Source organism: Cloacibacillus sp. An23 (assembly GCF_002159945.1).
In the GTDB taxonomy this organism is placed as follows: Bacteria; Synergistota; Synergistia; order Synergistales; family Synergistaceae; genus Caccocola.
The window spans coordinates 173,015-230,685 of the sequence record NZ_NFJQ01000003.1; the positions used below are offsets into that span (position 1 = coordinate 173,015).

The 57,671-nt window shown below is 59.8% G+C and carries 45 protein-coding genes and 1 pseudogene (1 of these 46 cut by a window edge); 18 read left to right on the forward strand and 28 right to left on the reverse strand.

What is annotated here, in order from left to right; translation table 11 throughout:
- Positions 1–415: 415 nt before the first annotated feature.
- Complete coding sequence (dctP, locus tag B5F39_RS04015; protein WP_087364210.1) at positions 416–1,423, reverse strand: TRAP transporter substrate-binding protein DctP; 1,008 nt, start codon at positions 1,421–1,423, stop codon at positions 416–418.
- A gap of 218 nt (positions 1,424–1,641) precedes the next feature.
- Here dctP and B5F39_RS04020 point away from each other — a divergent pair, with 218 nt between their 5' ends.
- Positions 1,642–3,864, forward strand: a complete 2,223-nt coding sequence (locus B5F39_RS04020; protein ID WP_087364212.1) for a lectin like domain-containing protein — start codon at positions 1,642–1,644, stop codon at positions 3,862–3,864.
- Positions 3,865–4,116: 252 nt separating this feature from the next.
- Here the strand turns inward: B5F39_RS04020 and B5F39_RS04025 are convergent, their stop codons facing one another.
- From B5F39_RS04025 to B5F39_RS04035, 3 genes are read right to left on the reverse strand one after another with little or no spacing between them, the layout of a single operon-like run.
- Positions 4,117–5,112: an ornithine cyclodeaminase family protein gene (locus tag B5F39_RS04025; protein WP_087364214.1), complete on the reverse strand. Its 996-nt coding sequence runs from the start codon at positions 5,110–5,112 to the stop codon at positions 4,117–4,119.
- A 24-nt stretch (positions 5,113–5,136) separates the two neighbouring features.
- Positions 5,137–6,687, reverse strand: coding sequence for a BCCT family transporter (locus B5F39_RS04030; protein WP_087364215.1), 1,551 nt, complete (start codon positions 6,685–6,687; stop codon positions 5,137–5,139).
- Positions 6,688–6,716: 29 nt separating this feature from the next.
- A complete protein-coding gene (locus B5F39_RS04035; protein ID WP_087364217.1) occupies positions 6,717–8,228 on the reverse strand; it encodes an aromatic amino acid ammonia-lyase in 1,512 nt (503 codons plus the stop codon).
- Between the two features lie 181 nt (positions 8,229–8,409).
- Between B5F39_RS04035 and B5F39_RS04040 the strand changes: the two genes are divergently transcribed.
- Positions 8,410–9,288 (forward strand): LysR family transcriptional regulator, encoded by an 879-nt coding sequence (locus tag B5F39_RS04040; RefSeq protein WP_087364218.1) that lies wholly within the window; start codon positions 8,410–8,412, stop codon positions 9,286–9,288.
- Positions 9,289–9,387: 99 nt separating this feature from the next.
- On the opposite strand, the gene mnmA is transcribed toward B5F39_RS04040, so the two are convergent.
- Positions 9,388–10,422, reverse strand: a complete 1,035-nt coding sequence (gene mnmA / locus B5F39_RS04045; RefSeq protein WP_239391085.1) for a tRNA 2-thiouridine(34) synthase MnmA — start codon at positions 10,420–10,422, stop codon at positions 9,388–9,390.
- The gene (locus B5F39_RS04050; protein WP_204245030.1) at positions 10,423–11,007 is read right to left on the reverse strand and encodes an HD domain-containing protein; all 585 of its coding nucleotides are present in this window, start codon (positions 11,005–11,007) and stop codon (positions 10,423–10,425) included.
- Between the two features lie 179 nt (positions 11,008–11,186).
- On the opposite strand from B5F39_RS04050, the gene B5F39_RS04055 reads away from it, so the two are divergent.
- The 3 genes from B5F39_RS04055 to B5F39_RS04065 all read left to right on the forward strand — a co-directional run bounded on the left by B5F39_RS04055 (position 11,187) and on the right by B5F39_RS04065 (position 13,828).
- Positions 11,187–12,065, forward strand: coding sequence for a DMT family transporter (locus tag B5F39_RS04055; protein ID WP_087364220.1), 879 nt, complete (start codon positions 11,187–11,189; stop codon positions 12,063–12,065).
- Positions 12,066–12,225: 160 nt separating this feature from the next.
- Positions 12,226–13,416 (forward strand): aconitase X catalytic domain-containing protein, encoded by a 1,191-nt coding sequence (locus tag B5F39_RS04060; RefSeq protein ID WP_087364221.1) that lies wholly within the window; start codon positions 12,226–12,228, stop codon positions 13,414–13,416.
- Positions 13,417–13,420: 4 nt separating this feature from the next.
- Positions 13,421–13,828: a DUF126 domain-containing protein gene (locus B5F39_RS04065; protein ID WP_087364223.1), complete on the forward strand. Its 408-nt coding sequence runs from the start codon at positions 13,421–13,423 to the stop codon at positions 13,826–13,828.
- Positions 13,829–14,099: 271 nt separating this feature from the next.
- On the opposite strand, the gene B5F39_RS04070 is transcribed toward B5F39_RS04065, so the two are convergent.
- From B5F39_RS04070 to B5F39_RS04095, 6 genes are all read right to left on the reverse strand, one after another.
- Complete coding sequence (locus tag B5F39_RS04070; protein WP_087364225.1) at positions 14,100–15,620, reverse strand: aromatic amino acid ammonia-lyase; 1,521 nt, start codon at positions 15,618–15,620, stop codon at positions 14,100–14,102.
- A gap of 16 nt (positions 15,621–15,636) precedes the next feature.
- Positions 15,637–17,199: a BCCT family transporter gene (locus B5F39_RS04075; RefSeq protein ID WP_239391087.1), complete on the reverse strand. Its 1,563-nt coding sequence runs from the start codon at positions 17,197–17,199 to the stop codon at positions 15,637–15,639.
- Positions 17,200–17,259: 60 nt separating this feature from the next.
- On the reverse strand, positions 17,260–18,126 hold the full coding sequence (locus B5F39_RS04080; protein WP_087364227.1) for an FAD binding domain-containing protein: 867 nt from the start codon (positions 18,124–18,126) through the stop codon (positions 17,260–17,262).
- A complete protein-coding gene (locus tag B5F39_RS04085) occupies positions 18,119–18,601 on the reverse strand; it encodes a (2Fe-2S)-binding protein (RefSeq protein WP_087364229.1) in 483 nt (160 codons plus the stop codon). The genes B5F39_RS04080 and B5F39_RS04085 overlap by 8 nt, the downstream gene beginning before the upstream one ends.
- Positions 18,598–20,859 (reverse strand): molybdopterin cofactor-binding domain-containing protein, encoded by a 2,262-nt coding sequence (locus tag B5F39_RS04090; protein ID WP_158095929.1) that lies wholly within the window; start codon positions 20,857–20,859, stop codon positions 18,598–18,600. The genes B5F39_RS04085 and B5F39_RS04090 overlap by 4 nt, the downstream gene beginning before the upstream one ends.
- Before the next feature lie 95 nt (positions 20,860–20,954).
- A complete protein-coding gene (locus B5F39_RS04095) occupies positions 20,955–21,734 on the reverse strand; it encodes an SDR family oxidoreductase (protein ID WP_087364232.1) in 780 nt (259 codons plus the stop codon).
- 248 nt (positions 21,735–21,982) lie between these two features.
- Between B5F39_RS04095 and B5F39_RS04100 the strand changes: the two genes are divergently transcribed.
- From B5F39_RS04100 to B5F39_RS04120, 4 genes and pseudogenes are all read left to right on the forward strand, one after another.
- Entirely contained in the window at positions 21,983–22,744 is a 762-nt protein-coding gene (locus B5F39_RS04100; protein WP_087364234.1) for an IclR family transcriptional regulator, read from the forward strand.
- Between the two features lie 330 nt (positions 22,745–23,074).
- Positions 23,075–24,054: pseudogene (locus B5F39_RS04105) on the forward strand (ISAs1 family transposase); the annotation flags it as partial.
- 214 nt (positions 24,055–24,268) lie between these two features.
- Positions 24,269–26,218, forward strand: a complete 1,950-nt coding sequence (locus B5F39_RS04115) for a Dam family site-specific DNA-(adenine-N6)-methyltransferase (protein ID WP_087364240.1) — start codon at positions 24,269–24,271, stop codon at positions 26,216–26,218.
- Between the two features lie 12 nt (positions 26,219–26,230).
- Positions 26,231–28,000, forward strand: coding sequence for a restriction endonuclease FokI C-terminal domain-containing protein (locus B5F39_RS04120; protein WP_087364387.1), 1,770 nt, complete (start codon positions 26,231–26,233; stop codon positions 27,998–28,000).
- A gap of 75 nt (positions 28,001–28,075) precedes the next feature.
- Here the strand turns inward: B5F39_RS04120 and B5F39_RS04125 are convergent, their stop codons facing one another.
- The 3 genes from B5F39_RS04125 to B5F39_RS04135 all read right to left on the reverse strand — a co-directional run bounded on the left by B5F39_RS04125 (position 28,076) and on the right by B5F39_RS04135 (position 31,031).
- Positions 28,076–28,531, reverse strand: coding sequence for an acetolactate synthase (locus B5F39_RS04125; RefSeq protein WP_087364242.1), 456 nt, complete (start codon positions 28,529–28,531; stop codon positions 28,076–28,078).
- Positions 28,532–28,586: 55 nt separating this feature from the next.
- The gene (locus tag B5F39_RS04130; RefSeq protein WP_087364244.1) at positions 28,587–29,891 is read right to left on the reverse strand and encodes a phenylacetate--CoA ligase; all 1,305 of its coding nucleotides are present in this window, start codon (positions 29,889–29,891) and stop codon (positions 28,587–28,589) included.
- A 348-nt stretch (positions 29,892–30,239) separates the two neighbouring features.
- Positions 30,240–31,031 carry an HAD family hydrolase gene (locus tag B5F39_RS04135; RefSeq protein WP_087364246.1) on the reverse strand — a complete coding sequence of 264 codons (792 nt, stop codon included), beginning with the start codon at positions 31,029–31,031 and terminating at the stop codon, positions 30,240–30,242.
- A 566-nt stretch (positions 31,032–31,597) separates the two neighbouring features.
- On the opposite strand from B5F39_RS04135, the gene B5F39_RS04140 reads away from it, so the two are divergent.
- From B5F39_RS04140 to B5F39_RS04170, 7 genes are all read left to right on the forward strand, one after another.
- Positions 31,598–32,371 carry a HisA/HisF-related TIM barrel protein gene (locus tag B5F39_RS04140; RefSeq protein ID WP_087364248.1) on the forward strand — a complete coding sequence of 258 codons (774 nt, stop codon included), beginning with the start codon at positions 31,598–31,600 and terminating at the stop codon, positions 32,369–32,371.
- A 146-nt stretch (positions 32,372–32,517) separates the two neighbouring features.
- The gene (locus B5F39_RS04145; protein ID WP_087364250.1) at positions 32,518–33,576 is read left to right on the forward strand and encodes an FAD:protein FMN transferase; all 1,059 of its coding nucleotides are present in this window, start codon (positions 32,518–32,520) and stop codon (positions 33,574–33,576) included.
- Positions 33,573–33,941 carry a NusG domain II-containing protein gene (locus B5F39_RS04150; protein ID WP_087364252.1) on the forward strand — a complete coding sequence of 123 codons (369 nt, stop codon included), beginning with the start codon at positions 33,573–33,575 and terminating at the stop codon, positions 33,939–33,941. The genes B5F39_RS04145 and B5F39_RS04150 overlap by 4 nt, the downstream gene beginning before the upstream one ends.
- Positions 33,941–34,456 carry a Gx transporter family protein gene (locus B5F39_RS04155; protein WP_158095931.1) on the forward strand — a complete coding sequence of 172 codons (516 nt, stop codon included), beginning with the start codon at positions 33,941–33,943 and terminating at the stop codon, positions 34,454–34,456. The genes B5F39_RS04150 and B5F39_RS04155 overlap by 1 nt, the downstream gene beginning before the upstream one ends.
- Positions 34,453–35,157, forward strand: coding sequence for a phenylalanine--tRNA ligase beta subunit-related protein (locus B5F39_RS04160; RefSeq protein ID WP_087364256.1), 705 nt, complete (start codon positions 34,453–34,455; stop codon positions 35,155–35,157). The genes B5F39_RS04155 and B5F39_RS04160 overlap by 4 nt, the downstream gene beginning before the upstream one ends.
- Positions 35,158–35,496: a DUF3795 domain-containing protein gene (locus B5F39_RS04165; RefSeq protein WP_087364258.1), complete on the forward strand. Its 339-nt coding sequence runs from the start codon at positions 35,158–35,160 to the stop codon at positions 35,494–35,496. It abuts the gene before it with no gap.
- A 208-nt stretch (positions 35,497–35,704) separates the two neighbouring features.
- Positions 35,705–40,015, forward strand: coding sequence for a hypothetical protein (locus B5F39_RS04170; RefSeq protein WP_087364260.1), 4,311 nt, complete (start codon positions 35,705–35,707; stop codon positions 40,013–40,015).
- A 471-nt stretch (positions 40,016–40,486) separates the two neighbouring features.
- On the opposite strand, the gene B5F39_RS04175 is transcribed toward B5F39_RS04170, so the two are convergent.
- Both B5F39_RS04175 and B5F39_RS04180 read right to left on the reverse strand, forming a co-directional pair.
- Positions 40,487–42,262 carry a hypothetical protein gene (locus tag B5F39_RS04175; RefSeq protein ID WP_087364262.1) on the reverse strand — a complete coding sequence of 592 codons (1,776 nt, stop codon included), beginning with the start codon at positions 42,260–42,262 and terminating at the stop codon, positions 40,487–40,489.
- Between the two features lie 581 nt (positions 42,263–42,843).
- Complete coding sequence (locus B5F39_RS04180; protein ID WP_087364264.1) at positions 42,844–44,157, reverse strand: Wzz/FepE/Etk N-terminal domain-containing protein; 1,314 nt, start codon at positions 44,155–44,157, stop codon at positions 42,844–42,846.
- A gap of 154 nt (positions 44,158–44,311) precedes the next feature.
- Here B5F39_RS04180 and B5F39_RS04185 point away from each other — a divergent pair, with 154 nt between their 5' ends.
- Positions 44,312–44,731, forward strand: a complete 420-nt coding sequence (locus B5F39_RS04185; protein ID WP_087364266.1) for a helix-turn-helix transcriptional regulator — start codon at positions 44,312–44,314, stop codon at positions 44,729–44,731.
- Positions 44,732–45,286: 555 nt separating this feature from the next.
- On the opposite strand, the gene B5F39_RS04190 is transcribed toward B5F39_RS04185, so the two are convergent.
- Both B5F39_RS04190 and B5F39_RS04195 read right to left on the reverse strand, forming a co-directional pair.
- Entirely contained in the window at positions 45,287–46,168 is an 882-nt protein-coding gene (locus tag B5F39_RS04190; protein WP_087364268.1) for an HAD family hydrolase, read from the reverse strand.
- Positions 46,169–46,237: 69 nt separating this feature from the next.
- The gene (locus B5F39_RS04195) at positions 46,238–46,609 is read right to left on the reverse strand and encodes a hypothetical protein (RefSeq protein WP_087364270.1); all 372 of its coding nucleotides are present in this window, start codon (positions 46,607–46,609) and stop codon (positions 46,238–46,240) included.
- 262 nt (positions 46,610–46,871) lie between these two features.
- On the opposite strand from B5F39_RS04195, the gene B5F39_RS04200 reads away from it, so the two are divergent.
- Positions 46,872–47,843, forward strand: coding sequence for a PfkB family carbohydrate kinase (locus B5F39_RS04200; RefSeq protein ID WP_087364272.1), 972 nt, complete (start codon positions 46,872–46,874; stop codon positions 47,841–47,843).
- A 91-nt stretch (positions 47,844–47,934) separates the two neighbouring features.
- Here B5F39_RS04200 and B5F39_RS04205 read toward each other — a convergent pair whose 3' ends face one another.
- The 9 genes in view from B5F39_RS04205 to cobJ are tightly spaced (at most 16 nt apart) and all read right to left on the reverse strand, a layout consistent with a single transcriptional unit that may run on beyond the window.
- Entirely contained in the window at positions 47,935–49,302 is a 1,368-nt protein-coding gene (locus B5F39_RS04205) for a cobyrinate a,c-diamide synthase (RefSeq protein WP_087364274.1), read from the reverse strand.
- A 1-nt stretch (position 49,303) separates the two neighbouring features.
- Entirely contained in the window at positions 49,304–50,803 is a 1,500-nt protein-coding gene (locus B5F39_RS04210) for a cobyric acid synthase (RefSeq protein WP_239391097.1), read from the reverse strand.
- 16 nt (positions 50,804–50,819) lie between these two features.
- Entirely contained in the window at positions 50,820–51,314 is a 495-nt protein-coding gene (locus B5F39_RS04215) for a cob(I)yrinic acid a,c-diamide adenosyltransferase (RefSeq protein WP_087364277.1), read from the reverse strand.
- Positions 51,315–52,676, reverse strand: a complete 1,362-nt coding sequence (locus tag B5F39_RS04220) for a glutamate-1-semialdehyde 2,1-aminomutase (protein ID WP_087364279.1) — start codon at positions 52,674–52,676, stop codon at positions 51,315–51,317.
- Complete coding sequence (hemB, locus tag B5F39_RS04225; RefSeq protein WP_087364281.1) at positions 52,676–53,650, reverse strand: porphobilinogen synthase; 975 nt, start codon at positions 53,648–53,650, stop codon at positions 52,676–52,678. Before hemB ends, B5F39_RS04220 begins: the two co-directional genes overlap by 1 nt.
- The gene (cobA, locus tag B5F39_RS04230; RefSeq protein WP_087364283.1) at positions 53,647–55,101 is read right to left on the reverse strand and encodes a uroporphyrinogen-III C-methyltransferase; all 1,455 of its coding nucleotides are present in this window, start codon (positions 55,099–55,101) and stop codon (positions 53,647–53,649) included. The genes hemB and cobA overlap by 4 nt, the downstream gene beginning before the upstream one ends.
- Positions 55,101–55,991 carry a hydroxymethylbilane synthase gene (hemC, locus tag B5F39_RS04235; RefSeq protein ID WP_087364285.1) on the reverse strand — a complete coding sequence of 297 codons (891 nt, stop codon included), beginning with the start codon at positions 55,989–55,991 and terminating at the stop codon, positions 55,101–55,103. Before hemC ends, cobA begins: the two co-directional genes overlap by 1 nt.
- Complete coding sequence (gene cobK, locus B5F39_RS04240) at positions 55,988–57,220, reverse strand: precorrin-6A reductase (protein ID WP_087364287.1); 1,233 nt, start codon at positions 57,218–57,220, stop codon at positions 55,988–55,990. Before cobK ends, hemC begins: the two co-directional genes overlap by 4 nt.
- A 1-nt stretch (position 57,221) precedes the next feature.
- On the reverse strand, positions 57,222–57,671 hold the 3' portion of the coding sequence (gene cobJ / locus B5F39_RS04245) for a precorrin-3B C(17)-methyltransferase (protein ID WP_087364289.1). It continues 270 nt past the right edge of the window; 450 of the gene's 720 nt are visible here — the last part of the coding sequence; the start codon falls outside the window, past its right edge; it ends in the stop codon at positions 57,222–57,224.

Consider the following 57,671-nt stretch of genomic DNA (forward strand, 5'->3'; position numbering starts at 1 on the left):
CGGCCGCGCGGCGCAGGCGGGGAAGTCTGCCGCTCTATGCCCGAGATTGAACGGCGTGTTTCAGACGAGCGGGCGGGAACGGCGCTTAAGCCGCCGTATGCGGCGGCAGTCGCGTGACGCAGACGCGCATTTTATAACAATTTATAAGAACGGCACGACAGGCCTTTCGTCGTGCCGCGTCCGTCCGCGAACGCATCGGACGTTGGCCGCGCGAAGATAACGGCAAATCTTATCCGCCGCGCCCGACGCGGCGCACGTCCCGCGAGGGCGCGCCGTTTTTTGAAAAAATACGAGCCGCCGCAGCGCCTTTGGAGCCTGAGGCGCTGCGGCGGCTTTATGCTGCGGTGTAATGCGCTGCGCGCGCGTTCGGCCCGTTTTTATAATCCATGCCGGAGCCTCCGCGCGCGGTTGTTTTTTATTTTTTCTTGTCTTCCCTGAAATGCCTGCGCGCCTCTTCTATGAGCTGCGCTCCGAGCTTCGGCTCGAGAGTCTTCTGTATATGCGCCAGTGCGGCTTCGCGCGCGGGGGCCAGTTCCTTTTCAGTGTATTCGAAGACCGTCATGCCGTTCTTCTTCATGCGCTCGACGTTCAGCTCGTCGTTCTCGCGCGCCGTCTTGAGCGAGCGCTTAGAAGCCTTCGCCACTTCGGAGTAGATTATCTTAAGGTCGTCCTCGCCGAGCTTGTCCCACGTCTGCGCGCTCATTAGGTACGCGAGGGTCTCTATGGTGTAGTTGAGGCTGTACCAGTATTTCACCGTCCCCTTTAGATCGGAGGTGACGGCGCCCGTCGAGATGCCTGTCACGGCGTCGCACGAGTCCTCCTGCACCGCGGCGGCTATCCCGGCGTATGGCAGCGAGACCGTCCTGTAGCCCTGCGATTTGATTATCTCGGGATAGACGGTCGTCAGCGGCACGCGGGCGAGCACGCCCTTGTTGGCGTCCGGGTCGAGCGGGTTCTTTATCCTCTTCGTCGATGCGATGCCCGTCATGCCCTCTATGTGGAAGCCGAGGAACTTGACGCCGAGGCGCGTGTTGTACTCGGAGATCTTCCTGGCGAGCCAGCCGTCGGGAGCGAAGTCCTTCGCGGCCTTCTCGTAGCTCGGGAATATGTTGAGGTTGGCGAGCTCGAGGCGCGGGTCGAACTCTCCGGAGTTCGTGATGAGCGCCATGTCGATCCTGCCCTTCATAAGGTCTTCGTATACGAGCGTGTAGTCGCCGAGTTTGTTGGCGGGGTAGACCTCTATCGCGATCCTCCCTTGGGTGCGCTGGTTGACGCCGCCGGCTATGTCGCGCATCAGCTTCGTCGCGTAATGCCCGTCGGGGAACTGTCCCGCGAAGCGCAGCGTCACGTCGGCGGCCTCGGAGCAGGGCGCGATGAATACAAGGAGCAGAAGGGCTGACAATAAACCTTTGAGACTTCTCATGGCAAAGACCTCTCCTTTTTATTTGGTATTGATTTGACGCCAGTTTTATTTATCCGCCGTTTGTACCATTGTTTTTACATTCAGCGGATTGGTTCAGTAAAGTTCTTTCTCATTGTAACATGAATTTTTGCGCCGCGCCATAGCGCGCCGTGAGCGGCGTGAAATTTTCGCCGAGCCGTTGTCTCTCCAAGCGAGAAATATTACAATGTAAAACGGATATGGGTTCTGTCGATACGGAATCGGAAAAGGAGCTTGAAGTCATGACGAAAAGTATAAAGACCTTAGCCGCCGTCCTGCTCGCCGCGGCGCTCTTCGCGCCGGCGCGCGTATACGCCGCCGTCGCGCCGCTGAACCCCGCCTATGTCGAATACATGCGCGGGGCGGAACAGGCGAAAAACGGCGCGAGAAGCCTCGCCGCGGACGGCTCTGCGGAGGAGCGCGCCTCCGGCTACGTCCCGTCGCCGCTCAACTGGTCGCACCTCGCGGGCAGGACATGGAGCCTGCCGCGGGAAAAGGAAGCCGCGCGCGGGACAGAAACGCCGTCAGCGCGCGCCGCGGCGAACGACGTTTCGGAGGCTCTGCCCGCGCGTTACGACTTGCGCGAAGAGATGCCGCCGGTCAGAGACCAGACGTATTTCAACAACTGCTGGACGTACAGCGCCATGGCGGCGACCGAGTCGAACCTCATAACGAAAAGGCTCGCCGGGACGGACATAGACCTCTCCGAATGGTATCTCACCTATTACGCGCTCAACCCGTGGAAAGACATGGCGTGCTTCACCAATTCGTCAGGAGCGCCGTATTATGATATAGGCGGCAACGACTGGAAGTCCGTCGCGCTGCTCTCGCGCGGCACCGGCTCCGTCACGACGGCGAAAGCGCCTGACATATCAAGCGCGGGCGGAGACTTCAGCGCAGTCTACGCGCCGGCGCCCGCCGCGCGCGACTACAAGCTCACGGGCGCATACTACCTCGGAGACAACGCGGTCTTCGAAGTCCGGCTCTCCGCGGAGCGGCGCGATATGATAAAGCGCGCGATAATGGAGTACGGCGCGGTCTCCGTCGGGATAAACATGGGGGCGAGCTACAACTGTTATAACAGACAGACTGCGGCCTATTACTCCGGACTTTCGTACGACCCCAGCTGGGTAAACGGAGTGCCGACCGACCACGCGGTAACGATAGTCGGATGGGACGACGGCTATTCAAAAGATAATTTTATAAGCGACAACCGGCCTGCAAACGACGGCGCGTGGATAGTGCGCAACAGCTGGGGCGAAATTTTCGGCGACGGCGGATACTTCTACGTCTCCTACGAAGAAGGCACGCTCTGCGACGGCGTCGCCTACGAAACTGAAGAGGCGCGCGGCGGCGAAAACGTCTACCAGTACGACGACCTCGGCTGCATCGGATGGTACACTCTGGACACGCTCTTCCCCAGCGTCGGCGGCGCGAAGGATGTGCAGTATTTTGCAAACATCTTCACCGCCGAGAGCAGCGACGCGATAAACGCCGTCGCCTTCTACGCCGCCGACGAGCGCATAAGCTACGAAATCAGCGTCTACACGGACTGCGCCGGCGATTTGCCTGTAAGCGGGCGTCTTGCGTGGACGGGGACTGCGGACTCGCTCGTGCCGGGCTACAATACGGTGACGCTCGGCGAGCCCGCCGAAGTCGCCGCGGGGACGAGGTTCTCCGTCGTAGTCAGGGCCGTCAGTCCTGGCGGCGACTGCACCTATGCCACGATCCCGACCGAGTACGAGATAAAAGGCTATTCTGACGGCGCGTCTGCGAATCCCGGCGAAGGCTGGTTCTCCGTAGACGGGGAAAATTTCTACGACGCGATGGAGGTCGGCGAATCAGAAGGCTACGACAACCTCAGCGTATGCCTCAAAGCCTTCGGCGAGCGCATATACACCGCCTCCGACGCGCCCGTAAGCGTGACCGGCGGCGTGACCGCGGGCGGCTCCGTCTCCGAAGCGAGCGCTTCGAATATATCCGGCGATGAAAATTCAACGGCGCAGGACGGCGTGCTGGCGGCGCTCAGAGCCGAAGCCGTGAGCGGCGTGGCCGCCGATAAAAACGTCGCGCTGCTCGGCGCGTTCAGGCTGAACGCAGAGCACTCGGGCGGCTCCGCGAGATTCTCGGTCGAACTCGCCGAACCGATGAGCTTCGAGGGCGCGCCTTACGTCATAATCCAGAACCATAGAACAAATGCCTATTGCGCCTTCGCCGCAGAATACTCCGGCTCGTCGCTCTCATTCTCCGTAGACGCGCTCGATGACTACTTTTCGTCCGCGACGGTAGTCGTAGCCGACGTAAGGGAAAGCTCCGCCAGCCAGTCCCGCTCAAGCGGCTCAGGCGGCGGCTGCTCCGCCGGCGTTGGCGCGTTCGCCCTGCTGGCGGCGGTTCCGCTTCTGCTGCGCCGCGTGAAGAGATAAAAGCCCGCGCCGCGCGGGACGCGATGCCTTGACAGAAATGACGAACGCCGACGCCGCCGTTGAATCGTCGGGGGCTGACGAAGAGCGGCCGGCGTTCCGAGTCCCGGCGCGAACGGGGCGCATGGCCGTTTAACCATTTAGCGCTCATAAAGCCGCACGGCATACGGTATGAAATCACGGCAAAACAAAGAGCGGCGCGTCCCCGTCCGGGGATCGCGCCGCTCGTTTCGCCTTTAAGCCGTACCGGCGGGGCTAGCGGTAGAAGAGCTTAGTCCCTACGCCGTTCGCCAGCGCCTTCTCGTAATAGAGCTGACCGAGCGCGATGTCGTTTATCGACAGGCCGCGGTGCCAGAAGAGTATCTTCTCATCGTCGTTCTCGCGTCCCGGCTTCTTCCCGGCGACGATCTCGCCGAGCTCCGCGTACAGGGTTTTCTCCGTGAGCTTTCCGGCTCTGACGTGCGGACTGAGGCTTCCCAGCTTTCCGCCCTCCTTGCACTGTCCCCAGTCGTCAACGACTATCTTATCCATCACGTCGGTCAGAGTGATTTCGTTCGCGCATATCGTCCCGTATGGCACGACGAAATTCCCGGGGCGCACCCATTCCGTTTTAAGCAGCGGCTGCGGCTCCGTCAGGCGCGTCGCCTCCACCATGATGTCGGCTCCCTTGAGGCACTCCTCGGAATCCTTAGCAATCGTTATCTTTTTATGCAGCCTGGCCTCCAGAGCTTCCGCGAAGGCCTCCATAGACTCGCGCCTTCTGCTGTTTATGCGTATCTCGTCGAAGTCGTAGAGATGGTCGAGCAGCACGACGTTCCAGAACGCCGTCCCGCGGCAGCCGAGATGCCCGAGCACTTTGTTCTTTTTTTTCGCCAGGTACTTCGCGCCTATCGCCGTGATCGCGCCGGTGCGCATCGAGGTGATAGCCGTCGCGTCGATGACCGCGTAAGGCGCGCCGGTCTCGGGGCTGAAAAGATTCAGCATCGACATCTCGGAGGGAAGTCCGAGCTTATAATTGTAGACGTAATCCCCGACGATCTTCACGCCGACCGCGTGCTTCGGCGATATATAGCCGCGAAGGACGTTGAAGTGTCCGTGATATTTCTCCTCCGGGTGAATGTGTACGCGCGGCTCGATAGACGTCTCGCCGTTCCCCTGCGCGCGCAGGCTTTCCTCCACCGCGCCGAGGATTTCGTCGTTTGTAAGCGCGAGCGTTTCGATGTCGCGGGAATTTAAGTATAAAATGTCCAAATGTATCTCCCCTATTACTGTTTATTAGTCTTCAAGTTTGGACATGAAGAACACTTTTAAGAAAGAGGCTACCTGCAGTATGAACACGCCGAGCACTATGAACGCTCCGACGGCGGAAAGCTGTCTTACCCCGTCGACTCCTCTTACACCGCCGGCGAGAGCTCCCATAATGACCGACATGGAGCCGATGATGACGCCCCAGATTACCTTCAGGTAGTTCGGCGCTTCGTCGTTTATGCTGCTGTCATTCTGAGAGACGCAGAGCGAAGCGAGCGTGTGTGTAATTGAGTCCGCCGCAGTCGAGAAAGAAAGCACGAGCGTGATCATGACCACCGGGATAAGCACGACGCCGAGCTTTAGCGGCAGGTGGCTCAGGAAGCCCCACACAGCGGAGACCGCGCCGTTGTCCTTGAGTATCTGCACGAGATCGACGACCCCGTTCATCTGCCAGTTGAGCGCAGTGCCGCCCCATACGGAAAACCAGACGAGCCCGAAGATAGAAGGCAGTATCCAGTTGATTATCATAAACTCCCTTATCGTGCGCCCATAGGATATTTTTGCGAGGAAAAGCCCCATGACGGGCGCGTAGGCGACCCAGACGGTCCAGTCGAACAGAGTCCACCATACGGTCAGCGCTTCGCCGCCGATGTCTACTGGGTCAAGCCCCCACAGCCAGAAGTTGTCGAGCCACACGGCGAGGCCGAGGCCGAGCGATTTGCATATATCGACGATTGGGCCAGTAAAGAACAGGATTATAAGCAGCGCGTAGAATATTTTGCTGTTGAGAGTGGCGAGTTTCTTTATGCCTTTGTCCAGCCCGAGGTAGGCTGCGCCGGTAAAGAGCGCGGTTATAGCTACGCCGAGTATTATCCATAAAGTGATAGTCGAGTCTATGCCGTAAATGACTTTAACGCCGGAGAGTATGAAAGCCATCCCCGTTCCCAGGCCGCACGCCATGCCGAGGACGATGCCTATGGTGCATAGAGTGTCAAGAATGCTTGAAACCGTGCTGTTGTACGCCTTCTGTCCGAAAAGCGGTGTAAGCGTCGCCGCGACGGAGAATTTTTCTTTTTTGTTGTAGAACAGATAGGCCATCAGGACGCCGGTGACGCCATAGAATGCGTATGGGACGAACGACCAGTTGTAGAAGCATCTCGCTATCGCGAAATGCGCGGCCTGCGCGCTGAGCGGTTCTATACCGAGCGTCTCTAGCTCGCCGTAGACGTTGCCGAAATAGACCATTGGCTCGTTGATTCCCCAGTTTACTATGCCGACGGATATTCCTCCTGTCAGAGCCATCATGAACCAAGTGTGGAACGGATATTTGGGCTGAGCGTCCCTTCCTCCTATCCTTATATTGCCGGTTTTCGAGAACGTCACGAAAAGTACGCCGAACAGGCATATCATGGCGACCATCTGGTACAGCCAGCCGAAGTTGAGAAGCGAGAAGCTGAATATAGATTTGCACGTGGCCTTAAGCCATTCATTTTTAAATATACCGACTATAACGGCTGTCGCTGTAACTAAAAATGCCGGGACAAAAACGCCCTTTCTCAAAGAAACCTTGTCAGACATCAAAAATCCTCCTTATAGAGCCGCTCTCATCAAAGGCCGAGAGCTTCTTTCAGAAAATCGCCGGATTCGAGCAGGCGGCGCACATTTTCTATATCGTCGCTTAATACCCTGTCGTCCCTGCCGTAGAAGGGCATTACCTTACGAAGCGCGGCGAGCCCTTTCGACGTCGTCTCGCCGTAGCGCGCTCCGCGCAGGTCCATCGCCTGTCCCGCGTGTATGAGCTCTATCGCCAGCACATAGAAAAGACATTCGAGTATTCTTTTCGTTTTCTGCATTACGAGCGGCGCGTTGGTGCATATATCCTCCATGTCCCCGGCGAGCGCGAAGGTGTCCATGCTTATCGGTGCGGCGAGAAGCCGTATCTCGGCGTCCATATTCGCGTAGATTTTCTGTATCGTGGAAAACGCGATTGTGGAATCGTCCGGCGTAAGATGGCGCGAAAGCTTCGTGAAATTCGGCGACGCCAGCTTGATGCTTCTGAGGCATGACAGTTTTGAGACGTGAGACATTGCGACGCCGAGGTTCTCGACTCCGAGCACCCAGCACAGCGGGTCGAAGTTGCCGCATGACGTTATGTCGCGCTCTTCCATCAGCAGGCATGGATTATCGTCCGACGAATTAAGATGTATCTCAAGGTTTTCTGCCGCGTAGGCGAGCGCCGTGCGGACCGCTCCGTGCACCTGCGGAACGCAGCGGAAGGAAAGGGGGTCCTGCAGCGGACGTTCCGGATCGCTCTCATAAAGATAGCTGTTTTTCAGGTATTTCCTCATGCGCGCCGCCGTCTCTATCTGCTTGGGATAGCGGCGGACCTTGTGCGCGCCCTCGCGAAGTGCGGACACGTTGCCGTTGAGCGCTTCGAGCGACATGCCGGCTATGAGGTCGGCCGAATCGAGCAGGTTTTTCGCAGACGCGAGCACAGAGCATGCGAGCCCCGCCGAGAGCGCGTTTGAGCTCAGAACGGCGAGCCCGTCCTTTTCGGCGAGCGTTATCGGGCTGAGACCTTCCTCCCTGAAAGCGTCGCGTGCCTGCGCCGTTCCGTCCTTGTAGAAGACCTTCCCCTCTCCCATGAGCGCCAAACCGAGATGGGACAGGTTTACTATGTCCGCCTCGCCGACGGAGCCCTTCGACGGAATGAGCGGTACGATATCGCGGTTCAGCATATCGCGCATCATAAATGCGATTTCCGGGCTGAGCCCCGTGCACCCGCACAGAAGATTGTTCAGCCGCACTACGACGGCGGCCCTGGCCTCTTCTTTGGAAAGGTACGGGCCGACTCCGACCGCGTGCGAGTGCATCATATTGCTGTTGAATTGGGCGATGAATTCCTTCGTAACTTTTTTATCCTTGTTCCAGCCGACGCCGCGATTGCAGCCATATATAGGTATTCCCTTATTCGAGAGCTCAAAGACAAGCTTTCTGGATTCCGCCAAGAGCTCAGCCGACGACGGGCTGATTTCGACTGCGGCTTTGCCGCAGGCGACGGCGCACACTTCATCAAGCGTCAGACTGTGTCCGTCTAACACGATAGTTTCCAATGCCATTCCTCCAATTTCCCCTTTTTCAAAAACTCGCGAATTTTCGGGTCAACTGCCGCGGCTCGCAACTATGTGCAAAATAGCGCTATCTATTTATAATCTACGCCATTGACTAAGCTTTGTAAAATAGTTATATTCACTCATAACATAGGTAAAAGGCAATAATAAAAAGGGACAGTGCGCGGATATGCCTATAACTATCAGGGACATAGAGATTTTTCTCGAGGTTGCGAGATGCTGCAACATGACGGCGGCGTCGAAGAACCTGTATATAACGCAGCCGACCGTCAGCCAGGTCATCGTCGGCATCGAAAAGGAGTACGACGTCAAGCTTTTCGAACGTCGCAATAAGAAGATATATCTCACCGAGCAGGGGAGGACCGTCGCCGCCGAGGCGGAGAAGGTCATGCGCGCCTACCGCGGGCTTGAGAACGTCTTCCGCTTCGCGCGCGAGGAGACGATACGCATAGGGACGAACCTCATCACCTCGAGCAGCATATTCAACGATATTTGGTCGAACTATCATAAAATCTGCTACAACGTGAAGACTACGATAGTGATCGAGGAGGATTTCTGGCTTAAGAACAAGCTGGCCGACGGCGAGCTGGACTTCGTGCTCTCGCAGAACCGCTACACCCACAGCGACATAAGGAGCGAGGTGATAGCGGAGGACGAGTATGTGCTGATATGCCGCCCAGGCTGCGCGCTCGGCGGGCGGCGTTCCGTTTCTATGAGCGATCTGAAGAGCGAGACTGTCATCATGCGCGAGACCGGCAACCCGACGCGCGACCTTTTCGACCAGATCAACGCGGAGCGCGGGCTCGGCCTCACAATAAGCTGCGAGTACAAGAATATCGACATAATCAAGGAAGAAGTTATAAAGGGAAAGGGCGTCGCGGTCATCGCGAGCAGGCTGGTCGCCCGAGAGCTCGAGCAGGGGCTTCTGCACGTCTGCGAAATCGACGACCTAAAGGAGAAGCGTTACTTCTACGTCAATTATCACAAGGATTTGAAGATGAAGCCGCATCTTAAGACTTTTATAGAGGTGTGCAAGGCGGCTTCATAGGCTGACGCGTCCGGCGGCTCCGGCGCGGCTGAAGCGCTGCGGAAAGCCTCGAAAGCGGCGCGGGTTTCCGAGCTGGTGCCTCTGCCCAGCGCCGCTGGGCTAATCTATCACGCCGCCGCCTACGACGTAATCTCCGTCGTAAAACACTACGGACTGGCCCGGCGTTATCGCGCGCTGCGGCTCGTCGAATTCTATTCTGATTTTATTCTCTGAGATCTGTTCCACCGTCGCCGGCTGCTCCGGCTGGCGGTAGCGGGTTTTCGCGCGGACGCGCATGGGGCGCGGTATTTCCGGCACGGCTATGAGGTTTGCGCGCGAGGCGGTGAGCGTCTTGGCGTACAGGCCGCTTTCGCGGCATAGCGTGACTGTGTTGTTGCGCGCGTCTTTGGCGCGGACGTAGAGCGGCTCGCGCAGCGAGAGACCGAGGCCGCGGCGCTGGCCTATCGTGTAGCGTATCAGCCCCTTGTGTTCGCCTATGGCGCGTCCTGCCCCGTCTATGAACTTTCCCGGCACGTCGGCGCGTCCCGTCGTTTCGCGGATGAAGGCGGCGTAGTCGCCGTCCGGCACAAAACATATGTCCTGGCTCTCTTTTTTGTGAGCGTTCGCAAATCCCTGCGCTTCGGCTATCGCGCGCGTCTCTTCCTTGCCGAGCGCGCCGAGCGGCAGCAGCGTGCGCGAGAGCTGCTCCTGCGTCAGCGTCCACAGCACGTAGCTCTGGTCTTTTTTTTCGTCGGCTCCCTTGCGCAGAAGCCTGCGGCCCGAGGCCGCGTCGTTTTCCACGACCGCATAATGACCGGTCGCGATGTGGCTCATGCCGAGATTTTGTGCGAGTTCGAGGAATTTGCCGAATTTCATAGTTTTGTTGCATTCGACGCACGGGTTCGGCGTGAGGCCGGCGCGGTAGGACTCTATGAAGGGCCTTATGACGTTTTCCCGAAATTCCGCCTCCAGCGGGAAAACGTGGAACGGTATGCCGAGGCGGGCGGCGACTTCGCGCGCGGCCTCCTCTTCGGCGCTGTGCGCGAGCAGGCGCATTATCGCGCCGGCGCACTCGTCTCCGCCGTCTTTTATCAAAAAAGCGGCGACGGAGCTGTCCACGCCGCCGCTCATGGCCGTAAGGACTTTACGCGCCAATTATTTCATGCTCTCCATTTCCGCCGCGACCGCGGGTTCGGCGGCGCGCATCGCCTCGAGCGTCTTTTCGAGAAGTTCGTCGAGCGGCCAGCCGAGCATCTCCGCGCCCTGGGCTATGACATCGCGCGAGCATCCGGCGGCGAATTTCTTGTCTTTGTATTTTTTCTTGAGGCTCTTGAGCTCCATGTCGGATACGCTCTTCGACGGGCGCATGAGCGCGGCGGCCCAGATGAGGCCGGTGAGTTCGTCCGCAGCGAAGAGCACTTTTTCCATGAGGTGTTCGGGCTTTATGTCCGAGCAGGGGCCGTAGCCGTGGCTGCACACGGAGTTGATGAAGCTCTCGTCCGCGCCGATCTCGCGCAGCAGCTCGGGCGCTTTCTTGCAGTGCTGGTCGGGGAACTGTTCGAAGTCCACGTCGTGCAGCAGCCCGACGAGCGCCCAGTGGTCGGCCTCGGCGGCGTATCCTAGCTCGTTCGCGTACCAGCGCATGACCGCCTCGACGGTGAGCGCGTGCAGCAGGTGGAACTCTTCCTTGTTGTATTTGCGAAGCAGACCGACGGCCGCCTCTCTTGTGATTTCTGCCATGACTATCCCTCCGTTTATGTCATGCGGATAATTATAGTTTTTCCGGCGCGCTCGCGCAAACCGGCGCGAATGGATTTCCGCGCTCGCCCGTTTCTCGCCGGTTACGCCGTTTCGCGCCGCTCCGCTTTGCTGTAAAATAATTCCGTTTCACTGATATTTTGCGAAAGCGGGGCGCTGTGATGGACGCGAAGCGCAAGTTTATGATACTGGGGGATCTGGCGGTGCTTCTGGTCGCCTTTATATGGGGCGCGACGAACGTCGTGATTCGGGACGCGCTCGGCGGCATCACGCCTTTCTGGTTCTGCTTCCTGCGCTTCGCCGTCGCGTCGGCCGCCGTCATGCTCATCTTCGGGCGGCGCGCGATGGCGATGCCGCGCCGCGCCAAGCTCGCGGGGGCGTTTACTGGCATGGCCTTCAGCCTCGCCTATCTCTCGGGCGCGGTCGGCCTGCTCTATACTACCGCCGGCAACCAGTCGTTCATCATCTCGATGTCGGTCGTCTTCGTCCCGCTCTCCGTGTGGCTGCTGACTAAAAAGTTCCCCGGCTGGCACGTCATGCTCTCAGTCGCGCTCTGCCTCGCCGGCCTCGCCGGGCTGATGCTCGACGGGAATTTCAGCGTGAACCCGGGCGACGCGCTCTCGGCTTTCGCGATGCTATGCGTCACGGCCTACATCCTGCTCGTGCAGAAATTCGTCGCGGGCGAGGACGCATGCGGCCTCGCCTGCTGGCAGGCGGTCGGCAGCATGTTCCTCGCCGCAGTATGCGCTTTCGCCTTCGAGCCGTTCCCCGCGGAGCTAGCGCGCGCCGCGTGGATAGCCGTAGTGTACGCCGGGACGATAGGCTACGCGCTGACGCTCGTGCTGCAGACCGTCGCGCAGAAGTACACGAGCCCGACGCACGTCGCGATACTTCTCTCGACCTCGGGCATCTTCGGCAGCCTGCTCGGCGTCGTCTGCATAGGAGAGCCGATGACGTGGCGCATATTCGCCGCCTCCGCGCTGATATTCTCCGGAGTCGTCGCAGTCGAGGCTATACCGGCGCTGCGAGGGAAAAAGTAAACGCATGGCGGACGCGCGCGGTCCTGCGCCGTCCGTTGACAGCCCTCCGCCGTATGCTAAGATAAAGGCGTAATAATAGGACGAATTGTCCTATAACTACGCGGTTTGCTTCTACAACACAACGGGCGCGCATCTGCGCCCGAGTCAGGAGACTGGAAAAATGAGATTGACCGAACGTGAAGAGGCCGTGCTGGGCGGCGCGGAGGGGGCCGGAGCGGCCCTTGCGATGGAGATACTCGCCGGCATAGGCGAGGTGATGGAGGCCGACGTCATGGTCCCCGTCTCGCGCGCGCACGTATCTGCGAGCGCGCAGGAGGCGGACCTGTGGTTTGCTGAGAAAATGCTCGGCGAGGGCGCGCGGACGCGGATATGCGCGACGGTGAACCCGAGCTACGACGTCGGATATTTCCGCGGCAGTGGCTTCATAACGGAGGGCGAGGCGGAGCTCGCGGAGAAATGCGCGTCGGCCTACGAGAAGATGGGATTTATAATGAACCTCACCTGTACGCCGTACTTCGACGGCAACCTGCCTGGGCTCGGCGAGGCCGCCGCCTTCTCCGAGTCGAGCGCGACGGCTTTCGTCAACTCCGTCTTAGGCGCGCGCTCAAACCCGGAGTCGGCGCAGAGCGCTCTCTGCTCCGCGATAGTCGGACTCACGCCGCGCTACGGCCTTCTGCTCGACGAGAACAGAAAAGCCACGATGATAGTAAACGCCGAGGCCGGAGCCGCGGACGAATTCGACTTCTCCGTGCTCGGCTGGGCCGCGGCGAAGAGGATAGGGCGCGGCGTGCCTCTCTTCCGCGGAAACTTCCGCGCTACGCCCGAAGGGCTGATGAACCTCGGCGCGGAACTCAACACCGCGGGGCGCGTGCCGCTATTCCACGTCGAGGGCGCGACGCCCGAAGCCGCGGCGGCGCTCGACGGCGCGAAGATAACGGACGAAATAACGATCACGCGCGAGGAGACCGAGGCCGTGAAAGAAAGCTTCGCCGAAGCGTACACGGGAGCCGACGGCGTGCTGCTCGGCTGCCCGCACTACTCTCTCGAGCAGATTTACCGAGTCCACAGGCGTCTCGCGGGGCGCAGCGCAAACATCCCGGTCTGGATACTTACCTCGTCGTCGGTCGTCTCGATGATAAACAAACTGCCGCTAGGGCGCGAACTCGCAGAAGCGGGCGTCTCCGTCGTCGGCGACACCTGCGTAGACCAGCCCTGCTGGCACAAACTGCGCGGCATGAGGCTGCTCACCGACTCGCCGAAATGCTTCTACTACACCTCGAGGCGCAGCCTGCGCTTCTGGGTGATGCCGGCGGAACGCTGCATAGACGCGGCGCTCGGGCCGAGGAGGTAACGCGATGGGAACTCACGTATTTTCATGCAGAAAAATAGCGGCGGGCAAGGCCGAGGGCGAAATACTGATCTCAAAGGACGACATATGCTTCTACCTGACCGACCCCGAAAGCGGAAAAATCATAGAGGAGGGGCACGCGCTCGACGGCGTTGACATATCGGGCAAGATACTCGTCTTTCCCGCAGGCAAGGGCAGCTCGAGCGTGAACCTCGACGGCCTCTACCAGCTCATGACGCACGGTAAATGCCCCAAAGCGATGATAGTCGAGTACGCCGACGCGATACTCGTCACCTGCGCGATACTCATGCGCATCCCGACCGTGGACAGAGTCCCCGCCGGATTCTACGAGCTCATCCGCGACGGCGCGCGCTGCCGCGTAGACGCCGGCGGCGGCGAGGTGACGTTGCTGTAAGGCGGCGGAGCGGCGGAATTTGATAGACTACTAATAACGAAACACAATCACCCGCGTTTGGCGTGGCATACAGGCGGCATTGGTGTGCTCCCCCGCCCTTTTGCGGCTGAGCCGCGCGCTGAGGTGGTTGCCTGCATCTGCCCGCTTAGACGGCGCTAGGCGCCAGTTATGAAAGGAGCGCGGAACGAACGCTTTCTGAAAAAACTGGTGCAAAACGGACGCCGGAGAATCAAATCCCCCGGCGCCCATTCGTTTTTTATATTTTTCCCGCCTATATTCTGTCGCGCACCTCTTTGAGCAGCACGCCATCTTTTATAAATTCATAGGCTTTTTTGATGTCGGGCGAGAGCGGGCGGTCGCTTTCGTAGAGCGGCAGACGCTTGCGGAACTCCGCAAATGCTGCGCCGGTGCCCTTCCCGAGCGTCAGCTTCTTCTCTCGCATACGCAGCTCTACGGCCTGGCAGGCGTGCATCATTTCCATGCCGTAGATGTATCTCATGTCGTCGGCTATGCGGCGCAGCTTCTGCACGACGAGCGTCGTGTTGTTCGCGTGGTCCTCGATGTCGCCGGCGAGCGCCATGAAGTCCGGCGAGCATGGGTTCGCGAGCAGCCGTATCTCGGCGTCGAGCGAGGTGAATGTCTTCTGTATCGTGCCGAAGCAATGCGACTCGCCGCCGTCGTGGCTGAGGAAGCGCGGCAGCTTGGTCAGCGCCGGGTCTGCGAGCTTTATCATGCGGTAGCAGGACATGTGCGAGAGGTGCGCGCAGATTATCGCGAGCATTTCGAAGGCGGTCGCGAGCGACGTGACCTCGAAGTTGGAGCCGGCGACCATGCGTTTCTCGTCCGCCAGTACGCAGGGATTGTCGTCGGTCGAGTTCATCTGAACGTCGAGATATTTGCGCGCGTACTCTATCGCCTCGCGCAGCGTGCCGTTCACGTGGACCGCGCCGCGGTAGCAGAGCGGGTCCTGAAGCGCGCGCTGTGGGTCGGGCTCGCAGACGTAGCTGCCTTCGAGATATTTTCTGACGCGCGCGGCGCTGTACTGCTGGCCCTCGAGCTTGCGTTCGCGCAGCGCCGACGGGTCGAGCGGAGAGACGTTGCCGTTGAGCCCTTCGAGCGAGAGCGTCGAAACAAGGTCGCCCGTGTCGGCGAGGTCGCAGAGTTCTTTGAGAAGCAGCGCGGCCTGCCCCGCCGCGAAGGCGTTGGTACAGACGACGGCGTGCGCGTCCTTCGGGCCGAAGACTATCGGCTCGAGCCCGGCGTCGGCAAGCGCCTCCGAGGCCGGGACGCGGCGGCCCTTGTAGTCGGCTTCGCCCTCGCCCATCATCGCGATGCCGATGTGAGAGCAGAGCGTGATGTCCGCCTCGCCGACCGAGCCGCGCTCCGGCATCACGGGATGTATGCCCGCGTTGAGGAATTCCGCGTAGCGTTCGACCACCGCCGGGTCGGCTCCGGTGTGGGCGCAGAGCAGCGTGTTGAGGCGCACCGCCATGATCGCGCGAACCTCTTCGACCGATGCGTCGGGCGCTATGCCAAGCGTGTGCGAGTATATGAGCTTGCGGTTGAACTCGCCGAGCTCGTCGTTCTCTATTTTGTGATCCTTGTTCCAGCCAACGCCGCGGTTCAGCCCATAGACCGGCGTGTCGCCGTTTAGAACCTCCATGACGAAGGAGCGCGCCGCCTCAAGCTTCTTCCGCGCCTCTTCGCTTATCTCGACCTTCGCACCGTTTACCGCTATTTCCCAGACCTGCTCGACCGTGAGGTCGTTTCCCGTGAGTATGATTTTTTCCATAATGTCCGCCTGCCTTTTAGTCTTCCGGTTCGTCTATAAAGAACACCTTGACATAAGCGACGGCCTGAATCGCGTAGATGAAGAGCACGACGAAGCCGGCCGCCGAAGCGAGCGCCTTCACGCCGTCTATGCCCTGCGCCCCTCCGCCGTAGGCCGCCATCACTATCGCTATCGCCCCGACCGTGACTCCCCACAGCACTTTTATCTTCGCAGGCGGCTCCGTACCTATCGGCACGTCGCGCACGCACATCGAGCCGATGTTGACGAGCGTAGCGTCCGCGCAGGTGATGAACGAGACCAGTATCACGACTATGTTTACCGGTATCACTATCACGCCGAGGCCGAAGGGCAGGTTCTTGAGGAATTCCCACAGCGCCATGACCGCGCCGCCGCTCTTTATCGCGCCGACTAAGTCGGCCGTGCCGTTTATCTGCATGTCTATCGCGCTGGCTCCCCATATAGCGAACCATATTATGCCGAATACAGCCGGGAGCACCCAGTTGACGATGAGATACTCGCGCACAGTACGTCCGTAGGAAAGTATTGCGAGGAATATTCCCGTGACGGGCGCGTAGCCTATCATGAAGCAGAAGTCCCACAGAGTCCACGCGCGCGTCAAAGCCGGCCCTCCCACGTCTATCGGGTCGAGCCCCCAGCTCCAGAAGTTCGTGAGCCAGTGCCCTACTCCCGCCGTGCCCATCCTCGCTATGAACAGGGTCGGCCCAGTCACGAGAAGCAGAACGAGCAGGCCGTAATAGAACCACGCGTTGAAATTGCCGACTATCTTAAGCCCCTTGTCGAGACCGACGTAAGTCGAGAATGTGAAGCAGAAAATGATAATCACGCCGAGGATGATGAAAAGCGGGATAGTCTCCTCCATGCCGTAGGCGCTTTTGAGCCCCGCCATGATAAGAGTGATGCACATAGTAAGCCCCGTAGTAAGACCTATCGTGAGCGCGAGCATCGAAAGCGTGTCTATGACGGCGGAACAGGCGGGACGGCCGACCTTTTCGCCGAAGAGCGGCTTCAGCGTAGCCGTCACGGTAAGGCTGTCGCGCTTATGATAATAGACATAGCCGACGAGAAGTCCGCACATCGCGTAAGCCGAATAAGGGACGAACGACCAGTTATAGAAGACGCGGGCCATAGCGAAGATGGCGGCCTGAGTGGTACCTGCGGATACGCCGAGAGTATCGAGCTCTCCCCATACGTTGCCGTAATAGATGAGCGGCTCGTTCACGCCCCACGTGACGATGCCCGTGGCGATGCCTCCCGTCAGGGCCATAGCGAACCACGTGGCGAAGCTGTACTTGGGCTTCGCGTCCTTTCCGCCTATCCTCATATTCCCGACCTTAGAGAACAACGTGATCAAAGCCAGAATAGTAGTCACGGTCATCGAAAGCTGGATGAGCCATCCGAAACTGTCGAGAGCCCACTCGCAGAAGGCCCCCATGCCCGAAGTCAGCAGCTCGCTGTTGGCAAGCCCTATGACCGCCGCGGCGGCGACCACTATGTATGCCGGAGCGAAAACTTCGAGCCGCAGCCCTTTCTTCATGTTTTGTTTCTGTTCTTCGTTCACACCAAGTTCCTCCTCCGCTGATTCAACAGGCGGCGCACGTGCCGCCGTTTGGTTTTTACATTACGCCGCGGCGCGCGGCATAATTTTCATAAAAACGTCTTCCGCGACTCCGAGCGCGGCCCGTCTCTTGTATGGCATCGACGGGCGGCTAGGTATCGCCTCCTCCACGTCGCGCGCGAGCGCCTCTCCGAAGGCCGCCGCCGTCTCCGCGGCGAGCGGGCGTCCGTCGAGCGCAGCGGCGGCGCGTTTCGCGAATATAGGCACGCGCGCGATGGCCCCGAGCGTCACGACCGGTTTCTCTATCGGCGCGCCGGCTCCCGCGCAGCGGAACGACAGCGCGACGCCGAGCTTCGATATCGTCACCGCGCGGCGCGAGCCAAGCTTCAAAAAGGCGCTGATACGTCTCTCCTCCGGCAGCGGGAAATTCACGGAGACTATCGCGCGCCCTTTGCCTAGCGGGACGAGCCCTTTGTCTCCGAGCGTCGAGCGGAACGGGATTTCCGAAACAGTCCCGTCCGCGTCCGCGACGGAGAGCGTCGCGCCGTAGAGCAGCAGCACGGGAAGCATGTCTCCGGCGGGCGAGCCGCTGCCTATGTTGCCCGCTATCGTGCCTCTGCTGCGTATCTGCTTCGAGCCGACTGTAGAGGCCGCATCCGCGAGAGCGGAGAGCTTCGCGCGTACCTGCTCCGAGGCGGCGAGCTCGCAGAATGGCGCGGCTCCGCCTATCGCGACGCGCTCCGCCGTGAAGTCTATGGCGCGCATCTCTTTCACGTCGAGGACGTTCACGAGCAGGTCGGGGGCGATTTTGCCCTCCATTATCGCTATCGTCAGGTCGGTGCCGCCCGCTATGATTCTGCTGCGCTCGGTCATGCGCGTTAACGCGGCGGACAGCTCGTTGAGATCCGCCGGACAGAGCATCCTAGACATGGAAGCCGCCCTCCTTCCTGTACGTTTCCGCCGCGTCGAGCACCGCGTCCACTATCGCGCTGTAGTCCCCGCAGCGGCAGATGTTGCCGGCGAGCGAGATGCGCACGTCGTCCTCCGTGGGCGACGGGTTTTCTATGAGCAGCGCCGCCGCCGACATGAGCATCCCGGGAGTGCAGTAGCCGCACTGTATCGCGCCGTGGTCTATGAAAGTGCGCTGAAGCGGCGAAAGTTCGCCGCCGCGCGAAAGGCCTTCGACTGTCAGCAGCCTTTTGCCTTTGATCTGTCCCGCGAGCACGAGGCACGAGTGTACGGCCCTTCCGTCGAGCACGACTGTGCAGGCTCCGCATTCGCCTTCGCCGCAGCCCTCCTTTGTCCCGGTCAGCCCCATGTCTTCGCGCAGGAAGTCCACTAGGCGCTTGCACGGGTCTGCGTTCTTTACGCGTTTTTCACCGTTGAGCTCAAATTCGATTCTCATCGCGCCGCCTCCGCTTTCGTCATGATTTCCGCGATACGCTCCGGCGTGAGCGGGAGCCTGGTTATCTCCGCGCCGAGAGCGTCGCTGACAGCGCTTGCTATCGCGGCGGCCCCCGCGACGGTCGAGACCTCGCCTATGGTCTTCGCGCCGAACGGCCCCTCGTCGCCGCCCTCCTCGACGAATATGACGCGTACTCTTGGCATATCCGCGCTGTTGAGCGTGTGATAGCGGCTCAGCCTGTCGTTCTTCGGCCTGCCGTCCGAGCCTACGGCTATGTCCTCGCAAAGCGCGTAGCCCGCCGCCATCTGCACGCCGCCCTTGACCTGGTTTTCGCACATCTGACGGTTAAGCGCGAAACCGATGTCGTTGACCGACAGGAAGTCCGTGACTTTCACGAAGCCCGTCAGCGTGTCCACCTCGACCTCGGCGAAGTTCGCCGCGAACGAGCCGGGGTTCGAGACACCCTTCCAGCTCGCGGAGGCGAAGAGCGCCGTCCCGTTCTCCACGAGCGCGCGGGATGCGACCTCGCCGTAGCTCAGGTTCGTGTCGAGCCGCGTGCGCGATACGACGAATCCGCCGCAGAGCTCCAGCTCGTCGGGCGTCAGCGAAAGCAGCTTCGCGGCCTCGTCGAGCAGCACTTTCTTGAGCGCCTCCGCGGCGCGGCGAGCGCACTCGCCCGCGATGAAGGTCGTTCGGCTGCCGTAGGTGCCGAGGTCGAACTGCGTGTACTTCGTGTCGCCCTCCGTGACGTAAACGTTGTCGGGGTCTATTGACAGCACCTCTCCGACGATTATCTGCATCGAGCGCAGCGTACCGCAGCCGACCTCGTGGACGGAGGTCTGGAGGCATACGCTGCCGTCCTCGTTCATCTTTATGGTCATAACGGAAAGATTGCTCGGGCGCGGATAAAAGCCGTTCTGATAGCCCACGTAGGCGACTCCCACGCCGCGGCGGAAACGCCCCGTGTCCTTCACCCGCTTCCTGCGCTCGTCCCAGCGGAACTCACGCGCGCCTATCGTGAGGCAGTCTTTGCCGCGGCAGTTGCCGAGGGAGAGACCGTGCGCTATCTCGCGCTCGTAGGGCGCATATGTGTTGCGCAGCCGCATTTCTACGGGGTCGAGGCCGAGCCGGCGCGCAGCTTCGTTGATGTGTATCTCGAACGGCGTCAGCATCTCCGGCGCGCCCCAGCCGCGCATCCCGCCGATTACCGGCGAGTTCGTATAATAAGCCGCGCCCTTGAAACGGTAAGAGGGGAACTTGTAGCTCTTCGTCGGCTTCGTCTTTATCGTATCGACGAAATTTATCGCTATGCCCGCATAAGCGCCGGAATTCACAAAACTTTCGACGCTGCACGAAACGAAGTCCCCATCGCGCGTGAAGCTTGTCTCTATCGTCGTTTTGAGAGCAGGGCGCACCGTCGTCGAAATCAGCGACTGCGTGCGCGAGAGATGCAGCTTCACGGGACGGCCCAGACGCATCGCAGCGCATGCGGCGTGCGGCTCGTACATGAATTCCTGTTTGCCGCCGAATGAGCCGCCCATCGGGACCTTTATGACGCGCACCTTACTGTAGGGCAGGCCGAAAAGATCGGCGACGACGGTGCGCACGCCGTAAACGCCCTGCGTCGGGCTCCATATCGTCAGCTCGCCGTTAAACCAGTCCGCTAAATATGAGTGTGTCTCCATCGCAACGTGGTTCATCTGCTGCGTTTCAAGCGTCGTGCGGACGCTTCCTGTCAGTGTGCCCTTTTCCTCGCCCGTGCCGCAGGAGTAATCTGTCTCGCATATTTTGTTGCCGCCCTCGTGTATCGGGAAACTGTCCTCCGCGGCGCTTGCTTCGAGCGAAGCTGAGACCGGCAGTTCCCTGTACGAGACGCTGAGCCTGCGCGCGCCTTCCTCGGCTGCGGCCTTGCTCTCTGCGACTACTGCGGCGATCACGTCACCGGTGTAGCGGGCGCGGCTCGTAAAGAGTTCCTGATCCTCCGGCACGCCCTTCTGGAGCGGAGTCTTGCGGCACTGGTTGAATCTTTTGCGCGTGGTGTTCCACGGCGTCAGCACATCCGCGACGCCGCGCAGCCGAAGCGCTGCGCGCGCGTCTATCGCCGTTACCTCCGCGTGCGCTCGCTCGCTGCAAACGAGCTCCATGTAGAGCATTCCGGGCAGCATCATATCGGAGGCGTAGACAAGCCCGCCGCTTGCCTTGTGTTCAGCGTCGTGTACGCTGTATGACCTGCCCGCGTAATTGTAAGAATCCTTCAAAGTCATACCCCCTTGTCCGAACGCAGCGCCGTGCCGCGAAATTCCGGCGCTCCGGCGTAATCCGGGAAATTTACCTGAAACAGCGAAAAGCCGCCTTAGCTGTGGCAGTTCTCGGTAAAGCCGTCTATCACCATCACCTGACCGCTGATTTTCGCGCCCATCGGCGAACAGAGGTAGAGGCACATCCCCGCGATGTCTTCGGCGTCGATGAAGGTGTGCAGCGCCGTCTGGCGCAGATAGCCGTCGCGCACCTCCGCTGGCGTCTGTCCCAGCTTCGCGGCCTCGCGCTCTATGACGCCCTCGATGCGCGGCCCCTCGACGCAGCCCGGGCATATCGCGTTGGCGCGGATGCCGAACTCGCCGAGCTCGAGAGCCACGGACTTCGTGAAGCCTATGACGGCCCACTTCGAAGCCGCGTAGGGCGTCCTGAACGGATATGCGAAGAGGCTCGCCGTCGAGCCGAGGTTGACTATCGAGCCGCCGCCCGCCGCGATCATCATCGGCGCGGCGAGCTTCGTGCAGAAGAACTGGCTGTCGATGTTCGTCCGTATCGTCTTCGCCCAGTCCTCGACGCCGACCTCGTCCACGCGCGCCGTCGGCCCGGCTATTCCAGCGTTGTTGATGAGGAAGTCCAGACCGCCGAGCTTGCGCTCCACGTCGCGGAATACTGCCTCGACGTCCTCCCAACGCGCCGCGTCGGCGACGGTGTATGTCAGCCCCGGCAGCTCCGCCGCGCACTTCTCGAGCTTTTCGAGCGTGCGGCTGCATATATGCACGCGCGCGCCCGCTCCGTGGAACGCGGAGGCTATCGCCTTGCCGATGCCGTCCGAGCCTGCGGTTATAAGTACTCTTTTGCCTTCAACAGAAAAATTCATACGAAAACCCCTCGCAGCGCCCGCCGCGCCGGACGGGCATTATTAAGTTGTGTTGTCTGGCTCATTTATATAATGAGACATAATGTCCCATTCATTGCTGCGAGGATAGTATCACGTTGCGCGCGGAGCGTCAAGCACGCCGTTTCCCCGTGTATTGCACTAAGGCGGACGCATAGCGTGTGATATTATAATCGCGGCGCGTTCGGCAGCCGCGGCGCGCCGCAGGCAGGCCTAGGAGGTAATTTGTTATGGAAATGACGACGATAGACAAGACGGTCGCTCTGATGGAGCTGCTCGCGGTATCGAAAAGCGACATGAGCATCAGAGAAATAGAAAAAGAGTCGAAGGTGCCGCGCTCCACGGCGCACCGCATATTGCAGAGCCTTCAGAAGCACAACTGGGTCGCGCAGGACGCGGAGACGGAGCGCTACCGCATAGGGCTGCGCTTCCTGTTTCTCTACAACACCGACTCGTTCTACCGCCACTTCCTCGACACGGCGCGTCCCGTCATCGACGGGCTCGTCGCGGCGACCGGGCAGACGGCGCTGATTTCTGTGCTCGACGGCGATGAGGGGTACTGCATATACGCGAAGACGCCGTCCGCGCTGCTTCAGTACGCCGCGTACCCCGGAATGCGCTTCCCGATATACGCGGGCGCTACAGGTAAAATCCTGCTCGCCTTCGCGCCAGAGTGCGTGCGCGAAAAGGTCCTGGCCGAAAGCAAGGTGCGCGTCGCGCCGAATACCGTCGTGGACGAAGAGCGTCTGCGCGCCGACGTCGCGAAGATAAGGAGGGACGGCTACGCCTTCAGCACGAAGGAGCTTCAGGATCAGACCTCCGGCGTCAGCGTCCCGCTTCTAGGCCCGCGCGGAGAGCTTGTGGCGCAGTTCGGAATAGCCGGCCCCGCCGCGAACTTCGAGGGGCGCTTCGAGGCTTTCCTAGCCGAAATAAAAAAAGCCGCGGCGCGCCTGACGGAGGCCCTCTGCACGGAGCGCGGCGCGGATGCGTGACGCGCGGTTGTCTCCGCAAAGAGATAGAGGCGGAGCAACGTTTTGATACATGGCGCGGTTGTACGAATTCCGCGAATATAGACTGTGAAGCGATATGTGGTGGCTAAAAGCGCGCAAAGGACAAAAAACGAAAAGCTACGGGACAAGTAACAAGGTGGTGTGCAAGAAGGGCTGTATGCGCGAGCATACGAGATATTTCATAACGACGCTGACGGACGACAACAATTATTTGATTTGAAAGACTAAATGCAGTTGTCAGGCGCGTAATGACCGAGGCGCTGTCAGGGCGACAGCATTTACTTTATAGCCCCCACGAGTTACAACTAAAGCATGAGAATAGAAACCTTAAAAGAAGAACTTAGCAACATAACGGAACCGAGGCGTACCGGCTTTGGGAATATCAGGCACAAGCTGGAAGATATTATCATCATAGGCCTATGCACTGTGATATGCGGCGGAGAAGATTTTGTCGAAATGGAGGAGTTCGGCAAAGCGAGAAAAGAATGGCTCGAGGTCTTCCTCGAACTGCCTAACGGCATACCGGACAGCGACACATTTCGCCGCGTCTTTGAACGCCTAAACCCTAAAGAGCTCTCACAATGCCTTGTAAACTGGCTTGAAGCTGAACACGCAAAACGTGCAGTGATCGCAGTCGACGGCAAGACGATATGCGGCAGCGCCAACGCGGAACACAAAGCCTATCACGCAGTCAGCGCCTTTGTCTCTGAAAATCAAATCACATTAGGCGAAATAGCCGTGCCTAACAAGACGAACGAAATAACGGCGATACCGGAGCTGCTCGACCTTGTAGATATAAAAGGGCAGATAGTCACAATAGATGCGGCAGGCTGCCAGAAGAAGATAGCTGAAAAGATAGTGGGGGAAAAAGCAGACTATGTACTAGCCCTAAAAGACAACCAGCCGGAACTGCACGAAAACGTCAGGCTGTACTTTGATACGTTCAGAAACGAGCTGGAAGAGGAGCGGCGCCCAGACAAATGCCACGGACGGACGGAACGCCGCGAATACAGGCTGCTGACAGACATATCGTGGTTGGAAGCACGTAAGGAATGGAAAGGACTCAAAGCCGTCGGCGAGGCAAAAGCGTGGTATATGAAAAAGGCGTGATGCATGAGCATACGAGACACTTCATAACGACGCTGACCGACGTCGAAGAGTTCGCTCACGCAGTAAGAAGCCATTGGTCGATAGAGAACGGCCTCCACTGGTTTCTGGACGTGATATTCAGAGAAGACGCGGCGAGAGCCAGAAAAGACAACTCGCCGCTGAACATGAACGTCCTGAGAAAGACGGCGCTGTCACTGCTCAACAAGGCCAGATACGGACGTGTGAGCAAGAGAATAATAAGGTTTAGGGCAGCCATGACTCCTCAGATTATGCTCAACGTCTTGTTTGATTTGAAAAAGTAAATGCTGTCGCCCTGGAGGCGCTGTTTATTGACTTCTATAGCCCGGCATCTTATGATATACAATAAGGATGTTTTAGGATGTCGGGGTGCATATCATGAGATTTATCGGAAGCAAAGCAAAATTGCTGAAAAACATTGATATGGTCATATCTGAGAACACAGATGGGAACGAGAAAATTTTCTGCGATATTTTTTCTGGAACTGGGTCTGTCGCCAGATATTTTAAGCCGCGCTATGAGATCTTATCGAATGACACGCTGTATTTTTCATACGTAATACAGAAAGCCACTATAGAGAACAACTCCAGACCGGAGTTCTCGAAGCTTAGGAGCATCGGCATCCGCGACCCGTTTAGCTTTTTAGAAGAAACGCAGGTACAAATATTGGATTATGACGACGCCCATTATTTCATAACGAAAAATTATACGCCGCATGCCGGCTGCGAAAGGATGTACCTTTCAAACAAAAATGCGGCGAGAGTTGATTTCATCCGCAACACAATCGAAGCATGGAAACGAGATGGAATGCTCCGCGAACTGGAATATTACTATTTGCTGGCAGGTCTTATAGAGGGCGTGCCGTCTGTTTCAAACATCACTGGCACTTACGGAGCATACCTGAAATATTGGGACAAAAGGGCGTTTAAGGATTTGGAACTCTCAAGGCTGGACGTTTTCAATAATCATAGAAACAATACGAGCTACAACAGAGACGCGAACGAATTGATCCGCGACCTAAGCGGCGATATTTTATATCTTGATCCGCCGTATAATTCTAGACAGTACGTACCGAACTACCATTTGCTTGAAACAATATCAAAATACGATTATCCAGAGATACATGGTATAACGGGGATGCGTCCGTGTAATAACGTAAAATCGCCTTTTTGTATAAAAGGTGAGGTTGCGGATGCCTTTGAAGACTTAGTAAGCAAGGCTGATTTCCGCAATATTGTAATGAGCTATAGCACGGATGGGCTTATGACGGCCAGCGAGATTGAAAAAATTTTGAAAAGGCATGGAGTTGAAGAGAGCTACAAAATGTATTCTGTTCCCTATCGGCAGTATATGAGCAAAAAGACCATGCAGAAGGAATATTTATACGAATATATTTTTTACATAAGAAAAAATATCCCGAAGAAGTTACATTTTGAGTTTTGCGAAACGTCCCGTCCTGACAGCGCAGCAACAGCCGACACAAAAAAATATATCAAAAGCCCTGTGAATTATATTGGCGGAAAATATAAGCTTCTTCCGCAAATTTTGCCGAATTTTCCCAGATATATAGGTACTTTTGTAGATTTGTTTGCAGGTGGATGCAACGTTGCAATCAACGTAAACGCCAATAAAATAATCTGTAACGACATAAATACAAAAATAATAGAGATATTCCAGGCATTCAAAGACACCGCCATCTCTGAAATATTGCGTCAAATCAAGACGCGCATAGCTGAATACGGCCTTTCAAAGGAGAATGAAGTTGGTTTCAAACAGTTTCGGAACTATTACAATGCTACACAAAACCCGATAGATTTATATACTCTTGCTTGTTATTCATTCAATTACCAATTCCGCTTTAACAATAATCTTGAGTACAATAACCCTTTCGGGAGAAACAGAAGCCGTTTCTCCGATAACATGGAACACAACTTGATAACCTTTGTTTTCAAACTTCAAAGATTAAATATCGAATTTTCGAGCATAGACTTCATGCAGATACCGCTAGACTCATTAGCCTATGACGATTTGATCTACTGTGACCCTCCTTACCTGATAACGACTGGAACGTATAACGACGGCAATAGGGGATTCAAAGACTGGAAGCTGGAGCAAGAGTCAGCTCTGTATGATTATTTAGATGCGGCAAATGTGCGCGGCATAAAGTTTGCCCTGTCGAACGTCATTGAGCACAAGGGGAAAGTAAACGAACTCCTCTCTACGTGGGCCTGTAAATATAGGATTATCGATTTGTCTATGAGCTACTCGAATTCAAGCTATAACACAAAGAGAGGAGAGAGCCGGGAAGTCTTGATAATAAACTACTAACCCGTGAAAAACATGATTTCTATAGTTCCTACGTATAATAGAAAATTCCGTGCTTTTGGTTGGGTGCAGGATCCGAGTAACCTGCGAAGTCTTTGCGATGTCGTAGCAGTGTTTGCCCCTTGCTCTGCAAAACACAGGGAGATGGTAGACAGCGTTATACCAAGATTAGTCGCGGAACAGGACGGACGTGGCGCATTCATCGAGGCATTGCGGCTCAGGCCGTTGAAACTAAAATATGCGCACCTTGTCGGCACATCGTTTACCCCAAGAAGCGCGTCAAGGTGCAATGGCATTATACAGGCGGCTGTCAAGGGGCAAGGGCGGGATTTTATCGTGGACTGGCCCGCTGATAATTTTGTGCGTTGGGCACATTGCTTTGGCTTCATCAAATACGACTACGCAGACGATAGTTTCGAAATAACTGACAGCGGACTGGAACTTGTGCGAGCCCGTGGCGCGGAAGAAGCGTTATCCGAGAAAGAAAAAGAGTTGCTAATAAACGCTGCTTTGGCTTATCCACCTGTGGTGAGGGTATTAAGCTTGTTATCAGAAACGGAAGATACACACCTCACGAAATTTGAAATAGGACGCCAGTTGGGCTTTATCGGCGAGGACGGCTTCACCAGTATGCCTCAGAAAGTATTTGTACGCTCGTTGGCAAACGCGGAGGCAACAGAGCGCAGTACCATGAAAGCAAACTGGGAGGGATCGTCGGATAAGTACGCAAGGATGATTGCGAAGTGGCTTGAAAACCTTGGGCTTGTCATGCGTGTCTCGAAAGAAGTCACGGTTTGGTTAGGCGAAAAGAGCTATACCGATACGATAGCGCATTCGTATATTATCACGGCTCCTGGAATTACAGCGTTACGAAGGTCTGTCGGAAAAAGCAGACATAAACGCATTGCGAAAAACGTATGCTGGGAGATGTTAGCGACTAAAGGTGCAGATAGGGAATACTTGCGCACGCGCCGAGCTCTCATTTTGAAATGTTTATCCGAGAGTTCACGAAGGGTTTCTGACAGTAAAATTATAAATTTTCTTGAATCCAACGGGTTTAAAGAAAATAACAATACCGTTGCTGACGATATAAGGGGATTACAGAATATTGGTATTGCAATATCGGTAAAAGACGGCAAATATTTATTTGACGACGTAATCAATGATTTTGTCATCCCTTTGCCACAGTCGCTTGCAAAATCCGATTTTGTAGAAACGAAAGAGCGGATCAGGGATAAATTATTGCATCTGCCGCATGAGTATCTATCGCTCATTGACCTTGCATACGATAGTAAGCAGAACCGCTTGTTTGAGATGAAAACGTTAGGTTTGCTGACAGAAGAGTGCGGTTATCATGGTTTGCATTTAGGAGGAAGCCGTAAGCCTGATGGGATAATCTACACAGATACAGAGAGATATAATTATGGTGTAATTATAGATACAAAAGCATATTCCAGAGGCTATAACCTGCCCATTTCACAGGCAGACGAAATGGAACGTTATATTGGAGAAAATCAAACGCGGGATGTAAAAATAAACCCGAATAAATGGTGGGAGTACTTTCCCGCTGATGTAGAGGAGTTCTATTTTATGTTTGTTTCTGGGCATTTTATCGGTAATTTTAGGTCTCAAATTGAGCGGATAAGTAGGAATAAAGCGATTAATGGAACTGCTATAGCTGTCGCAAATCTCCTGCTGTGCGTAGAAGCTTATAAAGCGGGAGAACTTACTCATGAGGCAATTAAAACGAAGGTGTTCAATAACGGGGAATTTGAACTATCATAAGACAAAAAGCTAGGCTGTAAATAACAACTCCCCGTTGGCTTGCGACATGACGGGGAGTTGTTTCTTCGCGTTGCTTTACAGCTTATAGATATCTTCCTGCGCGACTATCTTGATTCCGTGTTTTTCGAGGAGCTTTACGGCCTCGTCGATGGATTTGTCCGCGACGCGGAATACCATGTAGGCGCCCTGGTCTTTGCGCGTGGTGAAGGCGTAGGTGTATTCGATGTTGATGTCGCCCTCGCGCATGGCTTCGAGCATTTCGTAGAGCGCGCCCGGCGTGTCGGATACGGAGATCGCTATCACGGGAGTGACGGAGGCGATGCTGCCCGCTTCCTTCAGCACGCGATGGGCTTTTTCGGGGTCGTCGACTATGACGCGCGCTATGCCGAAGTCGGAGGCTTCCGCGAGTGAGAGCGCCCTCATGTCTATGCCGTGGCTGCGGAGAAGTTCTACGAACTCGGCGAGCTTGCCCGGCTTGTTTTCAAGAAAGACGGAAATCTGTTTGACTGTCATCTCTTTGTCCCCCTTCATGATTTTTGTTCCTTTCCCATATTATATTCAAAAAATCCCGGCCGTGTCCCGCGCGTTATATCTTGCGCTTGTCGATGAGGCGGACGGCCTTGCCTTCGCTGCGCGGGATGCTCTTGGGCTCGACGAGGTGGACTCTCGTGTAGATGCCGAGGAAGCCTTTGAGCGCGTTGACGAGTTCTTTTTCGCGCGCGGTGATTTCGCCGAGGTTGTCGCTGAACATGTCGGGGTTCATTTCGACGTTTATGTCGAGCGTGTCGGAGTTGTTGACGCGGTCCACGACGAGCTGGTAGTTCGGCGAGTAGCCGTGCTCGATGAGGACGGTCTCGACCTGCGACGGGAAGACGTTGACGCCTTTGATTATGAGCATGTCGTCGCTGCGGCCCATCGGCTTGGACATGCGGACGTGGGTGCGGCCGCAGGGGCATTTTTCATGCGAGAGGACGCAGATGTCGCGCGTGCGGTAGCGCACCATCGGGAATGCCTGTTTGTTGAGGGAGGTGAAGACGAGTTCGCCCTTCTCTCCGTCGGGGAGGACTTCGCCGGTGACTGGGTCGATTATCTCGGGGATGAACTGATCCTCGCAGATGTGCATGCCGTGCTGGTCGGAGCATTCGTAGCTGACGCCGGGGCCTTCGAGCTCGGTGAGGCCGTAGATGTCGTAGGCTTTGATGCGGAGGTTCTTCTCGATGTCGCGGCGCATTTCCTCGCTCCACGCTTCGGCGCCGAATATTCCGGCTTTGAGCTTGATGGTGTCCTGAAGGCCGCGCTCGACTATCGTCTCTCCGATGTAGGCGGCGTATGACGGCGTGCAGCAGAGTATCGTGGAGCCGAGGTCCTGCATGAACTGTATCTGGCGGTCGGTTGAGCCGGATGACATGGGCAGGGTCAGCGAGCCGAGCTTGTGCGAGCCGCCGTTGAGCCCCGGGCCGCCGGTGAAGAGACCGTAGCCGTAGCAGACCTGGACGACGTCGTCCTGAGTGCCGCCGGCGGCGACTATCGCGCGCGCGCATGTCTCGTCCCAGATGTCGATGTCGTGCTGCGTGTAGAAGGCGATGACGCGGCGTCCCGTCGTCCCGCTGGTGGACTGGATGCGCACGCAGTCGTGCAGCGGCATGCAGAGAAGGCCGTAGGGGTAGGCCTCGCGAAGGTCGTCCTTGCAGATGAACGGCAGTTTCGTGATGTCGGCGAGACTCTTGATGTCCTCGGGCTTCACGCCGTGGTCGTCCATCTTTTTGCGGTAGTAGGCGGAGTTCTCGTAGGCGTGCCTGACGGTGCGGATGAGCCCCTCCGTCTGCCATTTCGTGATCTGTTCGCGCGACGCGCACTCGATCTCGGGCTGATAGTAATTTTCCTTGTGCATCTCTCTCAGTTCCTTCCGTGGATATTTTGTTAAAGCTATAAAAAAAGCAGGCCCCGCACCGAAAATGCGAGCCCTGCTTCTACGACAAATACGCGGATTGCGATTCCGAAACTTTTTTATTCAGAATCAAGCTGTTTTCGCGCAGATCCCGTGAAGAGGACCCGCGCCGGTAAAGGAGAACCGCGTGACATGAATATCGTCAAGCCTCTTATGCATCTCTGTCATGTCCGTGCCTCCCTTTGTCTAGCCGCCTGCAGCGTAATAATCAAACGCAAAAAATTCTAATTACAAAAATTTCCATTGTCAAGAGCGCGCCGCGCGAATACGTATTTTGCGCGGGCGCTCCGTTTAGCCGGGATTAGGAGCGAAAGCTGAGACGGCCTCCTCCGTCGTCTCGAATCTGTACTCGGCTTCAGGCAGAAGACGGCCTATCGCGGCGAAACGCCCGCGCCCGAAAGCGGCCTGCGCCTTCATGTCGCTCGCCGTGTCTCCGAAGAACACGGGCGACGACGCGCCGAGCCTTTCACAGAGTATCTCAAGCCCCAGCGGCGACGGCTTCTCTATGCCGTGGTCGTAGTGGATTATGCGGGCGTCCGGGAAATCCTCCCAGCCGAGGCTCTTCTTCGCGAGTTCCCACTCGAAGGCCGTGCGCCCGGAATATATTCCGACCGGCAGGCCGAGCGAATCCCAGCGGCGGCGAAGCATCGGCTTCTCGAGCCTGTACAGGCCGTTTTCCGGGTCGCCGTAGAGCTTCGCGCACATCGCGCGGCTTTCATCGCGCGGCACGCGGTCTCCGTACTTGCCGCGCACCCATTCCTGTAACGGCGCGCGGAAATCCGCAAGCTCCTCTGCAAGACGCTCGGGCGAAGGCAGAGCGCGCGACAGCCTGCTCTCGCCGCTCGCAGCCGCCATCGAGAGCAGCGTCCAAGCGATGTCGAAGTCGTCGTTGAAATTCCCGTGGCGCTTCATCACCCACTCGTGCCCAGGGCCGTATCCGGCGCAGTCGGACTCGCCGCCGCAGAACTCCTCCCAGCCGTTCGCTATGCCGAGCCGTATCGCCTCGGGGTAGGACTTCGTCACGTCGAGCAGCACCCCGTCGATGTCGAAAATCAGCGCGTCGGCCTTAAAACTGTCTTTCATAATTTATATTCCTCCACAGTCGTTTGCAAAAATGACAAACCCGTGATATTATAAGGCCCGTGATGAAAATCATCAAGCTAGCATTTTAATTGAGTAAAGCGACGGCTGAGGAGGATGGACAAAATGAAGAGACGGTACGACGTTTCGGCTTCAATCAAGGCACCAGCGGGGCGCGCGCTCCACGCCCTCCATCCGCATCATACGCCGCGACATTGCGGGCCGTGCCGCGCGGCCTCCCGTTAAACACGGGCGCGCGCAGCATGGCTTAACCCCTCCACATATAATAAAGACAGCATATTACAGGTTTTTTTGCGCTTAGCCGCCGCGCGCGGCGACGCGCGCGCGTACGTCGGGCTTGCGCGGTTTTCAGCCGTTTGCGGCCGCAGCAGTCGCGTAACAAAATCGTAAAAAATTATGGCGTCGGCGTCCGATTACGGTTTCGCCGCACCTTCGGCTACGCTTCGCGCGATTTCGCGCGGCGCGTGAAATCGCCGCGCCCCGCCGCCGCTTAACCTGATTACGGCGGAGCCGCATACTTTTATAAATTTAAAGAAAGAGTGATATGAATGTACGATAAGAAAATAGTCCCATGCGTGAAGGTAACAAACGGCAAGGCGGTCGAAGGCCCGCTCTACTGCGGCGGACGCGGCCCGTCCGACCCCGTCGGGTGCGCGGCGGCATACGCGCGCGCGGGCGCGGACGAGGTGCTTTTTCTCGACGTTTCGGCGCGCGGCGACGGTGTGACGGACGTCGTGCGCCGCGCCTCCGCCGTGCTGCGCGTGCCTGTGGCGGCCGGATGCGCCGGCAACCCCGCAGAGCTGCGCGAACTTCGCCGCTCTGGAGCAGAAAGAGTCGTCCTCGGCTCCGCCGCCGTAAGGAATCCCGGCCTCATACGCGAAGCGGCCTCGATATTCGGACGCGGAGGCGTCTCAGTCGCGATATGCGCGCGGCGCAAAGGCGACGGCTACTGGGAAGTCTGCACCGACGGCGGCCTCCGCGACGAAAAGATGGACGCCTACGGCTGGGCCCTCGCGGCGGAATGGCTCGGCGCTGGCGAGCTGATGCTCGTGAGCATGGAGCGCGGCGGGCGCGTCAAGCCCTGCGACGCGGATTTCGTAAAGCTGATAGCGCCCGCCGTAGGCGTGCCCGTCGCCTCCGTCTGCGGAGCCTCCGAAAGCCGCGCGCTCTACGGACTGCTCTCCGAAGGCGGAGCGGCCTCGGTAGTCTCGTCCACGCTCTTCCGCCGCAGCGAAACGTCGATACTGTCGCTGAAACGCCTCCTCAGCGCGGCGGGAACAGCAGGCGCGGAAACGCCAGAGCCCCTCTGCGCGGAAGCGTAGCGGAACGGGCGGGAATTTGGGGAAAATCAAGAGCCGCAGCCGGGACAGCCGGAGGCGGCTCTTCGCATGTTTTGGCACGCGCGAAACGCGCCGCCTTTGTAATATAATTGTCGCGTGACGATTTTTCTCGGGGAGGCGGAAATTTTATGAAAAGGCGCGCGCTTTGGATATTCGCCATCGCGGCGGCGTTCGTCTGTCTCGCCGCGCTTTTTGCCGCGCGTCCGTTCGGCGGCGGAGAGCCGGCGGTTTCCGAAAATTTCCGCCTCGGTACATACGTGCGGCTTTCGCTTTACGATTTCCGCGGCGCGGACGATGAGCTGAAGGCCGCCGACGATTATATCCGTTCTCTTGAGAATCTCTTTTCCGTCAATATTCCTGCGTCCGACGTCGCGCGGCTGAACGCGTCGCGCGGCGCGTGGACTGAGATAAGCGCGGAGACTGCGGCTCTGATCGAGAAGTCGCTCGCGCTCGCGCGCTTCACGGACGGCGCTTTCGACCCTGCGATGGGCTGGCTGACTTCGCTCTGGAAGATAGGGACGCAGGAGGCGCGCGTGCCGTCGGACGCGGAAATCGCTGAAGCGCTGAAACACATAGATTTCACGAAAATAGAGCTGCGGCGCGAAGGCGGCGAATTTTTCGCGCGTCTGCCGCTCGGCATGGCGCTCGACCTCGGCGCTGTAGCGAAGGGGCACATCGCCGACCTTCTGAAGGCGCGGCTCGCCTCTGACGGCGTGCGGCGCGCGATGCTCGACCTCGGCGGCAATCTCGATTTCATCGGCGATTCGCCTCGCGGCGGGCCGTGGCGCGCCGGACTTCAGCGGCCGGACAGGCCGCGCGGCGAGTATTTCGGCATAGTAGAGGCCTCGGACGTTTCTGTCGTGACCTCAGGCCCTTACGAACGCTATTTTGAAAAGGACGGCGTGCGCTATCACCACATACTCGACCCCGCGACGGGGCGGCCGGCGCGTTCGGGCCTATCGTCCGTCACTGTGATAGACGCCGACTCGGCGCGGGCCGACGCGCTCTGCACGGCGCTCTTTGTGATGGGCGCGGAGCGGGCGCCGGAATTTCTCGCAAGGCGCGGCGATATAAAGGCCGTGCTGCTGACGGAAGACGGGCGCGCGCTCGTCACGCCTTCGGCGAAAAATATATTCCGCCTGACGGACGAGGCTCTTTCGCTCTCGTTCATCGGTGAACGCCGGTGAAGCGGCTCGACCGCATCGCGGCGCTTTTGACCGCTGCGGCGGCGCTCCTCTGTATGATCTACTTCTTCGCCGTCAGGGACGGAGACGAAGCGCGAACCGTCGAGATAGCCGTAGACGGCGAAGTGGTCGAGCGTCTGCCGCTCGGCGGCCCGGTGCGCGAGTTCACGGTGGACGCGGGCGGCGGGCGCAACGTCGTCCGAGTAGGGGGCGGGCGCGCCGCCGTCGTCTCGGCCGACTGCCCAGACCGCGTATGCGTGAAAAGCGGCGAAATTTCGCGCCCGGGCGAGGGCGCGGTCTGCCTGCCGCACAGGCTCGTCGTGCGCATAACGGGAGGCGGCGGCGAGGTGGACGCGGTGAGCCGCTGATGAAGACGCGCCGCCTCGTGCTCACGGCTCTGCTGACCGCCTGCGCGCTCGCCGTAAACGTCGCGGAGGGCGCTCTTCCGTCGCCCGCGCCTGGAATCAAGATCGGCGCGGCGAACGTCTTTTCGCTCGCGGCGCTTGTGCTGATGGGCGCGCGCGAGGCATACGCCGTGACGCTGATGCGCGTCGCGCTCGCGTGGCTCGCGGCCGGCAACGTCTTCGCGCTCTTTTGCGGCCTCGCTGGGGGGCTTGCCGCGACCTCGGTGATGGCGCTCGTTTATAAAAAATGGGGCGGCGCGCTCTCTCTGCCGTGGATAAGCGTCGCGGGCGCGTGGGCCTTCAACATCGGTCAGGTCGCCGCCGTCGCCTTTATGGCCGGCGACAGGCGCGTCGCGCTCTACGTCCTGCCGCTTTTTATCGCGGGAAGCGCGGCGGGCTGGGCCGTCGGCTGGCTAGCGGATAAAATATGCGCAAGGCTCGAAAAAACCACCTCCGTGAAAGGACGGATACAGAAATGAAAATCTCGATAGACGGCAAAATTTTAGAAAATTTCCCGGACGCCAAAATAGGCTGGCTGCGCGCGGACATATCGGGCGCGGCGGGCGCGGAGCATACGCGCGCGATGAAAGCCTCACTCGAAGCGCGGCTTAACGACATGGGCATCTCGGCGGACACAATGATGTCGCACCCCGACGTGCGCCGCTGGCGCGAAGTCTACTCCGCTATGGGCGTCAAGCCGAGCAAATACCGCTCGTCGCTCGAGGCGCTGCTGCGCCGCCTCTTCAAAGGCGATCTCTGGGAGGTCTCGCCCGTAGTGGACTGTTACGACTGCGTCTCGGCGCTGAACCTCCTGCCTATGGGCGCGCACGATATGGAAAAGCTGCGCGGCGGCCTCACGCTGCGCTACGCGGATAACGGCGAAAAATTCTACCCGCTCGGCGCCGGCGACTCCGTCGTGGAATGCGCTGAACGTCAGATAGTCTACGCCGACGATGAGAAAATATGCTGCTGGCTCTGGAACTACCGCGACACGCGCGACGCCTGCGTAGACGACGGGACGCGCGAGGCTCTCTTCATCGTGGACTGCGCCTTCGAGACCGAGTGGCGCAGCGTCGAAGAAGGGCTCGCGGCGCTCGCGTCAGAGCTTTCGGCGATAGGCTGCCGCGTAGCGAAAAGCGGAGTCGTCGGCGCCGCTGAGCGCGAAGCGGAGACGGAATAGATGGCGAACACGGGCTGCTGCGGAATGGACTGCGACGGCTGCGAGGCGCGCCGCGCGACCGCCCGCCGCGACAACGAAACGCTGGCGAAAATCGCGGCTGGGCTCGAAAGCGCCGGACAGGGCTCTTTCATTCTTCCCTCGCGGCTGCGCTGCACCGGCTGCCTCGCGCCCGGCGTCAAAAGCGTAAACTGCGCCGAATGCGCGATACGCGAGTGCGCGCTCGAAAACCAGATACCGCACTGCGGCTTCTGCCCCGAGTTCCCCTGCGAGCTCGGCTCCGCGGTATGGGAGGCCGTGCCGGAATACAAACACAATCTCGAGGTTTTAAGAAGCAGGTAAATCATTCGACCGCGCCTGACAAACGGCGGCTTCGCCCCCAGCGGACGGAGCCGCCGTTTTTTACGCCGCGCGGCGGAAATTGCACGGAACCGGCAAAACGGCATTGCCGAAAGACGGAGGATGCTAAAAAAACGGCATAAAAATTCCCCGTGAAATATATAATTGTGCCGCTTTATGTTTGTGATGAGAGCTATAAGGAGGTAAAGAAATGGGAATAAGTTTCGGAAATAAGGGGCCGGGGCGGAGGACGCTTCTCGCGGCTCTTTTCATTGCGGCCGCGGCGCTCGCCTTCTACTCGTCCGGCAGATTGGAAAGGGCGTCGGCGGACGGTTCCGCCGTCCCCGACGCTCTCGCCGGAGACCCGATGGGCGGCGCGTGGAAGAGCCGCGTCGTGCCGAAGCAGCGGCTCATGGTGAGCTACCGCAGGGCCGCGAACGACCAGTACGCGATATCGACCTTCGTCGGCACGGGTGAGAAAACATCGGACGGCGTCGCGTATGAGCACGACCTCAGCTCGGGCTTCCACGCGGCCTACGGGCGCAGCCCGTCCGACAAGGTCTACGTATTCGACGAGGATTCGGCGGAGGGCGTGATCCCGTCAACCGTGACGATAGACCCCGACTTCTACGCGCAGAAGGAGTTCGAGGTTCCTAAGTACATCCACGTCAACAGCCAGCTTCTGCGCACCGGCTCGGGCGACCACGACGGAGACGCAGAGCTTTATCTTCAGGTCATCGAGGGCGGCGGCGGCGAGGACGACAAGGACGAAATCAAACTCGTAGGCATAACGAAGATAGACCTGCGCAACATGTCCATATACGAGAGCGCGCGCTACGACGTGAGCTGGTATGCCGACCTGTCATGGACGCACAAGCCAGAGCAGGACCGCAACACGGCGCACGACATAGCCGCCTACGACTGGGACGGCGACGGCTACAGCGACTACCTCGTGACCTTTCTCGGCATAAAGTCGAAGGGCGACCCGGGCAGCCCGCGTGCGATGCTGATGCTCGTAGACGGAAAAGACCTGTACGACAAGGTGACCGGCAAGACGGACGCGAACCCGATAGCCTATCCCATCAACGGCACGGAGGGCAGCGAGTTCAGCACGCGCAAAAACGTTTTTGCAGGCGGCTCCGACGTCAAGGTGCCGAACAGCTACCGCATGGCGATAGGCGACTTCGACGGCGACGGCAGGGCCGAGGCCGCGATATGCTACACGAAGATACACGGCGCGGGGGCGAACGAGAAGCGCGCCAACTCGCTCGAGATATATGAGATAGACTACAACCCGAGCGGTGTGAACGACCTCGGCGGCTCCACTGACATGACGAAGGGCAAGTTTTACGGCCGCCGCGTCTACACCGACGACAACGCCGGCGAGTCCTTCATGCAGAACGACAGCGTCGGCATAGCGGCGGGCGACATAAACGGCGACGGCCGCGACGAGCTCGTGCAGATATACGCGCGCGCGAGAGCGTACTACACGCATTCCACGCTGCGCATGACCATATACACCTGCGACGCTAGCGGGAGCTACCGCCGCCTTGCGAGCTGCGACCAGCTCGAGCTTCCGAACACGACCTATAAGATGACGCAGATGGAGCGCACGGTATCGCCGATACACATGGCGATGGCGGACTTCGACGGCGACGGCTTCGACGAGCTCGCGTGGATACAGTCGGACGACGGCGACAAGCTCGTGCTGAACCTCAACATCAACGACTGGGACGTTTCCCCCGAGCTGACCTACTCGGGTTACGGCAATCATTACGAGACCAGCCTGCAAAACCTATGCGGCTGGCCCAAGATGCAGGGGAGCGACGGCAGCCCCGGCATAAAGACGGCGCTCTGCGCGGGAGTCTTCGACTACCCCAGCTCCGACGGCGCGGGCGTGAAATACGGCGTCGGCGTCGCGCAGATGAGCGATTCAGGCACGAGCGGCGCGACCGACCTTTACTACGGCGTCGTGTCGTGGAGCAAGGACGGAGGCTTCACAGTCAACGCGCAGGGCTCGCTCCGCGGCGAGCAGAGCACGGGAAGCTGCTCGCCCGCGGTGGCGGCCGTAGACATCATGCGCGAGAGCATGATACTGGGCGAGCCCGCGGTCGTGACTGTGGAGGACAACGTCGAGCTGCACTTCCTCGCTCAGGCCCCGCCGAAGCACTGGGACAGGGTGCTGGCCGAGGGCAGCGGACTCAAGGCCGACGGACGCGACGGCTACGTTACTGTGGACGCCTTCTCGCGCATCAGCAACTCCGCTCTCGTCTCGGCGGACGGATATTTCACGAGCGTCAGCAAAGAGACGGGACAGGACTACACATACGCCGAGACGAAGGTCTCCGACGGCACGTGGGGGCTCGACTTCGGCTACGAGCTGAAACAGCGCCGCGACCTCTTTGACGCTGCGAACCAACTGACGCACAGGGGAAACAACAACAGCAGCGACGACGACCCTCTGCTCGACGTGGGCGTGAGCCACACCGGAGAGGTCGTAAACAACAACACCAGCAGCTACACGCACAGCGTCTCGTTCGCCTTCAGCGCCGAGGCCGACCGCGACGACCAGCTCTACTACACGATGATGGACTACAACATCTGCCGCTATCCCGTAATCTATCCAGAGCGGCTGCGCACTATGCCCGCGCTCGACAACGAGACAGGAAAAGAGATATACGACGACGACGGCAATCAGGTGTACATGACGCGCTACGTGCAGTACGTCGTTCCGACGGAGAAGAAGACCGTGTTTTCGAGCACCGGAGGGCGCGGCCTCAGCTGGTACCAGCCGATGCACGACGGCTTCAACCTCTTCACCTACCCGCGCGAGCTTCGTGAGATAACGGGCTATCCGCAGGGCGAGCAGAATAAGGACGAGGACGACCCGCTGAAGTACATCAACGGCAGAGTCTACGTCTGGGGCGAGGACCAGGTGATAGGCAACCTCGACGCGACGGCCTACGAAATGTCAGTCGAAGGTTCGGATACCACCGAGAAGGAAGACGTGCAGACCTATACGCTCGGCGGGCACGCCTACTATCATCCGATGTTCGGCATCAACTCGCGCCACATGTTCAAAGTCGACCTCAACGGCGACTATTCGTGGGAGACCGCCAGCACTACGACGCTGGACACGCACAAAGGTCTCGGCGCGATGGTCAACTGGTCGGGCATAAAGGCCGACTACGACGGGCAGTTCACAGCCGCGGACATGCAGTTCACCGCCGACATAGCCTACTTCACGCAGGACGACGGCGCCTTCGTCGTCGGCTACGCGATACCGAGGATAGGCAGCGGAGAGAGCGCCTCCGGCAAGCTCTGGGGGCCGCGCAGCCCGTACAATATCCATCCCGACCCGGGACTCATCCTCCCGCTGCGCTGGGGCAACCAGCTTCAAGTGACGGACGGCGGCACGACGCTGACTGAAAACGAAAACGAGTATCTGCGCTATACGCTGCGCGGGCTGAATTTCACGAAGAGCGGCGGCAAGAGCGCCTCCACGGGCGAAGACGGGCGCTACCAGCTCCCGATACGCCTGCTCGAACGCGGCGCGGACTACGAGGTCAGCCTGCGCGTCGTAAACTACAGCTTCGTGCGGACGAAAGAGCCCGTCACAGTAGGATTCTACTGGCAGGGGATAGACGAGACCTCCGCGCTTCCGCTGAACGACGTTGACGAAATTAAGAAGCTGCCGATGCTCATAACGAGCGATGGCGAAGACGCGAAGATAGAACTCGAAGGCATAGACGGACGCCACGGAAGAAACGGCACGGACAACTGGCAGGATGTGTCGTTCTACTGGAACGTGCCGGAGGATGAAGAAGACCGCCTCGGCTACGTCCACGCGGTAGTGACCAGCGGCGAAACGCAGCTCAACACGGACAACGACCACGGATATGCGCTCATCGGCACCTACGACCCGTCGATATTCGATCTGATAAACGACTATCAGACCGCCTCCGTGGCGGCCTCGCGCGGCGCTTCTGCCGCCGCCGTCGCGGACTCCGAAAAGCCTAATCTCAGCGTGAGCAACGTGCGCGCCTTCGCGCTGAACGACGACGGCACCGCCGGCGACGAGCTTAAGGGAAGCGACATAAACCGCTATACGAAGATGCGTATATCCGCGACGGTCTCCTACAAGGCCGGAGAGATCGCGGTCGGAGATAAAACGGTGACGCTCGACAACGCGCTCCTCGTCCGCATGGCGCTGCTGGCATCGCGCCCCGGCAGCAACCGCGCTGTGCTCGGCGCGCAGGAGCTTCCGCTCATGCCGGACGGCGACAGCTATGACTTCTCGTTCGACTACGACCCGTCGAAGACCGACCCGAACCTCGCGCTTACGATAGGCGCGTCCTCGCCGGTACTCTCGCGCTCCATGCAGGCCGACGCCGGCGACAACGCCGTCACCCTCTGGGAAGCCGCCGAAACGGGCGGCGGAGGCGGCGGATGCTCGCTCGGGTGGGGCGCTCTGGCCCTGCTGGCGCTCGCGCCGCTCGCTCTGTGGCGCGGCAGAAGATAGTCAAAAACTCAGGGGAGCCGCGCGCTCCCCTGTTTTTTATGGCGAATTAACTAAAACAGCAAACATTTATGTCATTCCGGCAATCTTCCGGCCGGAATCTCCATCCCCAGCACCAAGGCTGAACGAATCGGTATAGAGGCGACGGAGGCTATTGGGCAGGGCCCGCCCCGTTTCACCGGGCGCAGGAGATTTGCGGGGCGGCATGGTTTTTTAATGTAAAGTTAAAATGCTATATATGTCGGCTGACAAATAGAAACAGACGGTTTTACCGTCATTCCGCGCCTGACGCAGGGCCGGCGGCTTTTGATTCCTATGCGCCGCGGATGGATGCTGGGTCAAGCCCGGCGTGGCGAAAGGCCGGATTTTCGCAGTAAAGCCAATCAATTATATTATAAAATTATTCGCCTGCGTTTTCACCGGCGGACGCGCGGCGCATGACGCTGGACAGGCTTCGGCCGCCGCGCTCGGCCTTTATTTGCCTATGAAGCGCTTTACGTATCGTTCGAGGACGTAGCAGACCTGCGAATTAAGGAAGGATATGGCGGATGGCGCGCCGTCGTTTTTCAGCACGTAGACCGCCGAACCCTCCTTCGCTATCACGTCTATCTTGGAGAAGGGGAGCGACGGGCGCCGCACTGCGCGATAGTTCGCCCGCTCCGAGGCGAGGCGGTCGAGCGCCGCCATATGAGCGTCGTATTCGTCCTTTGTATACGAGGCGGCGAACCCGGCCTCCCACGGCAGCGCTATGCCGGCGGCCCCTGAAGCGATCTCGGCGGGGGAGAGTGCCGGGAACACTTCGGTAACGCCGACGTGCGCCAGCGATTCCAGGAAGCCGCGCCGCCTCTTTTCGTAATGGCGCGTCAGCAGCGCGAACGCCTCGCGCGAAGGCGCGATCCTTGTGAATATGCGCGCGGCGAGATTTTCGGGCATAGACTCCATCGTCGGGCGGCGCGTGAGCTTTATCACGTCGCCGTCCGCGCCGCGGCACGCCTCTATCTCGCGGAAGACCTTGTCCGCGTCGTCCCTTCCGTAGACCGCGACGAGCGGCTTCGAATAGGCGAGCAGCCCCTCGACCTGCTCGCGGACGAACGCGGCCTCTTCGGGGCTCCTCGAGAAGAATGCGCGCGGCCTGACGCTGCTCCCGCGCAGAGTTGAGAAGCGAAGCGAGCAGTTTTCGGCCGCGCTCATGTATTCGCTGAAAAGCGAACGGTTGGGCCTCGTCAGGTAGCTCGCCGCGACGCCGCCCGTGAGGAACAGCGGAAGCCAGCTTTCGATGATGTCGAATATTTCTTCGGCGTCGAAGCCTATGTTATGGACGCTTACGACCCTGTTGCCGCGCTCGAGCATCCTGTGTATCAGCTCGGCGCACGCTCCGGCGAAGCGCGGCTCGCGCGAGAACCAGCTCAGGTAGGAGGTATAGACGTATATGTCGCGCGGCTCTCCGCCCTCTCCGGCGGCGTCGGCGAATTCCTCGACCGCCGCGAGCACGCCGCCCGCCCCGGTATAGACGCGCCCCCCGGTCTCGAGAGCGCCGAGGCGCGCGGCGTCCTTGAGCGCGGTCATGGCGCTGTCGGCGCTTTCCATGTTCTCAAGCAGGCCGTGAGCCAGGTTTCTTCGCTCCTCGCAGTCCTCGCACATCCAGTCGAAAAGCCGCGCGGCGGCGGCCTCCTCGTCGATGTCTCCCGCGCCGCCGGCGTCGAGCTCTCCGGCCAGCGCCCCGGGGACGCCGCGCGATTTGCATAGAAATGCGAAATAAAGGCATAGGCTGCGCAGTATCGGGTCGTCGCGCCTCAGGCTCCGCCTGCCTCTGCGGTAGCGCGATATGGACGAGCCGTCTACGTTCGCGTAGCGCGCGAGCTCGGCGTTCGACGTGCCGAATGCGTCCATGAGAAGCTCGAGCTTCGTCGATACGCCTACGCGCTCCGGCGGCGCGGTCCTGGCGGAGCCTTTTCTCTCGCGCAGCCCGGAGTCCGCCTCGTTCAGCCATCTTTCGACGGCGTCCTGCGTCTTTTCCCCGCCGCGCGCCGAAGCTGCGCCGCGCAGCGCGTTCAGCTCTTTCTCGCCCGGGGCGAGCGCCGCCGCGGCGCGCGCGATGCGCGCGACAGTGCCGCTCGAGCGGAAAGGCGCGTTCTTGGCGGAAAGATAGCGGCAAATGCAGGATGGGGCCAGCCCCGCCTCTTTTGCCAGAGCCGTTCCCGAGGCGGAAACGACCTCTTTGATATAAGCGAGTTTTTCATGAAAAAGCATATACCGGCCTCCTCCGTGCAAAGACAATTATCTTGTGAAGCCGCCGAAAACACAATGAGATTTTGCACGGAACCGAAAAACGGCACTGCCGTAGGCGTCCGCGCGGCAACGCGCGCGCCTTTGCGGCCCCGGCGGTTCTTCGCGCGGCCCACGGCCCGCCCTCGTGGACTTCGCCGCGTCGGTATCTCTTTATCCCAATGGCGGCGTCTTCGGCGTGGGCTCGCAGAGCATACGTATAGTGAATTAACTAAAACAGCAAACATTTATGTCATTCCGGCAATCTTCTGGCCGGAATCTCCATCCCCAGCACCGAGGCTGAATGAAGCGGTATAGAGGCGACGGAGGCTATTAGACATGGGGCGGAGGCCCCCCCCCACAGTTTCACTCACCGTGTGCAGGCGATTTGCGGGGCGACATACATTTTTTAAAAAGTTAATCAAGTATATCATATGACGCCGGACCTTCTTAAAAAAGAAAAATACATAACGGTTATAGGCAAAAAAACGCCGCCCCGAACGCGGCCCGGGAGTCGGGCCTGATTCGGGGCGGCGGAAGACTGCGCCGTATCAAGCTTTCGCGCTCTATGCCTTAGCCTCGGCGCGTTTAGCGAACATCTCGGCGACAAGGGCCGCGGTAGTGCCGAGGAACAGCCCGAGCAGCCCCGCTAGGCAGAGTATCTTGAGGCCGCCGCGCGCTACGGGCTCGCGGGTCAGAATAGGCTTTTCCACGATCTTTATCGGGTCGGTCGCCTCGACCGTCGCAATACGCGAACGCTGATACTGCTTCGAGAGCGCGGCGTACGACTCCTGGAGCGTCGCCTTCTCGCGCTGCAGGCGGTCGACCTCCGTCTCGGCGGCGAGTATGCGCGAATTCAGCGCCGCGTAATCGCGCTGCGCCTTCTCTATGCGCGCGCTGAGATCCTTCAGCGATGCGCGCAGCGACGCTATTTTTATCTCGGCGTTTGAGCGCCGCTCCTTGAGCTCCTTGTGCAGGCTGTTCTGTATCTCGTCGCTGACGTTGAAAGCTCCGGGCTCCTTCGACGTCCCGGCGGGCTGCGCGGCGAGGTTCCACAGCGCCTCGCGGCTCATGCCGCGCGACAAGGTCTCCGTCTCCGGCTCCTTTGCGAGCAGCCTCGCGGCGGCCTTCTCCTCCGCCTCCAGCGGCGGCAGAGCCGCGGCCTTCTCGTCGTACTGCGCCAGGAGGCCGGAATATGTCTTCTCAAGCGCGGCGAGCCTCACCTTCATGAGCGGTATCGCATTCTCCTTCTGATAGACCAGCAGACGGTTCTCCGTCGCTTCAAGGTCGCGCTTCACCGTTTCGACGGACTTGCCGAGGAACTCGAACGACGAGCCTGTCCTGTCCACGAAAAGCTGCGCGTTCCTCTGAATAAAGAGCGAACTCCAATTGTTCAGCACCGCCATAGCCCTCTCGGGCTCCTTCGCGCGGAATGAGACTGTCATCGCCATCTGGTCTGGAACGCCCTGCGCCTTCTCCGAAGACTCCGCGAGCTTCACCTTCAGCCCGCGCCTCATCGCCTCGACCGACGGAACGTCGTCGCTCGCAGCGCCGGCGTAGGCCGCGGCTATCACGTCGTTCAGCAGGTCGTCCGCCGTCGCCAGCGTGAAATATGTGTCCGGCGTCAGGACGACGCTCCTGCTTCCCTCATTCTCGATCTCGGGGGGCAGCGGAGGAAGGAAAAGAAGCGTCGTGCGGCTCTCGTAAACCCGCGGAGAAAGCGCGAGATAGCCCGCAGCGCACACAAGGCAGGCCGCCGTCACGGCGGCTATAAGCTTCCTGCGCTTCCATAAAGAAGACAGTATATCGACGAGGTCTATCTCGGAATAGTCGTCGTTCCACGCATACATGCCGTCGCGCGGAACATTATCGTTGCCCATAGCGTCCAGCTCCCTGACATTTATTCAAAACAAACTGCTTAATGGTAAACAGCGGGGTTGATTTTAACAATCAATCATGCGCGTCATAATGACGTTTTAACACGCTTTCATATTTCATATTTAGCGCTATTTTTTTAGCAAGAGGTGTTTTGCCATGTCTGTAGGGAAGAGGATAAAAGCGCTCAGAGCAAGAAACGGCATCAGCAACCAGGAAGAGCTCGCGTATCTCGTCGGCGCGGCGCGCCAGACCGTATCGTCGTGGGAACGCGACGTTTTCCTGCCCGACGGCGCCAACCTGCTGAAACTATCGCAAGTGCTGAACACGTCCGTAGCCTATATAATGGGCGAAACGGTAGACTCCGGCGCTCCGCAGCGCGACGCACGCCGCTCCGACGACGGCACCGCATACTCGATACGCGCCCACTCTGCCGGCACGGTAATCATATCAATAGAAAAAAGCGAAAAAGGCAAGACAGTGCGTTACGACCTCCCGCCCGAATATGCGGCTTCGTTCCTTCCGATGGTGGAGCAGCTCTGGAAAAAAATCGAGTACAAAATGGAAGAGATCCGTTAATCCTGAAAAACGCCCGCGCCGCCCTGGGGTTCGTCAAGCCGCTGATCATCCGATTGAAAATAAAAAAATTACCCTCCGCCGAGGAGAAGCGTGAGGAGGCTCATCGTTTTCCCACGCAGCTGGGCGAAGGACGCGCGCTTTCGTACGTCATACGTAATGGAGGCTTGTCGCTGTTTAACCAACAGAAAAACTGATTTCATCGCCGGCCGGCTCATGACGCCGTGCGCCGTCCGCGAAAACGGGCATAAAAAACTCCGCGGCGCCCGGCGTGACGCCTGGCGCGTTTACAGGCGGACGCGGAATCCATCGTCTCTGATGTCCAATACGTTACGGCATGTGGAGACGCCGGACGCCGCGCCGGGCATAGCTCTCCCGTCTCGCCGGGCGCGGGCTGTGCGCAAAGGTTATTTTTATGTCCGCATACGCGGACGGAACACAGCGTCTGAGCACGGGACGGCGAGAGATACGCTTTTCTTGCAAAACTCAATGACTATATTCGCATCCTAAATGAGCCGCCGCGACGCCGGCGCGTGACGCGTGAAATAACACGCCACGTCACGCGCCGGCCGAAACGCCGCTCTCTGCCGTCTCGCGGTGTTTTTTCAAAAGCTGCTCGAACTCCCAGTCTGACTTCATCTTGTCGATGATCGTGGCGACGACGCCGTAAGTCTCGCCGCCCTCGCGGTAATCGGCTGGACATACGAAATTCACCCGCTCCTCGAGAATCAGACGTTCCGCCGCGCGTCGTTTCGCCTCGCTGCCGGGCTCGTAGACCGCTATCGAATGGCCGCCGTTCTGCCTCACCATCTTCATGCAAGGGATGTCCGTCTGCCCGTCGCCGAAATAGATCATGCGGCGGAAAGGCACGGGGCGCTCGTCCTCGCGCATATAGCGGTTGACCTCGCTGTTGTCGCTCACGCTCGTAATGCCCTTGTTTATCTTGAAAAGAAACTGCGTCTTCGTCGTAAAATCCACAGCGACCGCAGGCCAGACGGCGACGCCGTCGGTATTGTAAAGAAACGAACATGCGTAGATATTCTCGAACTCGCGCGCGATGCCCGTCCCCTCTATCATTTCCTTCAGCCCCGAAGAGTTTATATAATGGCGCACCGTCACGCCCTTCGCGCGCCCGTAATCGCCTACCAGCGAAAACCACTCCGCAACGCCCGGATAAAGCTCCACCTCGCGCCCGAAACGCTGAAAAGACTCGCGCTTAAGCGAAATATCCTTATGCCGCGCCTCGTCGAGCATCAGCTTCATATAGCACAAAATGCCGTTGGCGTCGTTGCGCTCGGTCAGCTCGTTCGACTTCCTCCAAAATTCCTCCGGGGTCATCCCGAGCGCCTTGATAAAGCTGAACTCCTGCATATTCCCCGGCGAAAGCGTCCCGTCGAAATCGTAGATAAGCGCGATGACGGGCCGCGCGGTATCTGGCATTTGAAGCACCTCCGTTGATTTTCAGTATTTGCGGCGGCTTTCTGATAAATCCCACGCAGCGGGCGGAACCTAAAATTCCTCGGGATAATCCTCCGGCCCGAACCCCGCCTGAAACGCCATATTCTCCAGCGTTTCGCGCTCCATTGCGAAGCGTTCGGCGGACTGCATGAAATTTACCTGCGAGGGCTGGGCTTCTATGTCTATGTGCTCGCCGGTCGCGGCGTCCACCACTTCGAACGTCCCGTCCCAGAGCGCGGCGCGGCGGCGCTGCTTCAAGTCGTCGATGAGCGCGAGCGCCGCGTCGCGAACGGACCCCCAGTCCTCGACTTCGACCTCCCAGCTTTCAAATACGCCATCTTCCTCGCGCAGTTCTTCGTCGCTTTTGATCTTGCCGTTCTCGTCGGTTATGTTCGCTCGTCCTATTACTTTGATACGTTTCATGATTTTCTGATTCTCCCATAGAATTTGCCGCTGCGATAAATTGGTAGATACAAAATTATATTCCACCGCCGCCGCGTGTATGTCAAGCGGCGCGGCGCGTACATGTGCTTCGCTCTGCTATAATGATTTCGTTGGCGAATTTCAGAGAAGACCGTTGGGAGACTGCGGCGCTTGAACGGATTAGGCAAGAGGGGCAACGTACGGCTATAGCATTTTGCCGCCGTTTTAAGCACGGTACGGGGTGCAGAGGGAAATTAGAAAAATGTCAATTTCACATGATTACGACGTAACGGCGTTAGGGGAGCTGCTTGTAGATTTTACGGAGAGCGGAGTCAGCGAGCGCGGTAATTTGTTGTTCGAGGCTAATCCTGGAGGAGCGCCTTGTAATTTTTTGGCGATGCTCGCGAAGCTGGGACGCAGGACCGCTTTTATCGGAAAAGTCGGAGACGACGTTTTCGGAAGGATGCTTTGCGAACGTGTCGCAGGATCTGGGATAGACGTTTCCGGCGTCAAATATGATGCTGAGGTTCCGACTACTTTGGCGATAGTGCATAATACGGCGGACGGGGACAGAGAATTTGCGTTCTATCGAAATCCTGGGGCGGATCTGACGCTTCGCGCGGAAGAGGTCGATATGGCGAAGATAGCGTCGTCCGGCGTTTTTCATTTCGGCACTCTGTCTACGACGTCCGCTCCGGCGAGGGCGGCCACTTATGCCGCCGTGGAGTATGCGAAACGCTGCGGCTGTGTAATTTCTTTCGATCCGAATCTGCGCTTGAATTTATGGCCGGACGCCGAAAGCGCAAGGGAACAAATTGCCTGCGGACTGTCTCGGTGCGACGTTTTAAAAATATCTGACGACGAAGTAGAATTTATGACGGGCGAGAAGAATATTTACCGCGGCGTCGAAATCCTTTTGTCCAAATGGAATATCCCTCTCGTGCTGGCCACTATGGGGGCGGGGGGAAGCTGCGCCTTTTACCGCGGAACGTCCGTATTCGCTCCGCCGTTCCGTATGGACAGCACCGTCGATGCGACCGGAGCGGGAGATACTTTCGGCGGCTGCGCAGTCCATTTCGTCCTGAAATACGGTTTGGACGCTCTCGACGAGGCCAGGCTGACGGAGATGCTTACTTTCGCTAACGCCGCTGCCGCTTTGATTACGACGCGCCAGGGAGCGCTCTGCGCGATGCCGGAACCTAAAGAGGTGTTGTCTCTCATAAACTCGCGATAATATCGTCTGAATTATATGATTCTCTACAATACGAAAAGCGGCCCGGACTTTCCGAGCCGCTTGTTTTTTTGTGCCGTCCGTCGATGCGGACTTATTTTAATTTTTTGTATTCCGCGCACTTTTCCACGAACCTTGCCGCGGCTTTCGGAAATCCCGCGAAGTGGAGGTGGAGGTAGGAGCCGAGGACGCTGCCTTTTGCGTAGCCGGCGGGGTAGGTTTCGCCGGTGCGGGTTTTGGTGAAGAGGAAGGCGTGCGGGATTTCTTCGAGCGGCTCGGCGCTTGAGAAGTGGAATTCGTGTCCGTGCAGCTCTTCGCCCGCCGCGGCGATTACGGTGTCGCGCAGGGCTTTCGCCGTGACGTAGCCGACGGTGCGCAGGCGGTCGTTCATTTTGCAGCTCATTGGGATCACGCCGCACATTTCGTGCGCCGCGCCTTCGAAGTCTTTTATCTCGCGCGTGAGGTACATGAAGCCGCCGCATTCGGCGTATATCGGAACGCCGTCCGACGCGGCGCGCGCTATGGATTCTTTCATGGTTTTGTTGGCGGTGAGCCGCGCGGCGAATATTTCGGGGAATCCGCCGCCGAAGATGAGGCCGCCGCATTCGGGCGCGCGTTCGTCGTGCAGCGGGCTGAAGGTGACGATTTCCGCGCCCGCGGCTTCGAGCGCGGCTATGCTCTCTGGGTAGTAGAAGGAGAAGGCTTCGTCGCGCGCGACGGCTATTCTGACGCGCGGACGCGTGCGGCGGGGCTCTTCCGCCTCTTCGAGCGCGGGGGCTGAGCGCGCGAGTTCGAGCAGTTTGTCGAAGTTTATCGCGGGCTCTATCATTCTGCGCACGTTTTCTATATGTTCGCGGTTGTCGTTTTCTTCTACTGGGAGCAAGCCGAGATGGCGTTCGCGCACTTCGGCGGCTTTGTCGCGCGGCACGGCGCCGGCGACGGGGAGGCCGAGGCGTTCTATCGCCTCCGTCACCATCGCGCGGTGGCTGTCGGAGCCGTAACGGTTGACGATTACGCCGCAGAGGTTCACCTCGGGGTCGTAGTCGCGGAAGCCTTTGGCTATCGCGGCGGCGCTTTCGCCCATCGAGCGCACGTCTATGACGAGCAGGACGGGCGCGCGCAGCGCCTTCGCTATCGCCGCGGTGCTGCTGATTCCGCCGCGTCCGCCGTCGTAGAGGCCCATGACGCCTTCGATGATTGAAACGTCCGCGCCGCGCGAGGACGAGACGAATATTTTTTTCATCGTCTCTTCGTCGGTGAGCCACGTGTCTAGGTTGTCGGCGCGGCCTCCGGCGGCGAGCGCAAGGTAGCCGGGGTCTATGTAGTCCGGGCCGACCTTGTACGGGTGGACGCGCAGTCCGCGCGCGGCGAGCGCGGCGACTATCCCGCTCGTCACCGTCGTTTTGCCGCTGCCGCTGTGGACGGCGGCGATGAGTATGCGCGGGCGCTCCGCCGTCTTCATTTTATTTCACTCCCGAGATTTTCACGATGTAGTCGATGTCGAGGTTTTTCCGCGCGTGCGCGGCGAGCGCGTCGTAGGCGGCCTCTTTCGCGGCGCTCGTGGAGACGGGCGCGCGTTCGGGCAGGCCGCGGCGGCGGCGCAGAGCGTTGAGCCACGCGGCGCGGAAGAGGTCGTTGTGGAAGGCGTTGTGCAGGTAGCTTCCCGCCGCGCGCAGCTCTGCGTCGGCGAGGCCGTCGGCCCGTCCGTCGAACTCGAAGAGCGGCGCGAAATTCGGGTCGTCGCGCGTCGGGCGGGTTTCGCCGAAATGTATCTCGTAGCCGTCTACCTGCGTCTCCGTCGTAAAGTACGGGTGTATCGCGCGGCCGCGGCGGCGTATGACGGTCTTTTCCTCGCCGAAGGTCGTGACGGCGGGCAGAAGGCCGAGGCCCTCTATTTCGGGAATTTGCTCGTTGTCGCGCAGGTGTGAGTCGTCTATCTTTTCGCCCATCATCTGGTAGCCGCCGCAGAGGCCGTAGACCGTGCCGCCGTTTTCGTAGAAGCGGCGGATTCCGCCGGCGAGGCCGGAGTCGATTAGATATTTCATGTCGAGCACTGTGCTTTTCGTGCCTGGCAGGACGACCGCGTCGAGGCGCGGAAGCTGCGCGGGCGACGACAGCTCTATTATCTCGACGTCGGGCTCGAAGCGGAACGCCTCGATGTCGGTGTGGTTCGAGACGCGCGGGAATTTCACTACGCCGACGCGCAGCTTTTCAGCGCAGTCTCCGCTGCCGCTGTTCCAGTTGAGGCTCAGGATGTCTTCGCCTTCGATGATTATGTCGGTGAGCCACGGCATGACGCCAACGACCTTGACGCCGGTGTATTTTTCGGTCCATTCAACCGCGTCCTGGAAGAGCGATATGTCGCCGCGGAATTTGTTGAAGATTATGCCTTTGACGCGATGCCTGTCCTCGCCGAGAAGCTCCAGCGTGCCGACGACTGAGGCGAGCGAGCCGCCGCGGTCGACGTCGGTGACTAAGATTACAGGTACGTCGGCCTCGCGCGCGACGCGCATGTTCGCTATCTCGCCCGCGTTGAGGTTTATCTCGGCGGGGCTGCCCGCGCCCTCGCAGACCATGAGGTCGAAGTTTTTATCTATTATTGAGAGAGCTTCGCGCACCGTCTCGATGCCGCGGCTCATCGTGAAGTCCTTGTAATAATTTTTGTCGCAGGGCGCGTCGCAGACTTTGCCCATGAGGACGATCTCAGACGAAACGTCCTTGCGCGGCTTGAGGAGTATCGGGTTCATGAAGGCCTGCGGCTCGACGCGCGCCGCCTCGGCCTGCACGCCCTGCGCGCGGCCCATCTCGAGGCCGTCCGCAGTCACGTAGGAGTTGTTGGACATGTTCTGTGACTTGAAGGGGCAGACTTTGTAGCCCATGTCGGAGAAGATGCGGCAGAGCGCCGTCGCGATGAAGCTCTTTCCGCTGTCGCTGCTCGTACCCTGTACCATGACGCCTTTCATATTATCCACCGCCGTTTCAGTATTCTATGCCTTCGCGCGCGGGGACTCCGGCGTCGAAGAAATGTTTGACCTTTTCCATGGAAGTGACGAGCCCCGCGCGCTCCACAAGCTCGCGCGGCGCGCGGCGGCCCGTCATCACTATTTCGGTATTTTCGGGGCGTTCGTCCAGAAGCGCGAGCACCTCGTCCGTGCTCACGCATTTATGGCGCAGTGCGGCCATTATCTCGTCGAGCACGAGCAGGTCGGGCGCGCCATCTTTGAGCACGCGCTCCGCCTCTTTGAGCAGCGGGCACGGTTTTGAGCACGGGCCGCTTTTGCGTCCCATCGGGCACTGCGTCACGGGCAGGCCGATTTTTTCAGCCATGACGTGCTCGCCGCAGCGCTCGGCCTTGAGGAACTGTATGACGCGCGCTTTGTGCCCGTGTCCGAGCGCGCGCAGGCAGAGGCCGAAGGCCGCAGTCGTCTTGCCTTTGCCGTCGCCCGTGTATATCTGGACTTCGCCCCTGCGCATTTAGAAGCCGTCCGACTCTATCGTCGTCTTCGCCGCGTCGAGGAAATATTCTATATCCTCGTTCGTGTGCGCGGCGCTGAGGAACATCGCCTCGAACTGCGACGGGGCCATAAGCACGCCGCGCGCGAGCATCCCGTTGAAGAACCGCGCGTAGCGCGCCGTGTCGCATTTTTTCGCGTCGGCGTAGCTGTATACGGGCGTTTCGGAGAAAAAGACCGTCGAGAGCGACTCTATGCCCTGCACGAAGGCGCGCAGCCCTTTTTCCGCGAACATCGTCGCGAGGCCCGCGCCGAGCGAGGCGCGCAGGTAGTTGAGGTCTCTGTATATGTTCGGGTTGTCGCGCAGCGTCTTGAGCGTCGCGAGCCCTGCGGCCATAGCGAGCGGATTGCCTGAGAGAGTCCCGGCCTGATAGACGGGACCGAGCGGCGCGACGCAGCTCATCACGTCGCGGCGTCCGCCGTAAGCGCCGACCGGGAGGCCGCCGCCGATTATCTTTCCGAAGGTCGAGAGGTCCGGCGTCACGCCGAAGTAGCCCGAGGCACAGTTTATGCCGAGACGGAAGCCAGTGATGACCTCGTCGAATATCAGCAGGGCGCCGTAACGCGCCGTTATCTCGCGCAGCCTTTCGAGGAAGCCTTTTTTCCCTGGGATCAGCCGTCCGCAGTGAGTATGCTCCTCCCACTCGCCGCAGGCGGGCACTGGGTCGTATCCCTCTTCGGGCAGGACGACGCCCATGTTCGCCGCGACGGGCTCGACTATGACGGCGGCGATGTGCTCGCCGTGTTCGGCGAATATTTTTTCAAGCCCGTCTGCGTCGTTGTATGCGCAGGTCAGCGTCGTCGCGGCCGTGCCGCGCGTTACTCCCGCGCTGTCGGGCTGGCCCGCGGTCGCGAGGCCGGAGCCCGCCTTGACGAGCATCGAGTCCGAGTGTCCGTGGTAGCAGCCTTCGAACTTCACGACGAGCTCGCGTCCCGTGAAGCCGCGCGCGACGCGCAGAGCAGAGAGCACCGCCTCCGTGCCCGACGAGACCATGCGCACCATCTCGACGCCGGGGACGAGCGAGCAGACGAGCTCCGCCATCTCGACCTCGGCCTCGGTCGGCAGGCCGAAGCTCGCGCCGCGCTCGGCGGCCTTCGTCACGGCCTCTACGATAGGCTCGTAGGCGTGGCCGAGAATGAGCGGCCCCCACGAGCCGATGTAGTCAGTGTATTTCTTTCCGTTTTCGTCCCAGAGGTACTGCCCTTTGGCGCGCGACGCGAACACAGGCGTGCCGCCGACGCTTCTGAATGCGCGGACGGGGCTGTTGACGCCTCCGGGGATCACGCGCTCGGCGCGCGCGAAGAGTTCCGCGTTGCGGTCCATTAGAGGCGGCCCTCCTTCATCATCTTCGCGAGCTCGGGCGCGAAGTAGGTGACGATTATGTCAGCGCCCGCGCGCGCGAGGCAGACGGCGCTCTCCGCGACGACGCGCTCCTCGTCGAGCCAGCCGTTCGCCGCGGCGGCCTTTATCATCGAGTACTCGCCGCTGACGCAGTACGCGCCGGTCGGCACGTCGAAGGCGTCTTTTACCTTCGAGAGCACGTCGAGGTAGGGCAGCCCCGGCTTCACCATTATCATGTCCGCGCCTTCCTCGATGTCGAGCTCCGCCTCGCGCAGAGCCTCGCGCACGTTGCGCGGGTCCATCTGGTAGCTGCGGCGGTCGCCGAAGGCCGGCGTCGAGCCCGCGGCCTCGCGGAACGGGCCGTAGAAGGCCGAGGCGTACTTGACGGCGTAGGAGAATATTATCGTCTCGTCCATTCCCGCCGCGTCGAGCGCCTCGCGTATCGCGCCGACGCGCCCGTCCATCATGTCGGAGGGAGCGACGACGTCGGCCCCGGCCTGCGCCTGCGAGAGCGCCGTCTTCGCGAGCAGTTCGACCGTCGGGTCGTTGTCCACCGTCTCGCCTTTGAGCAGTCCGCAGTGTCCGTGCGAGGTGTACTCGCAGAGGCAGACGTCGCACATAAACGTCATCTCGGGGAAATTTTTCTTTCCGACGCGAAGCGCCTGCTGGATAACGCCGTTCTCGTCCCACGCGCCGCTTCCGCATTCGTCCTTATGCTCGGGCAGGCCGAAGAGAAGTATCGACTTTATTCCGGCGTTCGCCGTCTCTTCGAGGAATTTCGGGAATGTGTCGGGGCTGTAGCGCTTCTGTCCCGGCATCGCGGGGATGTCTTCGATTATGTTTTTGCCCTCGCGTATAAAGACCGGATAGACGAGCATCGACGGGGAAAGCCTCGTCTCCGCCGCCATGTCGCGTATCGCCGCCGTTCTTCTGAGCCTGCGCGGTCTGAATATCATCTTTCATCGACCTCCAGTGTTTTTATCAGTGAATCGAGGGTCGCCTTCGCGGCGGTCCTTATTTCTTCAAAGCCGTGCCTCGCCGCCTCTTCCGCGGTCTGCCGCCCTATGCAGCAGGCGGTCTTCACGACGGGTCCGCCGAAGGCCGCGACGAAGCCGCGCACCGTGGACGCGCTGGTGAAGAGCGCCGCGTCCGCGTCTTCCGGCAGCGCCGCGGGCTTTTCGTATGTTGTCTCATAAAGCGCAAATTCTGTAAAGTCCGCGCCAGCCGCGCGAAGATGCTCCGTCAGCTCGGGCGAGCCGTCCTTCGCGCGAAGCATTAAAATTTTGCCGCCCGCGGCGAGCGGGGCTAGGCCGTCGGCGAGCGACGCGCCGTCGTAGACCTCGGGCACGTAGTCAACGGCGAGGCCGCGCGCGCGAAGGGCTTCGGCGGTCGCTTTGCCTATCGCGGCTATCTTCGCGCCGCCCGTCTCGCGCACGTCGCGCCCCTCTTTCGCGAGAAGTTCGAAGAACGTTTCGACGCCCGTCGCGCTCGTGAAGCCTATCCACGAGTATCCCGAAAGCGGCGGCAGTTTCACGTCGAGCGCGCGCGTCGATATGCAGGGGCACTCGACGACCTCGGCGCCCTTCGCGCGCAGCTTCGCGGACAGTTTTCCCGCGCGTCCGCGCGGGCGCGTGACTATGAGCTTGCGCCCGGAGAGCGGGAGGAATTTCTTCCATTCAAATTCTTTTCCGAGAGCCGCGACCGCGCCGACGATTATGACGGCGGGCGAACGAAGCTCCGCGCGCGCCGCGATTTCGGTCAGAGTGGCGAGCGTGCCTTCTATGCGGCGCTGGCGCGCCGTCGTGCCGCGTTCTACGGCGGCGGCCGGAGTGTCGGGGGACATGCCGGCCTTCGTGAGAGCCGCGCATATTTCGGGAAGCGCCGAGGCCCCCATGAGGAAGAGCAGAGTTCCGCCGAGGCGCGCGAGCGCGGCGTAGTCGGTGTCGGCTATGCCGCCCTCCTTCGTGTGCGCCGTGATTATGTGCAGCGAGGCGGCGAGGCCGCGGTGCGTGACGGGGATGCCCGCCGCGGAAGGCGCGGCTATCGCCGAGGTCACGCCAGGCACGACCTCGAACTCGATATTTTCTTTTTTGAGCGCCTCGATCTCCTCGCCGCCGCGTCCGAAGACGAATGGGTCGCCGCCCTTGAGGCGCACGACTTTCTTTCCTTCGAGCGCTTTCGCAACGAGTATCTTTTCTATCTCGCGCTGCGGCACGGGGTGGCGTCCGCCCTCCTTGCCGACGTTTATCTTCTCAGCGTGCTCGGGCATCATCGCGAGCACGCCGTCACCGACGAGCCTGTCGAAGACTATCGCGTCGGCCTGCTCCATCACCTCGCGCCCGCGCAGCGTGAGCAGCCCCGCGTCTCCGGGGCCCGCGCCGACGAGCCAGACCTTTCCGGCGGTCATCACTTTCCCTCCTTCAGACGGCGCGCGAGCGCGCGCGCCATTTCTTCGGCTTCCTCGGGAAGTCCCGAGACGGAGCCTTTCGCGTATATCCCGTTCGCTTCGTCGGCGTAGAAGCCGCGAAGCGTCATCTTTCCTTCTTTTATCTCAGCGTATGCCCCGACCGGCGCTGTGCAGCCGCCGCCGAGCTCCGCGGAAAATCCACGCTCGGCGAGCGCGCAGAACGCCGCGTCCGAACAGCGCACTGCGTCCAGATAGTCGCAGCTCTCGCCCGCGCGTCCCTGGCAGGCCATGATTCCCTGCCCGGGCGCGGGGATTATCTCGTCCACCGTGAAATATCTGGAAATCCTGCCGTCGAGGCCGATTCGCTTAAGTCCGGCCGCGGCGAGCACGAGCGCGGAGAACTGCCCCTCGTCGAGCTTGCGCAGCCGCGTGTTGACGTTTCCGCGCACGGGCTCGACGCGCATGTTCGGGAAGAGCTTCGCGAGCTGAAGGCGGCGGCGCGCCGACGAGCAGCCGAGCGGCAGAGCTTCGGAAATTTCCGCGACGCCACCGGGAAGCACGAGCGCGTCGCGCGCGTCCTCGCGTTTCGAATAGGCCACTATCGGCAGCTCGTCGTTCGGATACATCGGCACGTCTTTCAAGCTGTGGACGGCGACGTCGATTTCGCCGCTGCGCAGCGCATCTTCGAGCTCCTGCGTGAAGAGCCCCTTTATGCCGAATTTATCGGAAGCCTCGGAAAAGGGCTTCATGTTCACGTCGCCCGTCGTCGTCATCGGCACGAGCTCGGCGCGCAAATCGGGGTTAGCGGCCTCGACCGCCTCCATAACCAGGCGCGTCTGCGCGAGCGCGAGCGCGCTCTTGCGGCTTCCGAAACGGATCACTCTTGTCATTTCGATCCCTCTTCTTCCAATTTCGACTTTTCTTCCGCGACCCACGCGGGCCACACTTCGCGCAGACGGCCGGCGAGGCGGCGCGTCAGCCTCGGCGAGAGCGCGCCCGCCGACACGCTGACGGCCGTCTCGCCCTCCGTCACGAGCGACGGGAAATAGAACGAGCATTCCTCCGCCGCGTCCGCGACGCTCACGTGTACGCCGGCGGCCTTCGCCTCCGCGCCTATCTGCGCGTTGAGCGCGCGGTCGTCCGTCGCGGCGATTATGATGAAAGCCCCCGCGCCGTCGGAGGTCTCCCATTTTTTCCTGTGGAATATGAAGCCTTCGCCGTCGAAGCCCCCGGCGAAATCCGGCGCGACGATGTGGACCTCCGCGCCGCATTTCGCGAGAGTGCGCGCGCGGCGCAGAGCGACAGCCCCGCCGCCGGCTATGACGGCCTTTCTTTTTTCTATGTCCGTGAGCATCGGGAAGAGCGGCGGACGCGGAGCGCCGAGCCTGCGCCGCAGCAGAAGCAGCGCCTCGCGCGCCGTGTATCCCTCTTCGTCCGCGCGCCCGACGACTATGAGCCGCGCGCCCGTTTCGCACGCGGCCTCTATTTTTTCCGGCATTCCGCCAGCCGCGCCGCCGTCCTTCGTGACGAGCACCGTCGCGCCCGTCATGCGAAGCAGCTCGGCGTTCATCGTTTTCGAGAACGGGCCGCGCATCGCGATGATCTGTCCCGGCCCGAAGCCGAGCGACGCGCAGCGCTCTATCACTTCCTTCGACGGAAGCACGCGCGGGAAGAGCCGTTCGCGGTAATCGTGTACTTTTGTGAAAACGTCGAGCTCCTTGCTCCCCGTCGCTATGAGCGCGCGCTCTTCGCACTTGTCGAGCAGCTTGGCAGCTTCGGCGCAGCTTTCGACGACTACGGCGTCCCCGGGCAGAGGCGTGCGCTCGCGCGCGATTCTCATGTAATCCGCGCCGGTTTCTGCGCAGGCCTTTTTTATCTCAGCGGTCACGGCGCGCGCGTAGGGATGCGTCGCGTCGGCGGCGACGGTTATTTTCTCCGCGCGCATCAGCGAAGCCATCTCCGCCGCGTCCATGCGCCCAGTCCTAACGTCGAGACCCGGCGCGTCGTGAAGCACCTCCGCGCCGTACTCGGTCGCGACGCAGCATATCATAGGCAGGCCGCTTTCGGCTATCTCGCGCGCCTCGGTCGTGCCGCCGAAGAGCAGGAGCTTTTCCTTCATGCTAATCCTTGTAGCCGCGCGGCGTTACGAGCCGTCCGCCGAGCTCGCGCGTCGAGCTGTTGCCTATTATGACGGTGCAGAACATGTCTATCGGGGCTTTCGGCAGCTCGCCGAGCGTCGTGACGCCGTGAGTCTCCCCGTCGCGCCCCGCGTTGCGCACCCAGCCGGCCGGCGTCGAAGCGGGCTTTTCATCCATTAATATCGCGCAGGCGCGCGCAAGGTGCTCCGGCCGCCCGCGGCTCGCGGGGTTGTAGAGGCATATAACGAAGTCCGCCGCGGCCGCCGCGCGAAGGCGCTTCTCGATAAGCTCCCACGGCGTGAGCAGGTCGCTCAGACTTATCACGGCGAAGTCGTGCATCAGCGGCGCGCCGAGCACCGCCGCCGCGGTCGAGGCCGCCGTCATGCCCGGCACTATCTCTACGTCGGCCTGTCCGTCGGCTATCTCGAGCAT

What these genes read in the sequence shown, in the direction of transcription:
- B5F39_RS04065 (WP_087364223.1), top strand. Translation starts at nt 13,421, where the DNA reads ATGGGAACTCACGTATTTTCATGCAGAAAAATAGCGGCGGGCAAGGCC.
- B5F39_RS04195 (WP_087364270.1), bottom strand. Translation starts at nt 46,609, where the DNA reads ATGAAACGTATCAAAGTAATAGGACGAGCGAACATAACCGACGAGAAC.
- B5F39_RS04130 (WP_087364244.1), bottom strand. Translation starts at nt 29,891, where the DNA reads ATGCACAAGGAAAATTACTATCAGCCCGAGATCGAGTGCGCGTCGCGC.
- B5F39_RS04200 (WP_087364272.1), top strand. Translation starts at nt 46,872, where the DNA reads ATGTCAATTTCACATGATTACGACGTAACGGCGTTAGGGGAGCTGCTT.
- B5F39_RS04160 (WP_087364256.1), top strand. Translation starts at nt 34,453, where the DNA reads ATGAAAATCTCGATAGACGGCAAAATTTTAGAAAATTTCCCGGACGCC.
- B5F39_RS04210 (WP_239391097.1), bottom strand. Translation starts at nt 50,803, where the DNA reads ATGAAAGGCGTCATGGTACAGGGTACGAGCAGCGACAGCGGAAAGAGC.
- B5F39_RS04215 (WP_087364277.1), bottom strand. Translation starts at nt 51,314, where the DNA reads ATGCGCAGGGGCGAAGTCCAGATATACACGGGCGACGGCAAAGGCAAG.
- B5F39_RS04060 (WP_087364221.1), top strand. Translation starts at nt 12,226, where the DNA reads ATGAGATTGACCGAACGTGAAGAGGCCGTGCTGGGCGGCGCGGAGGGG.
- B5F39_RS04135 (WP_087364246.1), bottom strand. Translation starts at nt 31,031, where the DNA reads ATGAAAGACAGTTTTAAGGCCGACGCGCTGATTTTCGACATCGACGGG.
- B5F39_RS04050 (WP_204245030.1), bottom strand. Translation starts at nt 11,007, where the DNA reads ATGGCAGAAATCACAAGAGAGGCGGCCGTCGGTCTGCTTCGCAAATAC.
- B5F39_RS04190 (WP_087364268.1), bottom strand. Translation starts at nt 46,168, where the DNA reads ATGCCAGATACCGCGCGGCCCGTCATCGCGCTTATCTACGATTTCGAC.
- B5F39_RS04165 (WP_087364258.1), top strand. Translation starts at nt 35,158, where the DNA reads ATGGCGAACACGGGCTGCTGCGGAATGGACTGCGACGGCTGCGAGGCG.
- B5F39_RS04185 (WP_087364266.1), top strand. Translation starts at nt 44,312, where the DNA reads ATGTCTGTAGGGAAGAGGATAAAAGCGCTCAGAGCAAGAAACGGCATC.
- B5F39_RS04070 (WP_087364225.1), bottom strand. Translation starts at nt 15,620, where the DNA reads ATGGAAAAAATCATACTCACGGGAAACGACCTCACGGTCGAGCAGGTC.
- B5F39_RS04035 (WP_087364217.1), bottom strand. Translation starts at nt 8,228, where the DNA reads ATGGCATTGGAAACTATCGTGTTAGACGGACACAGTCTGACGCTTGAT.
- B5F39_RS04175 (WP_087364262.1), bottom strand. Translation starts at nt 42,262, where the DNA reads ATGCTTTTTCATGAAAAACTCGCTTATATCAAAGAGGTCGTTTCCGCC.
- B5F39_RS04180 (WP_087364264.1), bottom strand. Translation starts at nt 44,157, where the DNA reads ATGGGCAACGATAATGTTCCGCGCGACGGCATGTATGCGTGGAACGAC.
- cobK (WP_087364287.1), bottom strand. Translation starts at nt 57,220, where the DNA reads ATGAAGGAAAAGCTCCTGCTCTTCGGCGGCACGACCGAGGCGCGCGAG.
- B5F39_RS04055 (WP_087364220.1), top strand. Translation starts at nt 11,187, where the DNA reads ATGGACGCGAAGCGCAAGTTTATGATACTGGGGGATCTGGCGGTGCTT.
- B5F39_RS04100 (WP_087364234.1), top strand. Translation starts at nt 21,983, where the DNA reads ATGGAAATGACGACGATAGACAAGACGGTCGCTCTGATGGAGCTGCTC.
- B5F39_RS04080 (WP_087364227.1), bottom strand. Translation starts at nt 18,126, where the DNA reads ATGTCTAGGATGCTCTGTCCGGCGGATCTCAACGAGCTGTCCGCCGCG.
- B5F39_RS04120 (WP_087364387.1), top strand. Translation starts at nt 26,231, where the DNA reads ATGATTTCTATAGTTCCTACGTATAATAGAAAATTCCGTGCTTTTGGT.
- cobA (WP_087364283.1), bottom strand. Translation starts at nt 55,101, where the DNA reads ATGACCGCCGGAAAGGTCTGGCTCGTCGGCGCGGGCCCCGGAGACGCG.
- hemB (WP_087364281.1), bottom strand. Translation starts at nt 53,650, where the DNA reads ATGATATTCAGACCGCGCAGGCTCAGAAGAACGGCGGCGATACGCGAC.
- B5F39_RS04095 (WP_087364232.1), bottom strand. Translation starts at nt 21,734, where the DNA reads ATGAATTTTTCTGTTGAAGGCAAAAGAGTACTTATAACCGCAGGCTCG.
- B5F39_RS04155 (WP_158095931.1), top strand. Translation starts at nt 33,941, where the DNA reads ATGAAGACGCGCCGCCTCGTGCTCACGGCTCTGCTGACCGCCTGCGCG.
- B5F39_RS04085 (WP_087364229.1), bottom strand. Translation starts at nt 18,601, where the DNA reads ATGAGAATCGAATTTGAGCTCAACGGTGAAAAACGCGTAAAGAACGCA.
- B5F39_RS04020 (WP_087364212.1), top strand. Translation starts at nt 1,642, where the DNA reads ATGGGTTCTGTCGATACGGAATCGGAAAAGGAGCTTGAAGTCATGACG.
- B5F39_RS04145 (WP_087364250.1), top strand. Translation starts at nt 32,518, where the DNA reads ATGAAAAGGCGCGCGCTTTGGATATTCGCCATCGCGGCGGCGTTCGTC.
- B5F39_RS04205 (WP_087364274.1), bottom strand. Translation starts at nt 49,302, where the DNA reads ATGAAGACGGCGGAGCGCCCGCGCATACTCATCGCCGCCGTCCACAGC.
- B5F39_RS04125 (WP_087364242.1), bottom strand. Translation starts at nt 28,531, where the DNA reads ATGAAGGGGGACAAAGAGATGACAGTCAAACAGATTTCCGTCTTTCTT.
- B5F39_RS04170 (WP_087364260.1), top strand. Translation starts at nt 35,705, where the DNA reads ATGGGAATAAGTTTCGGAAATAAGGGGCCGGGGCGGAGGACGCTTCTC.
- B5F39_RS04220 (WP_087364279.1), bottom strand. Translation starts at nt 52,676, where the DNA reads ATGGACCGCAACGCGGAACTCTTCGCGCGCGCCGAGCGCGTGATCCCC.
- B5F39_RS04030 (WP_087364215.1), bottom strand. Translation starts at nt 6,687, where the DNA reads ATGTCTGACAAGGTTTCTTTGAGAAAGGGCGTTTTTGTCCCGGCATTT.
- hemC (WP_087364285.1), bottom strand. Translation starts at nt 55,991, where the DNA reads ATGACAAGAGTGATCCGTTTCGGAAGCCGCAAGAGCGCGCTCGCGCTC.
- dctP (WP_087364210.1), bottom strand. Translation starts at nt 1,423, where the DNA reads ATGAGAAGTCTCAAAGGTTTATTGTCAGCCCTTCTGCTCCTTGTATTC.
- B5F39_RS04115 (WP_087364240.1), top strand. Translation starts at nt 24,269, where the DNA reads ATGAGATTTATCGGAAGCAAAGCAAAATTGCTGAAAAACATTGATATG.
- B5F39_RS04040 (WP_087364218.1), top strand. Translation starts at nt 8,410, where the DNA reads ATGCCTATAACTATCAGGGACATAGAGATTTTTCTCGAGGTTGCGAGA.
- B5F39_RS04140 (WP_087364248.1), top strand. Translation starts at nt 31,598, where the DNA reads ATGTACGATAAGAAAATAGTCCCATGCGTGAAGGTAACAAACGGCAAG.